At 68.6% G+C, this 54,135-nt stretch carries 42 protein-coding genes; 28 read left to right on the top strand and 14 right to left on the bottom strand.

Features of this window, described 5'->3' with window-relative positions:
• The 3 genes from ACL03I_RS35335 to ACL03I_RS35325 form a co-directional block, all read left to right on the top strand.
• Nucleotides 1–13,251 (top strand): amino acid adenylation domain-containing protein (locus ACL03I_RS35335; RefSeq protein ID WP_412808128.1); only part of this gene is annotated, 13,251 nt, incomplete at its 5' end.
• 238 nt (nt 13,252–13,489) lie between these two features.
• The gene (locus ACL03I_RS35330) at nt 13,490–14,479 is read left to right on the top strand and encodes an alpha/beta hydrolase (protein WP_355076310.1); all 990 of its coding nucleotides are present in this window, start codon (nt 13,490–13,492) and stop codon (nt 14,477–14,479) included.
• A 134-nt stretch (nt 14,480–14,613) separates the two neighbouring features.
• Nucleotides 14,614–15,855, top strand: coding sequence for an Nramp family divalent metal transporter (locus tag ACL03I_RS35325; protein ID WP_355076312.1), 1,242 nt, complete (start codon nt 14,614–14,616; stop codon nt 15,853–15,855).
• A gap of 22 nt (nt 15,856–15,877) precedes the next feature.
• On the opposite strand, the gene ACL03I_RS35320 is transcribed toward ACL03I_RS35325, so the two are convergent.
• Both ACL03I_RS35320 and ACL03I_RS35315 read right to left on the bottom strand, forming a co-directional pair.
• Nucleotides 15,878–16,903 (bottom strand): SDR family oxidoreductase, encoded by a 1,026-nt coding sequence (locus ACL03I_RS35320; protein WP_355076004.1) that lies wholly within the window; start codon nt 16,901–16,903, stop codon nt 15,878–15,880.
• Between the two features lie 48 nt (nt 16,904–16,951).
• Entirely contained in the window at nt 16,952–17,767 is an 816-nt protein-coding gene (locus ACL03I_RS35315) for an enoyl-CoA hydratase-related protein (protein WP_412808127.1), read from the bottom strand.
• Nucleotides 17,768–17,894: 127 nt separating this feature from the next.
• On the opposite strand from ACL03I_RS35315, the gene ACL03I_RS35310 reads away from it, so the two are divergent.
• Complete coding sequence (locus ACL03I_RS35310; protein WP_355076008.1) at nt 17,895–19,163, top strand: TetR/AcrR family transcriptional regulator; 1,269 nt, start codon at nt 17,895–17,897, stop codon at nt 19,161–19,163.
• Between the two features lie 154 nt (nt 19,164–19,317).
• Here the strand turns inward: ACL03I_RS35310 and ACL03I_RS35305 are convergent, their stop codons facing one another.
• The gene (locus ACL03I_RS35305) at nt 19,318–20,844 is read right to left on the bottom strand and encodes an aldehyde dehydrogenase family protein (RefSeq protein ID WP_412808129.1); all 1,527 of its coding nucleotides are present in this window, start codon (nt 20,842–20,844) and stop codon (nt 19,318–19,320) included.
• A 365-nt stretch (nt 20,845–21,209) separates the two neighbouring features.
• Between ACL03I_RS35305 and ACL03I_RS35300 the strand changes: the two genes are divergently transcribed.
• The 3 genes from ACL03I_RS35300 to ACL03I_RS35290 are packed head-to-tail and all read left to right on the top strand — an operon-like array spanning nt 21,210 to nt 23,889.
• Nucleotides 21,210–22,193 carry an ATP-binding cassette domain-containing protein gene (locus ACL03I_RS35300; protein ID WP_355076010.1) on the top strand — a complete coding sequence of 328 codons (984 nt, stop codon included), beginning with the start codon at nt 21,210–21,212 and terminating at the stop codon, nt 22,191–22,193.
• A 35-nt stretch (nt 22,194–22,228) separates the two neighbouring features.
• Entirely contained in the window at nt 22,229–23,014 is a 786-nt protein-coding gene (locus ACL03I_RS35295) for an ABC transporter permease (protein ID WP_355076316.1), read from the top strand.
• Nucleotides 23,011–23,889, top strand: coding sequence for an ABC transporter permease (locus ACL03I_RS35290; RefSeq protein ID WP_356964876.1), 879 nt, complete (start codon nt 23,011–23,013; stop codon nt 23,887–23,889). Before ACL03I_RS35295 ends, ACL03I_RS35290 begins: the two co-directional genes overlap by 4 nt.
• Nucleotides 23,890–23,920: 31 nt before the next feature.
• On the opposite strand, the gene ACL03I_RS35285 is transcribed toward ACL03I_RS35290, so the two are convergent.
• Nucleotides 23,921–25,117 (bottom strand): lycopene cyclase family protein, encoded by a 1,197-nt coding sequence (locus ACL03I_RS35285; RefSeq protein WP_355076014.1) that lies wholly within the window; start codon nt 25,115–25,117, stop codon nt 23,921–23,923.
• A 234-nt stretch (nt 25,118–25,351) separates the two neighbouring features.
• On the opposite strand from ACL03I_RS35285, the gene ACL03I_RS35280 reads away from it, so the two are divergent.
• Genes ACL03I_RS35280 through ACL03I_RS35270 form a run of 3 tightly spaced genes read left to right on the top strand, consistent with a single transcriptional unit; the run spans nt 25,352 to nt 28,091 of the window.
• A complete protein-coding gene (locus ACL03I_RS35280) occupies nt 25,352–26,359 on the top strand; it encodes an alpha/beta hydrolase (protein WP_355076016.1) in 1,008 nt (335 codons plus the stop codon).
• A gap of 16 nt (nt 26,360–26,375) precedes the next feature.
• On the top strand, nt 26,376–27,311 hold the full coding sequence (locus ACL03I_RS35275) for a lipase family alpha/beta hydrolase (protein ID WP_412808126.1): 936 nt from the start codon (nt 26,376–26,378) through the stop codon (nt 27,309–27,311).
• Nucleotides 27,312–27,353: 42 nt separating this feature from the next.
• Nucleotides 27,354–28,091 (top strand): ATP-binding cassette domain-containing protein, encoded by a 738-nt coding sequence (locus ACL03I_RS35270; protein WP_412808125.1) that lies wholly within the window; start codon nt 27,354–27,356, stop codon nt 28,089–28,091.
• Here the strand turns inward: ACL03I_RS35270 and ACL03I_RS35265 are convergent.
• Nucleotides 28,078–28,554 (bottom strand): hotdog fold domain-containing protein, encoded by a 477-nt coding sequence (locus ACL03I_RS35265; RefSeq protein ID WP_356964871.1) that lies wholly within the window; start codon nt 28,552–28,554, stop codon nt 28,078–28,080. The genes ACL03I_RS35270 and ACL03I_RS35265 overlap by 14 nt on opposite strands.
• Before the next feature lie 434 nt (nt 28,555–28,988).
• Here ACL03I_RS35265 and rpsJ point away from each other — a divergent pair, with 434 nt between their 5' ends.
• The 12 genes from rpsJ (at nt 28,989) to ACL03I_RS35205 (ending at nt 35,270) form a co-directional block, all read left to right on the top strand.
• Nucleotides 28,989–29,294, top strand: a complete 306-nt coding sequence (gene rpsJ / locus ACL03I_RS35260) for a 30S ribosomal protein S10 (protein ID WP_003938093.1) — start codon at nt 28,989–28,991, stop codon at nt 29,292–29,294.
• Between the two features lie 14 nt (nt 29,295–29,308).
• A complete protein-coding gene (gene rplC, locus ACL03I_RS35255; RefSeq protein WP_355076024.1) occupies nt 29,309–29,974 on the top strand; it encodes a 50S ribosomal protein L3 in 666 nt (221 codons plus the stop codon).
• Nucleotides 29,971–30,645 carry a 50S ribosomal protein L4 gene (gene rplD, locus ACL03I_RS35250; protein ID WP_039795438.1) on the top strand — a complete coding sequence of 225 codons (675 nt, stop codon included), beginning with the start codon at nt 29,971–29,973 and terminating at the stop codon, nt 30,643–30,645. The genes rplC and rplD overlap by 4 nt, the downstream gene beginning before the upstream one ends.
• Entirely contained in the window at nt 30,642–30,947 is a 306-nt protein-coding gene (rplW, locus tag ACL03I_RS35245) for a 50S ribosomal protein L23 (protein WP_011207266.1), read from the top strand. Before rplD ends, rplW begins: the two co-directional genes overlap by 4 nt.
• A 33-nt stretch (nt 30,948–30,980) precedes the next feature.
• The gene (rplB, locus tag ACL03I_RS35240) at nt 30,981–31,817 is read left to right on the top strand and encodes a 50S ribosomal protein L2 (protein WP_039795441.1); all 837 of its coding nucleotides are present in this window, start codon (nt 30,981–30,983) and stop codon (nt 31,815–31,817) included.
• Nucleotides 31,818–31,832: 15 nt separating this feature from the next.
• Nucleotides 31,833–32,114: a 30S ribosomal protein S19 gene (gene rpsS / locus ACL03I_RS35235; protein ID WP_014981659.1), complete on the top strand. Its 282-nt coding sequence runs from the start codon at nt 31,833–31,835 to the stop codon at nt 32,112–32,114.
• Nucleotides 32,111–32,515, top strand: coding sequence for a 50S ribosomal protein L22 (gene rplV / locus ACL03I_RS35230; protein ID WP_039795443.1), 405 nt, complete (start codon nt 32,111–32,113; stop codon nt 32,513–32,515). Before rpsS ends, rplV begins: the two co-directional genes overlap by 4 nt.
• On the top strand, nt 32,516–33,310 hold the full coding sequence (rpsC, locus tag ACL03I_RS35225) for a 30S ribosomal protein S3 (RefSeq protein WP_039795445.1): 795 nt from the start codon (nt 32,516–32,518) through the stop codon (nt 33,308–33,310).
• Between the two features lie 3 nt (nt 33,311–33,313).
• A complete protein-coding gene (gene rplP, locus ACL03I_RS35220; RefSeq protein WP_039795447.1) occupies nt 33,314–33,730 on the top strand; it encodes a 50S ribosomal protein L16 in 417 nt (138 codons plus the stop codon).
• Complete coding sequence (gene rpmC, locus ACL03I_RS35215; RefSeq protein WP_040864843.1) at nt 33,730–33,969, top strand: 50S ribosomal protein L29; 240 nt, start codon at nt 33,730–33,732, stop codon at nt 33,967–33,969. Before rplP ends, rpmC begins: the two co-directional genes overlap by 1 nt.
• Nucleotides 33,966–34,238, top strand: a complete 273-nt coding sequence (gene rpsQ / locus ACL03I_RS35210; protein ID WP_355076029.1) for a 30S ribosomal protein S17 — start codon at nt 33,966–33,968, stop codon at nt 34,236–34,238. The genes rpmC and rpsQ overlap by 4 nt, the downstream gene beginning before the upstream one ends.
• A gap of 219 nt (nt 34,239–34,457) precedes the next feature.
• Nucleotides 34,458–35,270, top strand: coding sequence for a phosphatase (locus tag ACL03I_RS35205; protein ID WP_412808124.1), 813 nt, complete (start codon nt 34,458–34,460; stop codon nt 35,268–35,270).
• On the opposite strand, the gene ACL03I_RS35200 is transcribed toward ACL03I_RS35205, so the two are convergent.
• On the bottom strand, nt 35,260–36,165 hold the full coding sequence (locus ACL03I_RS35200; RefSeq protein WP_412808123.1) for an NAD-dependent epimerase/dehydratase family protein: 906 nt from the start codon (nt 36,163–36,165) through the stop codon (nt 35,260–35,262). The genes ACL03I_RS35205 and ACL03I_RS35200 overlap by 11 nt on opposite strands.
• 283 nt (nt 36,166–36,448) lie before the next feature.
• On the opposite strand from ACL03I_RS35200, the gene ACL03I_RS35195 reads away from it, so the two are divergent.
• Together ACL03I_RS35195 and ACL03I_RS35190 are read left to right on the top strand one after the other, a co-directional pair.
• Nucleotides 36,449–36,928 (top strand): EXLDI protein, encoded by a 480-nt coding sequence (locus ACL03I_RS35195; RefSeq protein WP_364430669.1) that lies wholly within the window; start codon nt 36,449–36,451, stop codon nt 36,926–36,928.
• A gap of 42 nt (nt 36,929–36,970) precedes the next feature.
• Complete coding sequence (locus ACL03I_RS35190) at nt 36,971–39,121, top strand: MMPL family transporter (protein ID WP_412808122.1); 2,151 nt, start codon at nt 36,971–36,973, stop codon at nt 39,119–39,121.
• A 418-nt stretch (nt 39,122–39,539) separates the two neighbouring features.
• Here ACL03I_RS35190 and ACL03I_RS35185 read toward each other — a convergent pair whose 3' ends face one another.
• On the bottom strand, nt 39,540–40,727 hold the full coding sequence (locus ACL03I_RS35185; protein WP_412808121.1) for a helix-turn-helix domain-containing protein: 1,188 nt from the start codon (nt 40,725–40,727) through the stop codon (nt 39,540–39,542).
• 124 nt (nt 40,728–40,851) lie between these two features.
• On the opposite strand from ACL03I_RS35185, the gene ACL03I_RS35180 reads away from it, so the two are divergent.
• A complete protein-coding gene (locus ACL03I_RS35180; protein ID WP_412808120.1) occupies nt 40,852–41,034 on the top strand; it encodes a hypothetical protein in 183 nt (60 codons plus the stop codon).
• A gap of 207 nt (nt 41,035–41,241) precedes the next feature.
• Here the strand turns inward: ACL03I_RS35180 and ACL03I_RS35175 are convergent, their stop codons facing one another.
• Complete coding sequence (locus ACL03I_RS35175) at nt 41,242–42,351, bottom strand: FAD-dependent oxidoreductase (RefSeq protein WP_412808119.1); 1,110 nt, start codon at nt 42,349–42,351, stop codon at nt 41,242–41,244.
• A 135-nt stretch (nt 42,352–42,486) separates the two neighbouring features.
• Between ACL03I_RS35175 and ACL03I_RS35170 the strand changes: the two genes are divergently transcribed.
• Nucleotides 42,487–43,098 carry a TetR/AcrR family transcriptional regulator gene (locus ACL03I_RS35170; protein ID WP_355076045.1) on the top strand — a complete coding sequence of 204 codons (612 nt, stop codon included), beginning with the start codon at nt 42,487–42,489 and terminating at the stop codon, nt 43,096–43,098.
• A 128-nt stretch (nt 43,099–43,226) separates the two neighbouring features.
• Here the strand turns inward: ACL03I_RS35170 and ACL03I_RS35165 are convergent, their stop codons facing one another.
• The 6 genes from ACL03I_RS35165 to ACL03I_RS35140 all read right to left on the bottom strand — a co-directional run bounded on the left by ACL03I_RS35165 (nt 43,227) and on the right by ACL03I_RS35140 (nt 49,966).
• Nucleotides 43,227–45,935, bottom strand: a complete 2,709-nt coding sequence (locus ACL03I_RS35165; protein WP_412808118.1) for a hypothetical protein — start codon at nt 45,933–45,935, stop codon at nt 43,227–43,229.
• 666 nt (nt 45,936–46,601) lie between these two features.
• Nucleotides 46,602–47,345: a CPBP family intramembrane glutamic endopeptidase gene (locus tag ACL03I_RS35160; RefSeq protein WP_412808117.1), complete on the bottom strand. Its 744-nt coding sequence runs from the start codon at nt 47,343–47,345 to the stop codon at nt 46,602–46,604.
• A 218-nt stretch (nt 47,346–47,563) separates the two neighbouring features.
• Nucleotides 47,564–48,493: an RluA family pseudouridine synthase gene (locus ACL03I_RS35155; RefSeq protein WP_412808116.1), complete on the bottom strand. Its 930-nt coding sequence runs from the start codon at nt 48,491–48,493 to the stop codon at nt 47,564–47,566.
• Between the two features lie 180 nt (nt 48,494–48,673).
• The gene (locus ACL03I_RS35150) at nt 48,674–49,255 is read right to left on the bottom strand and encodes a putative glycolipid-binding domain-containing protein (RefSeq protein WP_355076053.1); all 582 of its coding nucleotides are present in this window, start codon (nt 49,253–49,255) and stop codon (nt 48,674–48,676) included.
• A gap of 5 nt (nt 49,256–49,260) precedes the next feature.
• On the bottom strand, nt 49,261–49,713 hold the full coding sequence (locus ACL03I_RS35145; protein WP_364430699.1) for a TIGR03667 family PPOX class F420-dependent oxidoreductase: 453 nt from the start codon (nt 49,711–49,713) through the stop codon (nt 49,261–49,263).
• A gap of 73 nt (nt 49,714–49,786) precedes the next feature.
• Nucleotides 49,787–49,966 (bottom strand): hypothetical protein, encoded by a 180-nt coding sequence (locus ACL03I_RS35140; protein ID WP_355076057.1) that lies wholly within the window; start codon nt 49,964–49,966, stop codon nt 49,787–49,789.
• 419 nt (nt 49,967–50,385) lie between these two features.
• Here ACL03I_RS35140 and ACL03I_RS35135 point away from each other — a divergent pair, with 419 nt between their 5' ends.
• Together ACL03I_RS35135 and ACL03I_RS35130 are read left to right on the top strand one after the other, a co-directional pair.
• Nucleotides 50,386–52,245 (top strand): ABC transporter ATP-binding protein, encoded by a 1,860-nt coding sequence (locus tag ACL03I_RS35135; protein ID WP_412808115.1) that lies wholly within the window; start codon nt 50,386–50,388, stop codon nt 52,243–52,245.
• The gene (locus ACL03I_RS35130) at nt 52,242–53,978 is read left to right on the top strand and encodes an ABC transporter ATP-binding protein (protein WP_356964841.1); all 1,737 of its coding nucleotides are present in this window, start codon (nt 52,242–52,244) and stop codon (nt 53,976–53,978) included. The genes ACL03I_RS35135 and ACL03I_RS35130 overlap by 4 nt, the downstream gene beginning before the upstream one ends.
• The last annotated feature ends 157 nt before the right edge of the window (nt 53,979–54,135 follow it).

The raw sequence follows: 54,135 nt of genomic DNA, 5'->3' as shown, positions 1-54,135 counted from the left end.
TCGGGTGGGGCGTATGTGCCGTTGGATCCGGATCATCCGGCCGAACGCATCGCGCACATCCTCGACACGGCGCAGCCGGTCTGCGTCCTCACGACCTCCGCCGACGCGGTGGACGTGCCGGAAGGCACCGCGGTCCTGCTGCTGGACGCGCTGGATCCGAACCGATTCGACGACAGCCCGGTTCGCGCGGAAGAACTGGTGCGTCCGGTGTCGCCGCACCATCCGGCGTACGTGATCTTCACTTCTGGGTCGACCGGCAGGCCCAAAGGCGTGGCGATCTCGCACTTCGCGATCCAGAACCAGATCAGCTGGATGCTCGCGGCCTATCCGCTGGACGCCGACGACGTGTACCTGCAGAAGACGGCGACGACCTTCGACGTCTCGCTGTGGGGATACTTCCTGTCGCTGCGCGTGGGCGCGAAGCTGGTCGTCGCCGCCCACGACGGGCACCGCGATCCGGCGTATGTCGCGGAAACCATTGCGGCGCAGGGTGTGACGGTGACGGACTTCGTGCCGTCCATGCTGACGGTCTTCGCCGCGCACACCGCTCCCGGGTCGTGCCCCACTTTGCGCGACATCTTCGTGATCGGCGAAGCGCTGCCGCCGGAGACCGTCGCCGCCGTGCGCACGGTGACCGACGCGGCCGTGCACAATCTCTACGGCCCGACCGAGGCGGCGGTGTCGGTGACCTACTGGCCCGCGACGGCCGCGGACGAGCGCAGCGTGCCGATCGGCGTGCCGCAGTGGAACACCCAGGTGTATGTGTTGGACGCGCATCTGCAACCCGTGCCGGTGGGTGTGCCCGGTGAGCTGTACTTGGCCGGTGATCAGCTGGCCCGCGGTTATGTGCGGCGTCCCGATCTCACGGCAGACCGGTTCGTGGCCAATCCCTTCGGCAACGGTGAGCGGATGTACCGCACCGGTGACCTGGTGGTCTGGCGCGCCCCGACCGAAGCGCTGCCGCATCGGCTGGACTACCTCGGCCGGACCGATTTCCAGGTGAAGTTCCGTGGTCAGCGGATCGAGCTGGGCGAGATCGAGACGGCGCTGCTGGCGCAGCCTTCGGTGAGCCAGGCGGTGGCCTTGGTCGCGCCTTCGTCGCTCGGGGACCAGCTCGTCGCCTACACGGTCCCCATGCCGGGGTACTCGATCGAGCAAGGCGAGCTGCTCGCTGCAATCGGGGAAACGCTGCCCGGCTACATGGTTCCGGCCGCCATCGTCGCACTGGATGCGTTGCCGCTGAATCCCAGCGGCAAGCTCGATCGTAAGGCGCTTCCCGAACCTGCCTTCACCGCGCGTGAGTTCCGTGCGCCCGCGACGGCGGTCGAGGAGATCGTGGCGGGTGTGTTCGGCGAGGTGCTCGGTGTGACCCGGGTCGGCGCGGATGACGACTTCTTCGCGCTCGGCGGTAATTCGCTGGTCGCCACGCAGGCGGCGGCGCGCTTGGGTGCGGCGGTCGATGCTCGCGTGCCGGTGCGGGTGCTGTTCGAGAACTCGACGGTGGCGGGGTTGGCGGCGGCGCTGGAGTCGCACACGCCCGGTGAGCGTGGTGTGGAGCTGGGGAGCATCGCCCGGCCGGAGCGGTTGCCGTTGTCGTTGGCGCAGCGGCGGATGTGGTTCCTCAACCGCTTCGACCACGTGGACGGCGCTGCCGCCACGGCCTACAATCTGCCCTTCGCATTGCGGTTGACCGGCGAACTGGATGTCGCCGCGCTGGGTGCGGCGCTGCACGACGTGGTGGCGCGCCACGAGGTGCTGCGCACGGTGTATCCGGAGACCGCGGATGGTCCGGTGCAGGTGGTGCTGGCCGCCGGGCAGGTGGCGCTGGATGTGGGCGCGCATGCGATCGGTGCGGACGAGGTCGCGAGCGAGGTGTACACGCTCGCGGCGACTCCGTTCGACGTGACCGCCGAAGTGCCCGTGCGGGTGCGGCTGCTGCGGATCGCGGACGCGCCGCATGAACATGTGTTGGCGGTGGTGGTGCATCACATCGCGGCGGATGCGTCGTCGATGGGTCCGTTGGTGCGGGATGTGATGGTGGCGTACGCGGCGCGTACTTCGGGTGAGGCTCCGGGGTGGTCGTCGTTGCGGGTGCAGTATGCGGATTACGCGTTGTGGCAGCGTGCGGTGTTGGGGGAGGAGTCGGATCCGGGTTCGATTGCGGCTCGGCAGATCGGTTTCTGGCGGGAGCAGTTGGCTGGTCTGCCTGATTTGCTGGAGTTGCCGACGGATCGTCCGCGGCCTGCGGTGGCGTCGCTGGCCGGTGCGCGAGTGGATATCGAGATCGATGCGGCGACGCATGCGGGACTTGTGGATTTGGCTCGTGCGCATGGGGCGACGTTGTTCATGGTGGTGCATACGGCGTTCGCGGTGTTGTTGGCTCGGTTGTCGGGTAGTTCGGATATCGCGATCGGTACTCCGGTGGCGGGTCGTGGTGAGCGGGAGTTGGATGATCTGATCGGTATGTTCGTCAATACCGTGGTGTTCCGGACGCGGTTCGAGCCGGGTGAGTCGTTCGCGGGTTTGCTCGGTAGGCAGCGTGAGTCGGATCTGGCTGCGTTCGCGCATGCGGATGTGCCGTTCGAGCGGTTGGTGGAGGTGTTGAATCCGCCGCGGTCGACGGCGCGTCATCCGTTGTTCCAGGTGGGGTTGTCGTTTCAGAACGTCGCGCGGGCGGTGTTGGAGTTGCCGGGTTTGTCGGTGGCTGGTGTGGACGCGGATTTGGATGTGTCGCAGTTCGATCTGCATTTGATCGTGGGTGATGCTTATGCGGAGTCGGGTGCGGCGGCTGGTATCGGTGGGTTCTTGACGTATGCGACTGATCTTTTCGATCGGGCGACGGTCGAAGGGTTCGCTGATCGGCTTTCGCGCATTCTCGCCGCCGTGGTCGCCGATCCCACCGTCCCGGTCGGGGATATCGACCTACTCGCAGGCACCGAGCGCACCGACGTGCTCACCGCGTGGAACGACACCACCCATCCGGTGCAGCCCGCCACCTTGGCATCGCTACTGCGCCGGACCATCGCGGCGGCGCCGGGAGCCGTCGCGCTGGTCGCGGACCTATCCGGCGGCGAACGCGCCGAGCTGAGCTACGCCGAGCTGGCCGCTCGGGTGAACCGCCTCGCCCGTTACCTGATCTCGGTGGGCGTCGGCCCCGAAACCCGGGTCGCGCTCGCGTTCCGCCGATCGGTGGATCTGGTCGTGGCGATGTACGCGGTGGCCGAGGCCGGTGGGGCGTATGTACCGGTCGACCCCGACCAAGCCGCGGACCGGACCGACTACATCCTCTCCGTCTCCGCCCCGGTGTGTGTGCTGAGCAACGCGGAGTCGGACTTCGATACCGATGTCGCGCCGGTGGTGCGGCTCGAAGATCTGGAACTGACCGCGGTCGCGAGCGTGCCGCTCACCGACTCCGAGCGGGTCGTGCCCCTACGGCCGGAGAACACGGCCTACGTCATCTTCACGTCGGGTTCGACCGGACGCCCGAAGGGCGTCGCGGTGCCACACGCGGCGGTCGTGAACCAGTTGCTGTGGAAGACGGCCGAGTTCGAGCTGACGCAGGACGACTCGGTGCTGCTGAAGACGGCGGCCACGTTCGACTTGTCGGTGTGGGAGTTCTGGTCGGCCGCTGTCCGCGGTGGCCGTCTGGTGATCGCCGCGCCGGATGGTCATCGGGACCCCGCGTATCTGCACGACCTGATGGTGCGGGAATCGGTCACCACCCTGCACGTGGTGCCGTCGATGCTGGCGGCGCTGTCGGCACACCGGCCTGCGGCGGACGACTGGTCGCCACGGCGGGTGCTGGCGATCGGTGAGTCCCTACCCGGTTCGGTGGCGCAGCGGTTCCTACGCGGCTGTCCGCGTACGGAATTGTTCAATCTATATGGTCCGACCGAGGCGGCGGTGTCGATCACCAGCCATCGGGTGACGCTCGCTGACGAGATGTCGGTGTCGATCGGCGGGCCGGTGTGGAACAGCCGGGTGTTCGTGCTGGATGGTCGTTTGCGTCCGGTTCCGGTGGGTGTGTCGGGTGAGTTGTATTTGGCTGGTGCGCAGTTGGCGCGTGGCTATTTCGGTCGTGCGGATCTGACGGCGGATCGGTTCGTGGCGAACCCGTTCGAGCCGGGTGCGCGGATGTATCGCACCGGTGATTTGGTTGCGTGGACGAGCACCGGCGAACTGGAATATCGGGGTCGTACGGACTTCCAGGTGAAGATCCGTGGTTTCCGTATCGAGCTCGGTGAGATCGAAGCCGCCCTGCTCGCGCTGCCGCAGATCGCGCAGACGGCGGTGATCGCGAAGTCGGATCCGAAGACCGGTGACCGTTTGGTGGCCTACCTGGTGCCTGCCGAGGCCGGTGTCGATGTGGCGCGGGTGAAGTCTGAACTCACTGCTGGGTTGCCGTCGTACATGGTGCCGTCGGCGTTCGTGGTGTTGGATGCGTTGCCGTTGAACGTCAACGGCAAGCTCGACCGCAAGGCGTTGCCGGAGCCGGAGTTCGAGATTCAAGCCTTCCGTGCGCCGTCGACTCCGATCGAGGAGATCGTGGCGTCGGTGTTCGCCGAGGTGCTCGGGGTGGAGCGTGTCGGCGCGGATGACGACTTCTTCGCGCTCGGTGGTAATTCGCTGTTGGCGACGCAGGTCGCGGCGCGGATCGGCGCGGCGCTGGATGCCCGTGTGCCGGTCCGCGCGATCTTCGAGGCAGCGACCGTCGCCGCACTCTCGATCAAGGTCGAGCGGGGCTCCGGTGAACGCAAACGTATCCCGCTCGTCGCGGGTCCGCGTCCGGACCGCATCCCGCTGTCGTTCGCGCAGCAGCGCATGTGGTTCCTCAACCAGTTCGACACCTCGGCCTCGGTCTACAACATCTCGGCCGCTATCCGCTTGTCCGGCGACCTGGACGTGGCCGCGTTGCGGCTTGCCGTCGCCGACCTCGTCGCCCGTCACGAGATCCTGCGCACGATCTACCCGCAGACGCCGGACGGCCCGGTACAGCGGGTCCTCGCTCCGCACGAGGTTGCGGTGGATCTGGCTCCCGTGCAGATCGGCGACGAGCACGTCGCGGGCGAGATTCAGCGGGTCGTCGCCGCGGGCTTCGACGTGACGGTCGATGCGCCGTTGCGCGCGAAGCTGTTCCAGCTCGCGGGCACCGAATACGTGCTGGTCTTCGTCGCCCACCACATCAGCGCCGACGGCTGGTCGATGCGCCCGCTGACCAGGGACCTGATGCTGGCCTACGTGGCGCGCACCGGCGGCCAGGAGCCGTCCTGGGTCCCGCTGCCCATCCAGTACGCCGACTACGCGCTCTGGCAGCGCGACGCGCTCGGCCCCGACGACGACCCCGAGTCGCCGGCGGGCGAGCAATTGGATTACTGGACCACCGAACTCGCCGACCTGCCCGACGAGCTGAACCTGCCCGCGGACCGGCCGCGCCCGCCCGCCCAGTCCTTCGCGGGCGGCAGAGCCGATTTCGTCATCGAGGCCGACGTGCACGCCGCGCTTGCCGATCTCGCGCGGCGGCACAACGCCACGCTGTTCATGGTGGTACACGCCGCGTTCGCGGTGTTATCGGCTCGTCTGTCCGGCACCGAGGACATCGCCATCGGCACGCCCGTCGCGGGCCGCGGCGAAGCCGAACTGGACGACCTGATCGGCATGTTCGTCAACACGCTGGTGCTGCGCAGCCAGGTCACGCCCGGTCTCGGCTTCACCGAACTGCTGGCTCGCACGCGGGAAACGGACCTGCGCGCCTTCGCCAACGCCGACATCCCGTTCGAGCGGCTGGTCGAAGTGCTCGCCCCCGAACGGTCGGCCGGTCGCCATCCGCTGTTCCAGGTGGCGCTGTCGTTCGAGAACCTGTCCGCGACCGGCTTCGAGCTACCCGGCCTGAGCCTCACCGCGCTCGACCCGGCCGCCGACACCGCCAAGTTCGACCTGCTGCTGACCGTGCGCGAGCAGCGCGCCGAATCCGGTGCGGAAGCCGGCCTGGCCGCCGAATTCACCTACGCTCGTGACCTGTTCGACGAAGCGACCGTGGTCGAGTTCGGCCGCAGGTTCCGTCGCATCCTGTCCGCGGTCGCCCAGCGCCCGGAGACCGCCGTCGGCGATCTGGAGATCTTGGACGACTCCGAGCGCGCGGAGCTGATCGCCCGTACCGGCGCACCCGCCGTGCCGCCGCGCACGCTGCCGGAACTGATGGCCGCGGCCGTCGCCGGGAATCCGGCCGGAATCGCCGTGGTCGCGGACGACCGCACCTTCAGTTACGCAGAACTCGACGCGGCTTCGGCGCAATTGGCGCGGGCGCTGATCGACCGCGGCGCGGGACCGGAAGTGCCGGTCGCCATTGCGATCCGTCGTTCGGTGGAATCCGTGCTGGCACTGTGGGCGGTGACCAAGACCGGGGCGGCGTTCGTTCCGATCGACCCGACCTATCCGGCCGACCGCGTCGCGCGCATGGTCGCGGACTCCGGCGTAGCACTCGGCGTGACGCTCACCGCCGAACTGGACAACCTGCCCCTGCCCGGCGGCTGGCTCGCCTTGGACGATCAGGACTTCACCCTCGACGTCGCAGTGCGCTCGGATGAGCCATTGCGGCCAGACGAGCTGCGCGGACCGCTGCGCGCGAGCAACGCCGCGTATGTGATCTACACATCCGGCTCCACCGGCGTGCCGAAGGGCGTCGTGGTGACCCACGAAGGCCTGGCGAATTTCAGCGCCGAACAGGTGGAGCGCTATCGGCTCGACAGTTCCACCCGTGCCCTGGCGTTCGCGTCGCCTTCGTTCGACGCGTCGGTGCTGGAACTGCTGCTCGCGCTGGGTTCCGCGGGCGTGCTCGTGGTTGCGCCGCCGTCGACCTTCGGTGGCGCGGAACTGGCCGAGCTGATCCGCGCCGAAGGCGTCACGCACGCCTTCCTCACGCCGTCGGTGCTCGCCTCGCTGGATCCGGACGCGTTGCCGGGGGTGCGGGCCGTCGTGGCGGGCGGCGAAGCGGTGCCCGCCGATCTGGCGGCCAAGTGGACGACCATGTCCGAACGCGATTTCCACAATGGTTACGGGCCGACCGAAACCACCATCATGACCAACATCAGCGACCCGCTCCGGCCCGGCGAACCGGTCACGATCGGCGGACCGATCCGCGGGATGCGGTCGTTGGTGCTCGACAGCAGGCTGCGCCCGGTGCCCGAGGGCGTCACGGGCGAGTTGTATCTGGGCGGCATCCAGCTCGCGCGTGGCTATCACGCGCGCTCGGCACTGACCGCCGCTCGCTTCGTGGCGGACCCGTACGGCGTGCCCGGCGAGCGTCTCTACCGCACCGGCGATCTGGTGCGCTGGCGCCGCGGCGGCGGTGCGCCGGTCCTGGAGTACCTGGGCCGCAACGACTTCCAGGTCAAGGTGCGCGGCTTCCGCATCGAGCTCGGCGAGATCGACGCCGCGCTCACAGCCCAGCCCGAAGTCGACTTTGCCGTGACACTCGGTCGCGAAACCGGTTCGGGCGCCACCATGCTGGTCTCGTACGTGCTACCGGCCGAGGGGGCGACGGCCGACCCGTCCGTGCTGACCGAACGGATCGGACGCAGACTGCCGGAGTACATGGTTCCGGCGGCGATCGTCGTGCTCGACGCGATTCCGCTGACCCCGGCGGGCAAACTGGACCGCAAGGCGCTGCCCGCGCCCGAGCCGGCCCTCCGCGCCTACCGCGCGCCGCGAACCCCTGCCGAACTGGTGATCGCCGAGGTGATCGGCGAGGTGCTCGGTCTCGAACGGGTCGGGATCGATGACGACTTCTTCGCCCTCGGCGGCGACAGCATCGTGTCCATCCAAGTGGTCTCCCGTTCGCGCGCACGAGGTGTGACCTTCGCGCCGCGGGACGTCTTCGAATGCCGGACCGTCGCCGCGCTGGCCCGCGCCGCCGCGGTGGAGGGCGGCGACGGCGGTGACGAGGCGGGCGAACTACCGCTGACGCCGGACGCCGCGCGGATGCTGGACGAAGGCATCGAAGTGCGGGCCATCGCGCTCGACATCCCCGAGACCTGCTCCGTGGAGACGGTGCACGGCGCGGTCGCCGCAGTGCTCGAGCAGCATCCGATGTTGTGGGTACAGCTGCGCTACGGCGAGGACGGCACGCCGGTGCTGCGCATTCCCGCCGCCGCCGAACGCACCGGCGAGGCGTTCCGCAGGCTGGACCCGCAGCGCGGCGAGACTTCGCTGCCCATCGATGACGTTGTGCAGGCGGTCGCGGCCGCCCTCGACCCCGAACAGGGCCGCAACATCTACTTCGTGCTCACCGGCGGACCCGAGGCCCGCTCCACGCTGATCGTCGTGGCCAGCAGCCTCGTCATCGACGACGTTTCCTGGCGGGCGGTCGTCGACCAGCTCACCGCCCGGTGGGAGCGGGCGCGCCACGCCGCGCCCGCGAGCGCCGAAGCCGACCTCGGCGTGCTCATCCGCGCCCTCTCGGCCAAGGCGCACGATCCGGTCACCGTCGCCGAAATGGATTGGTGGCGACCAGCGCTCGGCTCCGTCCCGGAGGGCGCGGGAACCGAGGGACGGGATCTGCACGCACGCAGCCGGGTATCGCTCACCATCACCGCGGAGGGTGCGGCGGCCGTCGCCGCGGCCGCCGAGGCCTACCACGCCGGGGTGGAGGACATCCTGCTCACCGCGCTGGCGCTGGCACTGCAGACCTCCGCGGGAGAGACCGTCACACGCGCCATCGGTTCGGTCGTCCGGCTGTCCGCCGACGGTCGCGCGGCCACCGACGCCGATGGGGCGAGCACGGTGGGCGGCTTCGTCACCGAATATCCGCTGCCGTTGCGGTTGAGCCGGATCGACATCGATGATGCCCTGATCGGCGGACCGGCGGCGGGCATCGCGATCGCGCAGATCAAGGAGTTGCGCCGGTCGGTGCCCTCGCGCGGTGTCGGCTACGGCCTGTTGCGCCATCTCAATGCCGAGACCGCCGCCGAGCTGCGTGGCCTCGGGCGTGGCCGGTTCGCGCTGCGCTACCGGGACCTGCGTCCGGCGCGCGTGCACACCGACATCCCGTCGGACGACCTGCTGCTCGTACTGACCGTCGACGCCACCGACGACGGCCTGCTCGCCCGGTTCGACTTCGCCGCCGCCGCGTTCCGCGGTGAGGACGCGAAAACGTTCGCCGAGCACTGGATCCGCGCGCTCGGCGGCCTCGCCGAGCACGGACTGCGCCCGGACGCGGGCGGCTACACCCCCTCCGATTTTCCGCTGGTGCGGCTCAAACAGCCCGACATCGACCGCTTCGCCCGCGCCTACCCCGACCTGTCCGACGCCTGGCCGCTCACCCCGCTGCAATCGGGCATGTTGTTCCACGCCCTGCTCGCGGAGCGCTCGGTGGACGTCTACACCACCCAGTTCGTGCTCGATCTCAGCGGCGCGGTGGACGCCCGCCGGATGCGCGCGGCCGCGCAAGCGGTGCTGGACCGGCACGACAACCTGCGCGTCGCCTTCGCCGACGACAGCGAGGGCAAGCCCGTACAGATCGTGCAGGATTCGCTGGAGGTGCCGTGGCGGCTGATCGATCTGGGTCAGCTGGAACCCGACGCGGCCCGAGCCGAACTGGAGCGGATCAAGGCGGCGGATCTGGCCGACCACTTCGACATGCGGACCGCGCCGCTGTTGCGGTTCGCGCTGATCCGCTCCGCCGCGGCCCGCTACCACCTGCTGGTGACCAGTCACCACATCCTCGTCGACGGCTGGTCCATGCCGCTGTTGATGAAGGATCTGCTCACCCTGTACGCGTTCGGCGGCAAATCCCGGCACCTGCCCTCGGTGCCGTCCTACCGCGACTATCTGGCCTGGCTGGTCGCTCAGGACGCGGAAGCGGCCCGTTCCGCGTGGCGCGCCGCGCTGGCCGGTGTCACCGAGCCGACGCCGCTGGCGCCGGTCGATCCCGGCCGCGAGATCGCCTCGGGCGTGGGCGAAGTCGGGTTCGAGTTGTCCCCCGCCGACACCACCGCGCTGACCCGGCTCGCGTCGGGGCTGGGCGTCACGGTGAACACCGTGGTGCAGGCGGCCTGGGGGCTGTTGATCGGTCGCACCGCCGACCGTGACGACGTTGTCTTCGGCGCCACCGTGTCCGGCAGGCCGCCCCAGCTGGACGGTGTCGAGGCGATGGTCGGCCTGTTCCTCAACGCGATCCCGGTGCGGGTGCGGCTCGACCCGACCGGCACGCTGGGCGGGCTGCTGCGGCAGCTACAGGCCGAGCAGGCCGCCCTGCTGGACTATCACTACCTGGGGCTGAGCGACATTCAGGAAGCCGTCGGCGTGGAGGGGCTGTTCGACTCGCTCGTCGTGTTCGAGTCGTTCCCGGTGGACCGGGAGGGCCTGGACCGGGCCGGCGCCATCGACGGTATGAGCGTCACCGGCGTCGGCGCGGTCAACGGCACCCATTACCCGTTCACGGTCATGGTGGTGCTGGACAACCAATTGCGCGTCTCGGTGAAGTACCTGCGCGACGTCATCGACGAACCGGCGGCGCTCGCGCTCGCACAGCGGCTCTCGGCGCTGATCGGCCGCTTCGTGACCACTCCTCAGGCGCGCGTCGGCGATATCGACGTGCTGCTGGACGCCGAGCGCGCCGAGCTGGCCGCGCACAACGCCACCGACGTGCCGGAACTGCTCGACGGCGCGACGTTGACCTCCCTGTTCGACGCGCAGGTGGCGCGCACGCCGGACGCGCCGGCGGTCCGCTTCGGCGGTACCACGCTCACCTACGCCGAACTCGACTCGCGCGCCCGGTCCTTGGCCGTCGAGCTGATGCGTTGGGGCGTCGGCCCGGAGACGCTGGTCGCCGTGGCCATGCGGCGCGGCATCGACCTGGTCGTCGCGATCTACGCGGTGCTGCGCGCCGGTGGCGGTTACGTCCCGATCGACCCGGACCACCCGGCCGAACGCAGCGAGTACGTCCTCGGCAGCGCCGCCCCGATCTGCGCTCTGACCACCACCGCGGACGCGTTCGACACCGCGACCGGCGTGCCGGTGGTCGCCGTGGACACGCTGTATCTGCCTCCGTACGAAGGTCCTTGGCCGCAGGAGGAGGTGCGTCCGGACACCGTCGCCTACGTCATCTACACCTCCGGCTCCACCGGCCACCCCAAAGGCGTGATGATCACGCACCGGCAGATGGTGAATCAGTTCCGCTGGGCGCAGTCGGCCTACCCGCACGGCGGCGACGACGTGGTGCTGCACAAGACGCCGATCACGTTCGACATCTCCGCCTGGGAGTTGTTCTGGCCGTTGCAGACCGGGGCGTCGATCGTGATCGCCGCGCCCGACGGGCATCGCGACCCGGCCTATCTGGCCCGCGTCATCGTCGACAACGCGGTGACCACGGCGCATTTCGTGCCATCGATGCTGGACGCGTTCTTGGATCCCGTGGCAGGCCCGATCGTGGCGTACCCCTCGCTGCGCCGGGTGTTCGCCGCGGGCGAGGCGTTGTCCGGGGCCATCGCGAAAAAGTTCGCCGCGGCCGTGCCGGGCGCCGAGCTGATCAACTGGTACGGCCCCGCCGAGGCCACCGTGGTCACCGGCCATCCCGTGCGCGACACCGCCGCGGCGGCGGTTCCGATCGGCATCCCGGCGGCCAACACCCGCGTGCACGTGCTCGACCGGCAGTTGCAGCCGGTGCCGCCGGGCGCGGCGGGCGAGTTGTACGTCGCGGGTGCGCAATTGTCGCGCGGCTATCTCGGGGCCCCGGCCCTGACGGCCGAGCGTTTCGTCGCCCATGCGGGCGGCACCCGGCTCTATCGCACCGGGGACATCGTGCGCTGGCACGACGGCGCGCTGGAATACCTGGGCCGCAGCGACTTCCAGGTCAAACTGCGCGGCCAGCGCGTGGAACTCGGTGAGATCGAGGCCGTGCTGACGAGTCATCCGCAGGTGCGGCACGCCGCGGTCTCGGTGGTGCGTGGCGCCACCGGCGATCGGCTGGTCGCGTACGTCGTCGGCGCGCCGGGGACGACCCTCGACGAAGCCGCGTTGGCGGCGCACGCCCGCGCCGCGCTGCCGTCGTACATGGTGCCCTCGGCTGTCGTCGCGCTCGCCGAGCTTCCGCTCAACGCCAGCGGCAAACTCGACCGCAAGGCGCTGCCAGCGCCGCCGTTGGTGGCGCGTCCGTACCGCGCGCCGGGCACGCCGCTGGAGCGGACCGTGCTCGAGGTGTTCGACGAGGTCCTCGAACCCGGCCCGGCGCATCGGGTCGGGATGGACGACGACTTCTTCGGCCTCGGCGGCACCTCACTGGTCGCCACGCGGGCGGTCAGCAGGCTGCGCACGCTCACCGGCGCCGAGGTGCGGGTGCAGTGGTTCTTCACCGACCCGACCCCGGCGGCGCTGGCGGCCCGGATCATGGCCGCGCTGGCCGACGATCACGACTACGACCAGGACTCGAACGCGGCGCTCGGCGTGCTGCTGCCGATCCGCACCATGGTGCCGCACGACGTGGCCGCCGCCGAGCCGCTGTTCTGCCTGCATCCGATGTACGGGTTGTCCTGGTGCTACGCGGGCCTCGCGCGCTACGTGCCCGCAGGCACGCCGATCTTCGGCCTGCAGTCCCCCGCGCTCACCGAAGAGGGCTACCTGCCGGAGTCGCTGTTCGAGATGGCGCACCGCTACGTGGCCGAGATCCGCGCGGTGCAGCCGCACGGGCCCTACCGGCTGCTCGGCTGGTCGCTCGGTGGTGTGCTGGCGCACGCGGTGGCGACCGAACTCCAGGCCGCGGGCGAAGAGATCGGCCTGCTGACCATGCTCGACAGCCACCCCGACATCGACGTCACGGATTTCCGGGCGGCGATCCGCGAGGCGCTGGCCGAACTCGGCATCGGCGCGGACGCCCTGCTGCCCGGCGAGGGCGACGTCCACGATCTGAGCGAGGCCGCGCTGGCCGCGCTGCACGCCACCATCCCGCCGGACATGGCGGTGCTCACCCCGGACCGGGTGCGCCGGATCTACCGCAGTGCGGTGCGCTCGGCCGAGTTGATCGCCGAGCACCGGCCGGACGTCTTCCGGGGCCGATTGGACTACTTCAGCGCGGCCGGTCACGACACCGCGGCGGCCGGCTGGCAACCTTATGTCGACGGCCGGGTGGACGATCATCCCGTCGGTGTCTCGCACGATCAGATGACATCGCCGGAAGCGCTCGCGCAGATAGGTCCCAGATTGTCCGAGTTGCTCGATCCCCCGGGGTGGGAAGCGACACGGAACATGGGGCGGTCATGATCGAGCCGACACCGTTCCGGCATGATAGGGCAACGGTGCGGTAACGAAGTCCACTGTTGTGACGACTACATAGGCCGTATGGTCGGGCGGGATGCCTGGGCATCCACCCCGGCGTGTGGGGCATGCAGAGCGAATCTCGAGACGAAGCGAAGGTGCGAAATTGATACGTCGACAGAGCCGGCGCGGTGGCCTGCGGGCCGCGGCCGCCATCGCGGCAACCGCGGTGCTCGCGGGGATGATGACCGGTCTCGGCGCGTCCAGCGCGACAGCTGATCCGATCATCGATTCCAAGACTCTGTTGGGCAACCCGGTCGCCCCGGACGGTTCGCGTATCACCAAGGCCGAGTACAAGGACGCGCGCAGCATCCGGCTGTACGTGTACTCGGCGGCGATGGACGAGAAGGTCATCATCGACGTCCAGCGCCCGGCCGACGCCTCCGTGCCGCGTCCGACGCTGTACCTGCTCAACGGCGCGGGCGGCGGCGAGGACGAAGCCTCGTGGCAGGCGAAGACCGACGCGCTGCAGTTCCTGTCGGACAAGAACGTCAACGTGATCCAGCCGATCGGCGGCAAGTGGAGCTACTACACCGACTGGATCAAGGACGACCCGGTACTCGGCCGCAACAAGTGGAAGACCTTCTTCACCGAGGAGCTGCCCCCGCTGGTCGACGGCGCGCTGGGCACCAACGGCGTGAACGCCATCGCGGGCCTGTCCACCTCGGGCACCACGGTGCTCGCGCTGCCGATCGCCAAGCCCGGCCTGTACAGGGCGGCCGCGGCCTACAGCGGTTGCGCGCAGACCAGTGACCCGGTCGGCTCCGAGTTCGTCAAGCTGACCGTCGAGACCTGGGGCGGCGGCAACACCGACAACATGTGGGGTCCGGAAGGCTCGCCGGACTGGGTGGCCAACGACCCGTACGTGAACGCCGAGGGACTGCGCGGGCTCGACCTCTACATCTCCACCGGCAACGGCCTGCCCGGCCAGTACGACACGCTCAACGGTCCGTACGCGCTGCCCGGCGCATACGGTCTGGCCAACCAGATCGTCATCGGCGGCGTGATCGAGGCGGGCACCAACTACTGCACGCACAACCTGAAGAACAAGCTGGACCAGCTGGGCATCCCGGCCACCTACAACTTCCGCGACTCGGGCACCCACTCGTGGGGCTACTGGCGCGACGAGTTCCAGCTGTCGTGGCCCGTGCTCGCGAAGGGGCTCGGTATCTGATCCGAATCGAGCCGGGACCGCCCGGCAAGATTCCTCCGACCGCCTGGTCGCCGCTGTCGCGCGACCAGGCGGTCTTCTTTATGGGGTAACCTTCACAAAAAAGTTCGGGAACCCGTAAAATTCAGTTCGTGGGTATTACGTTGGTCGAGTCGACCAAGTCCGTCACCGGGCGCGCGCGTGCCGCGACCGTTCTGCTGGGGCCCGCGTTCGTCGCGGCCATCGCGTACGTCGATCCCGGCAACGTCGCGTCCAACATCAGCGCGGGCGCGCAGTTCGGCTACCTCCTGGTCTGGGTCATCGTGCTGGCCAACGTGATGGCGGGGCTGGTCCAGTTCCTCTCGGCCAAGCTCGGCCTGGTCACCGGGTGGTCGCTGCCGGAGGCGGTGCGCGCGAAGGCGAGCGGTCCGGTCCGGCTGGCCTACTGGGGCCAGGCGGAGACGGTCGCGATCGCCACCGACCTGGCCGAGGTGGTCGGCGGCGCCATCGCGCTCCATCTGCTGTTCGGCCTGCCCCTGCTGGTCGGCGGCGTGATCACCGGCGCGGTGTCGATGGTTCTGCTGCTGGTGCAGGACCGTCGCGGCCAGCAGCCGTTCGAGCGGGTGATCACCGGGATGCTCGCGATCATCGCGATCGGATTCCTGGCGAGCGTGGTCATCGCCCCGCCGTCGGCCGGGGGCACGGTGGGCGGTCTCCTGCCGCGCTTCCAGGGCACCGAGAGCGTGCTGCTCGCCGCCGCCATGATCGGCGCCACGGTCATGCCGCACGCGGTCTACTTGCATTCCGGCCTGGCCCGCGACCGGCACGGGCAACCGGCGCCGGGGCCGCTTCGCGCGAGGCTACTGCGGATCACCAAGGTCGACGTCGGGCTGGCCATGATCTTGGCGGGCACGGTGAACCTGGCCATGCTGCTCATGGCGGCCAACACCCTGCGCGGCCGAAACGTCGAGACCATCGAGGACGCGCACGCGGCCGTCGGCGACGTGCTCGGCCCGGCCGCCGCGCTGCTGCTCGCGATCGGCCTGCTCGCCTCCGGCCTGGCCTCGACGTCGGTCGGCGCCTACGCGGGCGCGATGATCATGCAGGGCCTGTTGCACCGGCGAATCCCACTGATCACACGCAGGCTGATCACGTTGATCCCCGCCATCGCGGTCCTGGCGCTGGGGATCGACCCGACCCGCGCGCTGATCATCTCCCAGGTGGTGCTGTCGTTCGGCATCCCGTTCGCGCTGATTCCCTTGGTGCGCTTCACGAGTGACCCCACGCTGATGGGCGCGGACGTCAACCATCGCGTGACCACCGCGCTGGCCTGGACGGTCGCGGCGATCATCTCCGTGCTCAATGCCGCCCTGATCTACCTCACCGTCACCGGGCGGTAGCCCGCCCGGCGCGGCGCGCCGATCAGACCCAGTTCTCGATCCAGTACTTCCAGATCCGTGGTGCGTAGGCGTCCAACGGCGGAACCCTGATGTCGGTGCCCGCCAGGGCCGCGCTGGTGTGCCTGCAGTCGAACCAGCAGGCGAATTCACTGTGCTCCAGCACGTCCAGCGGCACACCGACCCGGGGCAGCAGCCAGTTCGCGCCGGGGACCCGCAACATCATGTCCAACGTGCGCTTGGGCATCACCTCGACCAGATGTGGCGCGCCCGCCTCGTCGGCGAACAGGTTCAGCGCGTCGACCGCGCTCTGCCTGCGCGGATCCACCAGGTGATAGGTGATCTTGTCCGAGCCGGCGCGATGCGCGATGTGATCGAGGGCGCGAGCCACGAAATCCACCGGGACCATGTTGGTCTCGCCCAGTTTGGGCACCAGGACCGGCAGCAGCCTCGGCAGCTGCGCGCCCATGCGCAGTAGGCGGAAGAAGTAGTACGGGCCGTCGATCCGATCGATCTCGCCGGTCCTGGAATGCCCGATCACGATCGACGGGCGATAGATCCGCCAGCGCAGCGACGATTCCCGGACGATCCGCTCGCCCTCGAAGTTCGCTCGCTGCATCGGGGTGGCCAGCGCCTGCCCGTGATCGAACATGTCCTCGGTGAACAGGCCCTCGGTGGACCCGGCCACCTCCACGGTCGAGACGTGGTGCAGCAAGCCGACGCCCAGCTCCTCGGCGACGTCGACCAGGTGCCTGGTCCCGCCGCCGCGCTCGGTCAGGTCGTAGCCTCCGGCCAGATGGAAGACGTGCTCGATGGCGCCGCGATGCCGGGCCAGCCAGGTCGGATCGATGCCGAGTCCCGGGGCGCCCAGATCGCCGCGCACCGGACGGACGCGGTCGCCGCCCGCCCATTCCTGCGCGCAGCAGGCGAACCGGTCGGCCGAGGCGTCGCCCGGCCGAACCAGCACGTGAATGTCACCCTCGCGTTTCAGGAGCTCAGGGATGAGAAAACGACCGATGAACCCAGTTGCCCCGGTAACCAGGTAAGTCATAGCCGATGAACATAGTCGCCTGTCGGTAGCTACGTTCCGGCGGGCTGATCAGTCGGCGAAGACGGGCTTGCGCTTGCTGAGCATCGCGGTCGCGCCCTCGATGAAATCGGGGGAGCGCAGCAGCTCGGTCTGCCCCGCCTTCTCGGCGGCCAGGGCCGCGTCCAGCGCCGTCAGCGTGGCCTGGTTCAGCGCGTGCTTGGTGAGTTCCAGCGCGCGGCGCGGACCCGTGGCGATCTTCTCGACCCCGGCCTCGACCGCGGCGTCGAGATCGTCGTCGGGCACGACGGCGGTGAACAGACCGGCGGCCGCGGCTTCCCGGGCGGGCAGCCGTTCGCCGAGCAGTGCCATCCGCGCCGCCAGCGGGCGGCCCGCCGCCGCGGCCACCAGCGCGGCCGCCCCGCCGTCGGGCATCAAGCCGATGTTGATGAAGGCCAGCAGCAGGTAGGAGTCCTCGCTCGCGTAGACCAGGTCGGCGGCCAGCGCGATGCCGACGCCGACGCCCGCCGCGGCGCCGCGGATGCGCACGATCACCGGGACCGGCGCGTCGACGATGGCCCGCACCAGCCGGTTCGCCGCGTCCATCACCATGTCCGAGGTGATGCCCCGCCGCGCCTCGTCCGCGCTCGCCGAGAGATCGGCGCCGGTGCAGAAATCGCCGCCCTCGCCGGTCAGTACGATCGCCCGCACCGCGCGGTCGTCCGCCGCCGCGCGGAAGGCGTCCCCGAGCGCGACCATGGTGTCGTAGTCGATGGCGTTCTTCCGCTTCGGGTTGGTGATCGTGATCCGGAGCACCTTGCCGTCCTGGACCGCGGTGAACTTCGCGGCGGAGGGGGCGGCCGGGGCCGCGGAATCGTTGTTGCTCACGTTTGCTCCTAAGCTGCAATTCGCCGGATGCCAGGCCGTGAATAGTGGTTAACTTTGCGAATTGTGGTTAACTTAGGTTCCATTGTCGGGCGCTGTCAACCAGCGCCGCCGGAGAACGGAGAGGTGCATGGTCGCGGATCGCAGCGAGGTCGATCTCGCTCCCGCGCGCCCCGAACCGGGCAGGCGGGCGAGCGCTGAGGGCGCGCCGTCGGTGCGCCGCCGTCCGAAGGACCGCAAGGTACAGATCATCCGGGCGGCCGCCCGCGCGTTCAGCGAACGCGGGTACTACCCGGTCGGCGTGGACGAGATCGCCGCCGAGGTCGGCATCTCCGGTCCCGCCCTCTACCGGCATTTCACGAACAAGTACGCGTTGCTGGTCGCCGCCGCGGAGGAGGGCGCGCAACACCTGCTGAACGTCGCCGAGGGGGCCGACGACACTCGGCTGGACCCGGTGCGGCGCGCCGACGCGCTGATCCGCGCGATCAGCGAGCACACCGTCGACATCCGCCGCGAGGCCGGGCTCTACCGCTGGGAGCGGCGCTATCTCGAGCGGGACGACCGCGTCCGGATCAAGAAGATCTACGACGACCTGAACAACACTCTCGCGGCGCCGATCGCGCTGCTGCGACCCGAGGCGCCGCCCGCGGACGTGGCGATGCTGGCCGCGGGCGTGCTCAGCGCGATCGCCAGCATCGCCGCGCACCGCACCGCACTGTCGAGCGCTCGGCTGCTTCCGCTGTTGCGTCAGATGTCCTGGGCCATCCTGCGCACCGAACTGCCTCCCGCGCCCGCCGAACCGGATCCCGGCCCGCCCGTGCGCGGCATCCCGGTGACCTCCAAGCGCGAACAATTGCTCACCGAAGCCATCCGGATTTTCGGCAGGCAGGGGTATCACGAGGCGAGCATCGAGGAGATCGGCGCCGCCGTCGGCATCAACGCCTCCAGCGTGTACCGGTACTTCGCGAGCAAGGCCGACCTGCTCGCCGCGGCGTTCCACCGCACCGGCGACCGGCTGGCCATCGCGATCACCGAGGCGCTGGCCGAAGCCACGAGCCGGGCGGACGCCGCGCGCAACGTGGCCGACCGCTACGCCAAACTGAGTTTCGCCATGCCCGAGATCATGGCGGTGTACTACGCCGAGTTCGGCAACCTGCCGCAGGCCGAGCAGCACAAGCTGCGCGCCATCCAGCGGCAGAACGTGCTGGAATGGGCCAACCTGCTGGACGGCGACCCGGTGGAAGCGCGTTTCCGGGTGCACGCCGCCATCAGTCAGGTGATCGATGTGGGCAGGCTGATCCGATTCGATTCCCGGCCCGCGCAATTGGCCCGCGTCACCGCGCTGATGGACGCGGTGCTGCTCGCCGATAACGCGCAGCCGGACGATGCCCGCCATTAACCCCGTGCATGGCCGCAAGCAGCGAAGGCGGAGGTAGGCGCAGCGCATGGCCGTAGCGAAGGCGGAGGTACGCAGAGGAGGCGCAGCCGGACAGCGTCCGTCATCAGCCCGCGCATGGCCGTAGCGAAGGCGGAGGTACGCGTGGGCGCGCCGCTCAGGGGCGGCGGCCGTGCCGGATCCGGAAGATCGTTCTGGCCAGGCGGAGATGGCGCGGGTGCCGGTCGAACGTGGACAGATTCACCGGCGCCTGATACCGCTTGCGGGTGATGGCCAGGGTCCGGCTGAACTCTCGTAGTCCCTGGTCGCCGTGGCTGTGGCCCTGGCCGTATTCGCCCACACCGCCGAAAGGCAGCGCGGGAATGCCCGCGTACGCGGTCGAGGAGTTGATGGTCACCACCCCGGCGCGCAGTTGCTCGGCGAACGCCTCGATCTCGTGCACGTCCCTGGTGAACACCGACACCGCGACGTCGGTGCCCACCGCGTTGATCCGCTCGGCGGCCTCGTCCATGCTCGCCACCTTGTTCACGATGAGCACCGGGCCGATGCCCTCGCCGGTGATCGCGGTGCTCTCCTCCGGCACTTCGGCCAGCACGATCGGCTCGATGTAGGGATCGCGGATGGAGTCCAGCCCGCCGACGACCGCGCGGCCGCCGCGGGCCACCGCGTCGCGCACCTGTCTGCGCACCACTTCGATCTGTGACTCCATGATCATCGGGCCGTAGGACGCCTTCCGGTCCGCGCCCGGCCGCAGCTTGCGGGCCTGATCCGCGACCAACTCCAGGAAGCGGTCGTAGACGGATTGGGCGACGTAGGCCCGTTGGATGCCGGTGGCGTTCTGCCCGGCGTTGGCCATCGCGCCGAACACGGCGGCCTCGGCGGCGTCGTCGAGTTTCGCGTCGACGTGCACGACCATGCTGCCCTTGCCGCTGCGCTCCACGATGACCGGCGTCATGGTCTGGGCGCACACCGAGATCACCTCGCGCGCAACGGCTTCGGAGCCGGCGTAGGCGATCTTGTCGACCTTCGCGCGGCACAGCGCGGTGCCGGTGGCCTTGTCACCCGTAACCACTTGCAGCACCGGCTGGTTCGGTGCGAGCCGGGACCAGCTGTCGGCCAGCCACACGCCGACGCCGGTGGTCAGCTCGTGCGGCTTGAACACCACGGCGTTGCCCGCCGCCATCGCGTAGGCGATCGAACCCATCGGGGTGAACACCGGGTTGTTCCACGGGCCGAGCACGCCCACGACGCCCAGCGGCAGATACCCGACGGAGGCCCGCTGATTGCGGGTGAGCCAGTTGGAACCGATGCGCCGCCGGTCCAGTGCGCGGCCCGCGTTGCGCGCGGCCCAGTCGAGGTCCTCCACCGCGAGCATCACCTCGATCGCGGCGTCGGCTACCGGCTTCCCGGTCTCCTCGCACAGCAGGGAGACCAATTCGCCAGAGCGCCGGGCGATCTCGCGTTTCCAGTCCAGCAGCCACCGCTTCCGGCTGCTGAATCCGAGTTCGGCCCACCATTTTTCGGCGGAGCGAGCCGCTCGCACGGCGCGATTCAGTTCGCCCGCGCTCATCACGGCGTAGTTGCCGACGACCTCGCCGGTGCGCGGGTCGTAGGACGTCAGGACGTTCGTTCGGCCCGTTCCTCCCGGACGCGCCGCCAACCGTGACTGCGCGGACTCGGCCATGATCACCTCTCGCAGTGTCGAAACCGGCGTGCGGACCGCTCAGCGGGGCCACATCCGTGGACGAGTGAGTGTTTTCCCCCGCAAAGCAGACTATGGTCTGGCGCAGCGGGCCGACAAGGCTCGGCCGCGGCCTCGGTGTCCGGATCGGATCGCGCTCACCAGCGCCGATTCTCCGCACGGCGAACGGGCAGCGGAAAATGTGAGTAAGGACACAATGGGCGCACGCTGGTGCGGGTACCTCACGCGACGCGGCAGCCCGGGCGATCGGGCCGGTAACATCACGCCGAGCGCGACGGATCACCAATCCGAGCGTGCGCCCGCGCTCGGGCGACCTGGTCGCCGTACCGGCCGATAGTGGAGAGTTGATGCCGAGTTCCAACCAAGCGGATTCGCATGCGAGTGAGCCTGCGGTCCGGGTAACGGACGTTCGCAAGTCGTTCGGCGATGTGCACGCACTGCAGGGCGTCAGCTTCGTCGCCGAACGCGCTTCCGTCCTCGGCATCCTGGGGCCGAACGGCGCGGGCAAGACGACCATGGTGAAGGTCCTCTCCACGCTGCTGCGTGCCGACTCCGGCACCGCCGTCGTGGCCGGGTACGACGTGTCGAAGGACCCGGCGGGCGTGCGCCGCTCGATCATGATGACCGGCCAGTACGCGGCGCTGGACGAGAACCTCTCCGGCCGGGAGAACCTCGAGCTGTTCGGCAGACTGATGGGCCTGGGCAAGTCCACGGCCCGCAAGCGCGCCGACACCTTGCTCGAGGAATTCGATCTGGTGAGCGCGGGCCGCCGAGCCGTGCGCCACTACTCGGGCGGCATGCGCCGCCGCGTGGACATCGCCTGCGGGCTGGTGGTGCGTCCCGAGGTGGTGTTCCTGGACGAGCCGACCACGGGCTTGGACCCGCGCAGCAGGCAGGGCGTCTGGGACCTGGTGACCGCGCTGAAGACGCAGGGCATCACGGTGCTGCTGACCACGCAGTACCTGGAGGAAGCCGACGTGCTCAGCGACAACATCATCGTGATCGACAAGGGCACGGTGATCGCCGAGGGCACCGCCGACGAACTCAAGGAGAAGACCGGCGGCAGCTACTGCGAGGTCGTCCCGCTGGATCAGAAGAAACTGCGCACCGCCGCGTACGCCCTTGGCGACCTGGTGCCGCCCGCGGTGCTGGCCGACATCGACGGCGGCGACCGGCTGTCCATCCCGGCGCCGGAAGGCGCAGCCACGCTGACCGAGGCGCTGCGCAGGCTCGACAGCGCCGGTGTGGAGCTGGCCGACATCGCGCTGCGCCGCCCCTCGCTCGACGACGTGTTCTTGTCCATCACCGGCCACTCGGGCGGGCGAGCGTGACCGCTGCGACCGCCCCGGAGCACACCGAGGCCGAGGTGACGCTGTTCGCCGAGTTGCCCGCGGCGCGGCTGTCGTCGTTCGCGCAGTGGCGCGCGCTGACCGGCCGCATCGTCCGCACCATGGCGACCAAGGGCGAGCTGATCGTCGCCGCGGTCACGCCGCTGATCTTCACCCTCGGTTTCTATCTGCCGTTGCGCTACGTGATGAAGATCCAGGGCGTCGACTACGCCCAGTACGTCATGCCGATCATCGTGTTGCAGACCATGGCCTTCACCATGATGTCGAACGCGCAGCTGGCCGCGTTCGAGGCGATGACCGGCCTGAGTACCCGACTGCAGACCATGCCGATCGGCACGCTGGTGCCGTTCACCTCGCGCATCTGCGCCGGGCTGGTCCGGTCGGTGACCTCGCTCACCGCCGCGGTGCTGTTCGGGTACCTGATCGGTTTCCGCTTCGTCGCAGGCGTCGGGCAGGCCGTGCTGTTCTGCGCGTTCTCTCTCGCGGTCGGCACGGTGCTCGCGGTCGGCGCCGACGGGCTCGGCAGTCTGACCAAGAGCCCGGAGTCGCTGAGTCAGGCGCTGACACTGCCGACGCTGATCTTCGGCATGCTCTCCTGCGGATTCGTGCCGGAACGCAACTTCCCGGAATGGATTCGCCCGTTCGTGCGCAATCAGCCGATCTCCCAGTTCTCCTTCGCGCTGCGCGACATGGCGGCCGACGGCGTGACCTGGCACGTGCTGTGGGTTCCGCTGGTGTGGTTGATCGGGCTGGCGGCGGTGTTCACCCCGTTGGCGATCTGGGCGAGTGTGAGGCGGTCATGAGTTCGGTGGAATCGACCGTGGAGCGCACCGCGCCGCAGACCGAGGTGTTCGAGGGACGCCCGGCCGAACCCCTGCCCGTCGTCCGGACGAGGCCGGAAGGCTCGCTGGTCACCTGGGTGGTGCAGAGCCTGATCCAGTGCAAGCGGCTGCTGCTGGTCTGGGCGCGTGATCCGGCGACGACCATCCAGACGCTGGTGTATCCCGCGCTCACCTTGGTGATGTTCTACATCGTGCTGAACAAGCCCGTCTCCGGGGCCACCGGCATGCCCGCCGTGTACGGCACGGTCCCGTTGTTGACGTTGGTCGCGGCGATGTCCGGGGCGGTGGTCAGCGCCCTCGGCTTCAAGACCGAGAAGATGACCGGGCTGCTCGGCCGGTTCTGGACGATGCCGGTGCACCGTGCGGCCGGATTCACCGGGCGGCTGCTCGCCGAGGCGATCCGTGTCCTGGTGACCACGGTGTTCGTCGTCGCGGTCGGTCTGCTGCTCGGTTTCCGCTTCGATCAGGGACCGGTCGCGGCGCTGGCGTTGATCGGCATCCCGGTGCTGTTCGGGGTGGCGTTCGCCGTCCTGGTCACCGCGCTTGCCACCGTGTCCGAGGGCGTGATGCTGGTGAACATCATCGGCATGATCAGCACCTTGCTGATGTTCTTCAACTCGGGTTTCGTCCCGGTTTTCGCCTACCCGATCTGGTTGCAGGACGTGGTGGCGCATCAGCCGATGAGTTGCGCGATCGATGCGATGCGCGGTTTGTCCTACGGCGGTGCGGTCGCCGACCCGCTGCTCGAGACGCTCGCCTGGACGCTCGGCATGATCGTCGTCTTCGCCTACCCGGCGATCAGGGGATACCGGCGGGCCGCGGAAACGGGGCCGTAGCCACCAGCTGTCACCGTGCGCCGGGTTCCGACTATCGGACCCGGCGTTCGGCGTCTTCACGCGGTTCGGCGAACTCGTAATCCAGCCAGCGGTTCCGATTGGCCCAGCCGACCAGGTCGTAACGCCAGCGGAACGGCCAGGTGTGCGCGACCGTGCCGAACAGCACAGCGCCCAGCGCCGTGTAGTCGTCGTGCGCGGACAGCAGGGCGCGCTGACCACGCGGGGTGGCGCTGAAGAACGCGTCGAACATGGCGATGGACTGCTCGGTGGTGAGTCTGCCGAGGCCGTAGAGGCCGCGCATCCGCATCCAATACACCAGCCGTGCGCGCGGCGGCCACAGCGCGGCGATGGGGTCGCGGCCTTCCAACAGCGCGGTGATCGCGGTGTCGACCAGTGCCAGTGAGTCGGCGACGCTGTACCCGGTGCACGGGTGCATCATGCCGCCGCGCGAGCCGAACGCGATCGCGCGCGCCTTGCCGGTGCGTGGCGGCGGCTGGTCGAGTGGATAGTGCGCCGCCTCGCTCGGTTCGTCGCCGGTGAGCCGGATGCCGTGCGCGGCGAGGCGCGCGAGTGTGCGCTTGCGCAGTTCGTGCTGCGGCATGCCGCCCCGGAGGCCGAGACTGGTCTCCTCGAAGATCACCGTGCCGTCGCCGAGCGGCACCGCGTAGAGGAACGACGGCGGCTCGTCCGGGCCCGCGCCGTTCTCCGGCCGCCAGTCCAGCAGCAGGCCCTCGCCTTCGGCGATCATCGGCGCGGCCGCCTCGGCGTCGACGAAGATGCCGTGCGCGCTCGCCCCGCGGCGGCGTCCCAGCGGGGGCAGCCCACGGGTGTCGAACACCGCCGCCGCCCGGTGCACCGCGCCGTCGGCGAGTTCGACCTCGTGCGCGCCCACCCGCGTGGCGCGGCCCGCGACGACGGTGGCGTCATCGAGCGGTAGCACCGCGCGCAGGCCGGGTTTGGACAGCACGCAGTAGGGACGGTCGATGCGATGCTCGGTCTTCGTCCACACTCTGGGCGCCGGGATGGTCGTCGCGACAGCCGTGGACGGCAGCCATTGCGGCAGCTCGTCCACCCAGCAGGAGAAGGTGGGCGGCCACAGCCGTTCGGGGCGGGGGTCGATCGCGGTTACCGACAGCCCCGCGATCATGGCGCGGTGCGCGAGCGCCCGTCCGGTGGGACCGAGCCCGACCACGCACACATCGACTTCCCGGTCCGCGCTGACACCCATAGGGGCATTCAATCCGGTGGGCCGACGGAAGCGCAACTATTCCACGCCTGCGAGCCCAAGGAATTCGGGTCTCGCTATTTCGGAATCGGATCGGTTCGAAACGGTGCGAATTCCGGTGCACGGGCATGCCCCCAGAATCGGTGGCCCAGCAACTTCAGTCGTGAAACGGCTCGGGACAGGCCATAGCCTGAGCTCGGAACGCGAGGCGTTCCGGGATTCGGGATAAGGGGAGTCATGAGAGGGAGCCACCTCCGCCGGTTGCTGCTGTCGGCGGTCGTCGCCGGCGCTGCGGCCGCATCGGCAATGGTTTCGGTGCAGGCCCAGGCCGCGCCCGCGGAGTCTTCTATTGTTTCCGTGCAGGAGCACAGTGCGCGGAACCTGACATTGACGGTGCATTCCGCTGCCATGGATCTCGATATTCCGGTGGAAGTGCAGCGCGCCGCGGACACCAGCGTTCCCCGGCCGGTGCTGTATCTGCTGCTCGGCGCGGCCGGTGGCATCGACGGCTCGACCTGGGCCACGAAGACCGACGCGATGCAATTCCTCGCGGACAAGAACGTGCACGCGGTCACGCCGATCGGCGGCATGTTCAGCTACTACGCGGACTGGGAGAAGGACGACGCCAGGTTGGGGCGCCAGAAGTGGCGGACCTTCCTGAGCCGCGAACTGCCTCCGCTGATCGACTCGTATCTCGGGACCAGCGGGCGCAATGCCCTCGCGGGGTTCTCGATGTCGGGGACCACGACACTCGCGCTCGCCGCGACCACGGGTGACCTGTACTCCGGCGTCGCCGCCTACAGCGGTTGCGCGCAGACCAGCGATCCGGTCGGCCGTGAGTTCGTCCGGCTGACCGTCGAGGAATGGGGTCTCGCGGAACTGGACAACATGTGGGGGCCCGCGGGCGACCCGCAATGGGTGGCCAATGATCCCTACGTGCAGGCGGAGGGATTGCGTGGAAAATCCATCTACATCGCCAGTGGAAATGGCATGCCCGGCGTCTACGACCGATACGGCGGGAAATATTCGCTGAACGGTCCGTGGGGTTTCGCGAATCAGCTCGTCGTCGGCGGTGTGATCGAAGCGGCCACCAATTACTGCTCGCACAACATGAAAGACCGGCTGGACAGCCTCGGAATCCCCGCGCGATACAACTTCCGCCCGGAAGGCACCCATTCCTGGGGCTATTGGGAGGACGCGCTGAAGGATTCGTGGCCGACGCTGGCCGCTCCATTGGGAATCTGATCCGCGGGAATTCGAAATGACTGTTCGCACTCGGGCCGCGCGCGTCGTCGGCCTCATGATGGCCGCTGCCTGCGTGGCTTTGTCCCACGCGCCGACCGCGGCCGCCGCCCCGGAGACACCGGCGCTGGACGGCGCCAACGACTGGGCCTGCAAGCCGGCACCGGCGCGACCGGAGCCGGTTGTGCTCGTGCACGGCTCGGGCACCGATATCGGCCGCAGCTTCCCCCTGCTCGCGCCGGCCATCCGGGCCGAGGGACATTGCGTGTTCGCCGCGAATCTCGGCGCCGCGCCGGGTGTCGTCGACGCGGTGAGCGGGCAGACCGGCTCCAGCTCCACCGGCGTCGGGCCGATCGGCGCCGCACTGCTGGGACGTGTCGTCTACGGCGTGGCCGACATCGATCGAATGGCGGGCGAGCTCGCCGAAGTCGTGCGGGCGGTGCGGGAGACGACGGGCGCGAGACGGGTGGCGCTGGTCGGACACTCCACCGGCGGCACGGTGATCCGGCAGTATCTGCGCGCCCGCGGCGCGGAGGCGGTGTCCCAAGTGGTGACTCTCGGCACGCCGTATCGCGGCTCGACCTGGGCCGGGTTGCGCGGCAGCTATCCGGACCTGGCCGCGCTCGGCCTGGGCGACGCGCAGATCGCGGCCCAGGTCTTCGGGACTCCGGGCCAGCAGCAGGTGGCCGGGTCACCACTGCTGAACCGGCTGAACACGGGAGGCGAGACCGTGCCCGGTCTCCGGTACACGGCCATCGCCTCCCGCGCCGACCAGGTGATCACGCCGCAGGACACCGCCCTGCTCGCCGCGCCCGGCCCGGCCGACCGCAACGTGTGGCTGCAGGACGGATGTCCTGCCGACGCGGCCGACCACAGCGGCATGCTGGAGGACCCACGCGCCACCGCCGCCGTTCTCTCCGCGCTCGCCGGGGATCGGCGAACGTTGCCCTGCTGAGCGCACCCTGGCCGGACCGGATCACGAAGATGGAGAACCTCGGTGAGTCTCGGCATTACTTGTAGCGGGCTGCGCCGCGAATTCGCCGGAGTCGCGGTGATCGACGACGTGACCTTCCGCGCCCCCGCGGGCCGGGTCACCGCGGTCGTCGGGCCGAACGGCGCGGGCAAGACGACGCTGTTGTCGATGCTCGCCGGTCGGTTGCGGCCACACCGAGGGTGGCTCCGCGTGGAGGACGCGGACCCGAGCGCAGAGCCATGGGTGGTCCGCTCCCGGGTCGGCTGGGTCCCCGACGTGTACGAGAGCGGCGAGACCTGGTCGGTCGCGGAGGTCGTGCGGTTCTCGGCGAAGATCGCGGGTCACAGCGCGGACGTGGCCGATGAACTGGTCGATCGGGCAATGCATCTCGCGCGTTTGGCGGACTCCGCTTCCACGCCCGTTCTCCGTCTGTCCCGGAGTGACAAGAAGTGGCTCGGCCTGGCCAGAGCGCTGGCCGCGGGTACGACGGCACTCGTACTGGACAACCCGATGGCCGACTTGGACCACGACGGGCGTCGCTATCTGGCCGGAATGCTGCGAGCTCTCGCGCGCCAGGACATGACGATCGTCGTTTCTGCTTGTCTCGCCGACGATCTCGCCGGATGCGCGGAGAACATCCTGCACATCGATCAGGGGCGACTCGTCGCGGGCGACGCATCGGTTCCGGCCCCGGTCGAACCACGGACAGCTTTCGCGAGACCGGACGCGCGCGGCTCGCGGAGGCCGGCTACTTCGGTGTGACCCAGGTGGTGATGTCCGCGTGTACCACTTCCACGCCGTGCTTGTCGTAGATCGACACCGGCACCACCAGCTCGCGCCCCTCGGTGATGCTCGCGAAGTCGGGGATCTCGGCCAGTTGCGCGACGGCCCGCAGCCCGGTCTCGGCTTTCGCCAGATATCGCACGTTCATCGCCTTGGGGATCCATCGGTGCGTCGCGGGCACGGTCGCCTCGCTGAGCATGCCCATCGCGACCTCGGCCAGATTGCACGCCGCGATCGCGTGGAAGGTGCCCAGATGGTTGTGGATGCCGAACCACTTCGGCGAGGTGACCTCGCACAACCCCGGTTCGAGCCGGACCACGTTCGGCAACACGGTGCCGAAGTAGGGCACCCGCGCCACCATCCCGAGCGAGAACAGGGCATGCCCCAGCCGGTTGTCCGGCAGCTTCTTCCAGCCGCGATAGGTCACGGTCTCTTTTGCCATGCGGCGTATCTTACTCAAAAGTAAGTTCGTGGCCAGCCCCACCGATTTGAAGTGACTCGCGGGGATCGTGCATACTGTTCGGGTTGCCTTGCACCGGGCCGTGTCTGTTTCCAGGTGAAACAGCTGGTCGGGCGGGGCGAGCAGTACCCCATCGAGTACCTCGCCGGGTTTCTGGCGTGGGTACGTCCGGGACAGTGTTCCAGGCCTGAGATGCATTGCGATCCGAGGCCGAGGAATGAGCGGACGGGCGACACGCCCGACCGCGTGTACCGGAGAACCATGACAGATGAACAGCGGCGAGATCGGGCGTGCCCGGTCAGGGTCTCCACTGAGACGTCTTCGTGTGTTCGGGCTGTGCAAATGAGGGTGGTCCAGAGGACTGGTATAGCCGGGCTTCCGGACCACGAAGGAAAGCGGAGAAAAGGACACTTAGCGTGGCGGGACAAAAGATCCGCATCAGGCTCAAGGCCTATGACCACGAGGCGATCGACGCATCGGCGCGCAAGATCGTGGAGACGGTGACCCGCACCGGGGCACGCGTCGTCGGCCCGGTGCCGTTGCCGACCGAAAAGAACGTGTACTGCGTCATCCGTTCGCCGCACAAGTACAAGGACTCGCGCGAGCACTTCGAGATGCGTACGCACAAGCGGCTTATCGACATCCTCGACCCGACGCCGAAGACGGTGGACGCGCTCATGCGCATCGACCTGCCGGCCAGCGTCGACGTCAACATTCAGTGACGGGGACTCGAGACATGACTGACAACAAGAACAGGCCGGCCGCCGGCATCCTGGGCACCAAGCTCGGCATGACCCAGGTCTTCGACGACAACAACCGCGTCGTTCCCGTGACCGTCATCAAGGCCGGGCCGAACGTCGTCACCCAGATCCGCACCGTGGAGCGCGACGGCTACAGCGCCGTCCAGGTCGCCTTCGGCGCCATCGATCCGCGCAAGGTGACCAAGCCGGTCTCCGGCCAGTTCACCAAGGCCGGTGTCACGCCGCGCCGCCACGTCGCCGAGATCCGCGTCGCGGACGCCTCCACCTTCGAGGTCGGCCAGGAGATCAGCGCCGAGGTGTTCGAAGAGGGCAGCTACGTCGACGTCACCGGCACCAGCAAGGGCAAGGGCTTCGCGGGCACCATGAAGCGCCACGGCTTCCGTGGCCAGGGCGCCTCGCACGGTGCGCAGGCCGTGCACCGCCGTCCGGGCTCGATCGGTGGCTGCGCCACCCCCGGCCGCGTGTTCAAGGGCATGCGCATGTCGGGCCGGATGGGTAACGACCGCGTCACCACGCAGAACCTGTCGGTGCACAAGGTCGACGCCGAGAACGGCCTGCTGCTGATCAAGGGAGCGATCCCGGGTCGCAAGGGCGGCGTCGTGATCGTCAAGAGCGCCGTGAAGGGTGGTGCGCACGCATGACGAGCCTCGAGAAGAAGGCGAACCTGACGCTGCCGGTCAAGGAGATCGGCGGCAAGACCAACGGCACCGTCGACCTCCCCGCGGAGATCTTCGACGTGACCGCCAACATCGCGCTGATGCACCAGGTCGTCGTGGCTCAGCAGGCCGCGGCCCGCCAGGGCACGCACGCGACCAAGACCCGTGGCCAGGTCTCCGGCGGCGGCAAGAAGCCGTACCGGCAGAAGGGCACCGGTCGCGCCCGCCAGGGTTCGACCCGCGCGCCGCAGTTCACCGGCGGTGGCACCGTGCACGGCCCGCAGCCGCGCGACTACACCCAGCGCCTGCCCAAGAAGATGAAGGTCGCCGCCCTGCGTGGCGCCCTGTCCGACCGGGCGCGCAACGAGCGCATCCACGTGATCACCGAACTGGTGGCGGGCCAGACCCCGTCCACCAAGACCGCCAAGAGCTTCCTGGCCGAGCTGTCGGACCGCAAGAAGCTCCTGGTCGTGGTCGGCCGCGAGGACGTCGCCGCGTGGAAGAGCGTGGCGAACCTGCAGAACGTGCACCCGATCGCCCCGGACCAGCTCAACACCTACGACGTGCTCAACAGCGACGACGTGGTGTTCAGCGTCGAGGCGCTCAACGCGTTCGTGCACGGCCCGGCCGAGGCTGCACAGGAGGAGAGCAAGTGACCACCATCGCCGACCCCCGCGACATTCTGCTGGCGCCGGTCATCTCCGAGAAGTCCTACGGACTGATCGAGGAAGGCACCTACACCTTCCTGGTGCACCCGGACTCGAACAAGACGCAGATCAAGATCGCCGTGGAGAAGGTCTTCGGTGTGAAGGTGACCAGCGTCAACACCGCCAACCGTCAGGGCAAGCGCAAGCGGACCCGCTTCGGTTACGGCAAGCGCAAGAACACCAAGCGCGCGCTCGTGACCATCTCGGCCGACAGCAAGCCCATCGAGATCTTCGGAGGCCCGGTCGCGTAAGCGCCCGGGAATCCAGAAAGCAGAGAAGAACTCATGGCAATCCGTAAGTACAAGCCGACTACGCCGGGCCGCCGCGGCTCCAGCGTCTCGGACTTCGCCGAGATCACCCGGTCGACCCCGGAGAAGTCGCTGCTGCGCCCGCTGACCAAGTCCGGCGGCCGCAACGCCCACGGCCGGATCACCACCCGGCACCGCGGTGGCGGGCACAAGCGCGCCTACCGTCTGATCGACTTCCGTCGTCTGGACAAGGACGGGATCCCGGCCAAGGTCGCGCACATCGAGTACGACCCGAACCGCACCGCGAACATCGCGCTGCTGCACTTCGTGGACGGCGAGAAGCGCTACATCATCGCCCCCAAGGGCGTGACGCAGGGCACCCGCATCGAGTCCGGCCCGACGGCCGACATCAAGCCGGGTAACAACCTGCCGCTGCGCAACATCCCGACCGGTACCACGATCCACGCGGTGGAGCTGCGTCCGGGCGGCGGCGCCAAGCTGGCCCGCTCGGCGGGCATGAGCATCCAGCTGCTGGGTAAGGAAGGCCCCTACGCCACGCTGCGTATGCCTTCCGGTGAGATCCGTCGCGTCGACGTGCGCTGCCGCGCCACCGTCGGCGAGGTCGGCAACGCCGAGCAGTCGAACATCAACTGGGGCAAGGCCGGCCGCATGCGCTGGAAGGGCCGCCGCCCCACGGTCCGTGGTGTCGTCATGAACCCGGTCGACCACCCGCATGGTGGTGGTGAGGGCAAGACCTCCGGTGGTCGCCACCCGGTCTCGCCCTGGGGTCAGCCGGAAGGCCGCACCCGCAAGCCCAACCGTCCGAGCGACAAGCTCATCGTCCGCCGCCGCAAGACCGGCAAGAAGCGCTGAAGGAGGAGGTAAGAAATGCCACGCAGCCTCAAGAAAGGCCCGTTCGTCGACGACCACCTCCTCGCGAAGGTGGACGTGCAGAACGAGAAGGGCACCAAGCAGGTCATCAAGACCTGGTCGCGTCGTTCGACCATCATCCCCGATTTCATCGGTCACACGTTCGCGGTGCACGACGGCCGCAAGCACGTGCCGGTGTTCATCTCGGACAACATGGTCGGGCACAAGCTCGGTGAGTTCGCGCCGACCAGGACGTTCAAGAGCCACGTCAAGGAAGACCGGAAGAGCAAGCGGCGATGACGACGACTGAGACTCAGAACCCGACTGCGCGCGCGACCGCCAAGCACGTTCGCGTCACCCCGATGAAGGCACGCCGTGTCGTGGACCTGGTCCGCGGCAAGCGTGTCGAGGACGCCCTCGCCCTGCTGAAGTTCGCGCCTCAGGCCGCGAGCGAGCCGGTCGCCAAGGTCGTCGCGAGCGCCGCGGCCAACGCCGAGAACAACCTCGGCCTGAACCCGGCCACGCTGGTGATCTCGACGGCCTACGTCGACGAGGGTGCCACCCTGAAGCGGTTCCAGCCGCGTGCCCAGGGCCGTGCGTTCCGCATCCGCAAGCGCACCAGCCACATCACCATCGAGGTCGAGAGCATCCCCACCGCCGGTGGAGCCACTCGTAACCGCCGGAAGGGAGGGGCAAAGTAAATGGGACAGAAGATCAACCCCCACGGCTTCCGCCTCGGTATCACCACCGACTGGAAGTCACGTTGGTACGCGGACAAGCAGTACGCGGACTACGTGAAGGAAGACGTCGCGATCCGCAAGCTGCTGGCCACCGGCATGGAGCGGGCGGGCATCTCCAAGGTCGAGATCGAGCGCACCCGTGACCGCGTGCGGGTGGACATCCACACCGCGCGGCCCGGCATCGTGATCGGCCGCCGCGGCGCCGAGGCCGACCGCATCCGCGCCGAGCTGGAGAAGCTGACCGGCAAGCAGGTGCAGCTGAACATCCTCGAGGTCAAGAACCCCGAGTCGGATGCGCAGCTGGTCGCCCAGGCCGTCGCCGAGCAGCTGTCCAACCGTGTGGCGTTCCGTCGCGCGATGCGCAAGGCCATCCAGTCGGCCATGCGTTCGCCGAACGTCAAGGGCATCCGTGTGCAGTGCTCGGGCCGCCTCGGCGGCGCGGAAATGTCGCGCTCGGAGTTCTACCGCGAAGGTCGGGTGCCGCTGCACACGCTGCGCGCCGACGTCGACTACGGCCTCTACGAGGCCAGGACCACCTTCGGTCGCATCGGCGTGAAGGTCTGGATCTACAAGGGCGACATCGTCGGTGGCAAGCGTGAGCTGGCCGCCGCTGCCGCCGCGCCCGAGCGTCCGCGCCGGGAGCGGCCGAGCCGCCCGCGTCGGTCCGGTTCCACCGGCACCACCGCGACCAGCACCGAGGCCGGGCGCGCCGCCACCGCGGTGGCCGACGCCCCGGCAGAGACACAGGAGGGCTGACGCATGCTGATGCCTCGCAAGGTGAAGCACCGCAAGCAGCACCACCCTGGCCGTTCCGGTACGGCCAAGGGCGGCACCTCGGTGGCGTTCGGCGAATTCGGCATCCAGGCGCTGGAGCCGGCCTACGTCACCAACCGGCAGATCGAGTCGGCGCGTATCGCGATGACTCGCCATATCCGCCGTGGCGGCAAGATCTGGATCAACATCTACCCGGATCGCCCGCTGACCAAGAAGCCCGCCGAGACCCGCATGGGTTCCGGTAAGGGTTCGCCGGAGTGGTGGGTCGCGAACGTCAAGCCCGGTCGCGTGATGTTCGAGATGAGCTACCCGAACGAGGAGACCGCTCGTGAGGCCCTGCGCCGCGCGATGCACAAGCTCCCGATGAAGTGCAGGATCGTGACCAGGGAGGAGCAGTTCTGATGGCTACCGGAACACCGGCCGCAGAGCTCCGCGAGCTCACCGAAGAGGAGTTGGTGGCCAAGCTGCGCGACTCCAAGGAAGAGCTGTTCAACCTGCGCTTCCAGATGGCGACGGGTCAGCTGGACAACAACCGTCGTCTGCGCGTCGTCCGTCACGAGATCGCGCGCATCTACACGGTCATGCGTGAGCGCGAGCTCGGTCTGGCCACCGGACCCGCTGGCAAGGGAGATGCCGCATGAGCGACAAAGCAGAAGGGCAGCGCGGTACCCGTAAGGTGCGGGTCGGCTACGTTGTCTCGGACAAGATGAACAAGACGATCGTCGTCGAGCTGGAAGACCGCAACCGGCACCCGCTCTACGGCAAGATCATTCGCACCACCTCGAAGGTGAAGGCGCACGACGAGAACGAGGTCGCGGGCATCGGCGACCGCGTTCAGCTGATGGAGACCCGTCCGCTGTCGGCCACCAAGCGCTGGCGTCTGGTCGAGGTCCTGGAGAAGGCCAAGTAAGCCTCTCCGGCACGGCGTGAAACCCGAAGGCCCGCTTCCCGTTCTCGGAGGCGGGCCTTCGCCGTATCCGGGCGCGTCTGAGGAATTCTCTTGCCGTCCACCCTGCATGGGTACTGTCGTGTTGCGGGTGGCGATCGAGCAAACCGGCGGACTCCTGGCCTGACCGGAACTGCGATAGGTGGCGCCGACGGCCGATGCGGAGGATGAGCGGTGGGGAATGTGAGTCGATCTGAACAGACCTATGATCGAGCGCTGCTGCGGGAACATCTGCTGAAAACGCGGATAGCGGGTGATGTCGCGACGCCTCGGGAGGGGAATCTCGCGAACTATCGCAAGATGGTGGCGAAGGACCCCGGGTATCAGTTCGGGCTGACGCTGAAGGATTGGACCTTCGCCGAGACGCTGGAGATGATGGCGCGTCTGTGCGGGGTCAGCCCCGACCCTCGGCATCTGCGGGGTCCGGACACCATCGACGTCGACCTGACGCTCGACGCGCTCGACGCGATGGGTGCGCGGATCGGGCTCGCCGCTCGTCGTCGGGAGACGGTGATCCTGGCGACCGGGCATCCGGACACACTCATGGGCGTCTATCGCGCTGTCGAGGACGCGTTACGTGCGGCAGGATGCGTGGTGCTCGTGCCGGCTGCCGGGTGGTCCTATCGGGTGACCACGCCATGGGGCCCGCAGCATCGCGAGATCGTCTACACCTCAAAAGTTGCCGCGCTGGGCACCGACGGCACGCTGCGACACACTCATGACCCGCATCCGATGCGGGCGGCCCTGCGGGAGTTGCGCGAGGCCGAAACCGGCCAATGGCCCGACCTGGTCGTCGCCGACCACGGCTGGGCCGGGGCGGCAGGGGAGGCGGGCATCGAGACCGTGGGATTCGCCGACAGCAACGACCCCGCACTGTTCGCCGGGCAAGCGGAGGGGAAGATCGCGGTCACGGTGCCACTCGATGACGGAGTCCATCCCGACTACTACGGTCCGCTGACCGCTTATCTGCTCGGCCAGGCCGGACTCACCGGCTGAGGTCACCCCGGCGCGGTGTGTCGCACACGATGGTGTCCAGATCGGACTGCGCTGGGCGCCAGGGTAATTCGGCCATAGCCTTGGCCGGGTCACTGATCAGGGCGGCCGGTTCGGGCGCCGGTGGCCGATGGATCAGCTGAATTCGACGTCCGGTCCGCCGCTCGACCGCGGCCACGACGTCGAGAATGCTGCTGCCGCGGCCGCTGCCGATGAGAAAGCGCCTGAATTCGCCTTTCGGCGGCATGTTCTCGATACCCGCGACGAAAGCCGCTGCGGCGTCGTCGATATGCAGATAGTCGCGGACAGCGCTGCCGTCGCCGTTGACTTCCAGAGCCGAGCCATTCCTCGCGGCGGCGAATGCTCGGGGAATCAAGCGCGTCGGATCGGGATCCGCGCCGCCGGCCACGTTCATCAAGCGCAGCACGGTAGCGGACAAGCGACCGGTGCCCGCCTGCGCGCCGATCGCCCACTCGGCGGCCAGCTTGCTCGCCGCGTACGGGTGCGGGGGCGCGTCGGGTAGACGCTCTGTCATCGGCTGTCGTTCGGGAGTTCCGTATATCGAGCCGGTCGAAGCGAAGACGAGCCGCGATATTCCGGCGGCGGCCATGGCGTCCAGCAACGCGACGGTCCCGCCGGTATTGACGCGGAAGTACCGCAGCGGATCGGCCGCCGACTCGCGCGCCCGAGTAAGCCCACCGAGATGGCACACCGCCTCCACGCCGTCCACAGCTTTCCGAAGCCCGTCCTCATCCAGCAGGTCGGCGACCCGAGTCGGCGCACGCAGAGGCGAACCGCAGTCGCGAACCATCGCGATCGGCTCGTGTCCGGCTCCAGCCAGCAGTTTTACGACCGCCTGGCCCAGATAGCCGTTCGCTCCGGTGACGAGAACGCGCACACCGTGATGGTATGGCTTGAACCATGCGATCGCCGGAGGACGGAGAGGCGATGCTCGGTGCGCAAGCGGAACAGATCCATTAGCTGAGCGAAGGCTCGCCGCGCCAGGTGGGACCGGCGGTCGCGCGGGGTCTTGCGCTATACGTATACATCTACTTATAGTGAGACGACGGCCCGGACTTTCTGGGAACATCGAATCCGCACCGGTAGAGGCGGATTCGGGGTGGGCCGGTCGACGGTAGACGCATGCCTGCATGCGCACTGATCTATGAAACGGGGAAATCATGACCACTGATCCGAACAACCTGAGCGGCGTGGACACTGTCGAGGAGCAGGCCTGCGGCGTCACCATCGTGAAGGAGTCGGCCGAGCCGGGCGACGTGGACGACCTGCGCCAAATCGTGTTGCGCGTGGGTCCGGGCGGCGGGCGTCAGCAGCGGTTCTTCGGCAGACTGCTCGGCGAATCCCGCGAATACGGCAAGGTCGGGATGAACGTCGTGCGGGTCTACGTGAGCCGGAAAGGCAAATTCGTGGTGCACCGCAGGGAATCGGACTGGCGCGAAATGTCCGTCGCGATCGACTGGACCGAATGGAAGAACTGGCGCGAGCTGCTGCGGCCCGGCAGTGGCGAGCGCGAATGGGGTGACTACACGGTGGAGATCGTGGACTCGCCCGCCGAGTTGCGGGGCCGGATTCCGGAGCACATCTACCGGACTGTCGTCGACGTGGCCGAGCACCCGAACTCGCAGGACCTGCAGATCTGACATACCGCCGCTTTTCCACATCCGGAAAGGATCTATTCGCAGATGTTCGCACGACTGGGGGCCGTGGTCGTCCACAATCCGTGGAAGGTGATCGGCCTGTGGGTGCTGCTCGCCATCGCGGTGGTGGCCGCGGCGCCGGAACTGAAATCCACTACCGACCAATCAGCCTTCCTGCCTTCGCATTACGAGTCGATTCAGGCATTGGAGTTGCAGCAGAGGGCTTTCCCGGACAGCTCCGCTCCCGCGGCGATCATCGTGTTCGCCCGGAAGGACGGCACGCCGTTGACCGGTGCGGACGCCGCTTCGGTCGTCTCGATCGGCAATGAGCTGCGCGACGCGCGGGTCAAGGACGTCATCGGGATGCAACCGACGCCGCCGTCGGAGAACCGCCTGGTCCAGATCATCGCGGTGCAGATGACGAAGGTGACGAATCCGAACGACACCACCCAAGGCGACGCGGTCAAGGCGCTGCGCAAGGAGCTGACCGCGCGCGTCGCGAACACCGAGCTGAAGGCGGGCATCACCGGCCAGGCGGCGCAGGTGCTGGATCAGCGGGAATCGGGCGACAAGGGGCTGGCCATCGTCGGTATCGCCACCGTCGTGCTGATCCTGATGCTGTTGCTGGTCATCTTCCGCAGCCCGGTGATCGCATTGCTGCCGATCGTCGTGATCGGCGCGATCTCCAGCATGGTGAGTGGGTTGATCGCGGTGGTGGCCAAGGCCTTCGACCTGCAGATCGACGCATCGATCAATGCCATTCTGGTGGTGGTGCTGTTCGGTGTCGGCACCGACTACATCCTGTTCCTGATGTTCCGCTACCGCGAGCGGCTGCGCGCGGGCGAGGATTCGAAGACCGCCATGGTCAACGCCGTCACCCGGGTGGGTGAGGCGATCACGTCCGCGGCGGGCGCGGTGATCATCGCGTTCATGGCACTGGTGCTGTCCACGCTCGGCATGTTCCGCGCCATGGGCCCGGCGCTGGCGATCGCGGTGGCGGTCGCGCTGGCGGCGGGGCTGACGCTGGTGCCTGCGGTGGTCTCGCTGCTGGGCACCAAGGTGTTCTGGCCGTCCAAGGCGTGGCGCATCGAACCGAAGGGTGCGCGATTCACCGCGATCGGCAATGCGCTCGGCCGGCGGCCCGCTGTGTTCGCCGCGGTCTCCGGCGGTTTGCTGGTCGTGCTCGGGATCTTCGCCTTGGGTTTCCACCCCACGTTCGACCTCAGCTCGGGGCAAACTTCGGAGGCCTCCGAATCGGTTGTCTACAGCAAGGAATTGGTCAAGGGCCTGCCCGCGGGGACGACCCAGCCTTCGGACGTCCTGTTGCAGTCCGGCGGTGGTGAATTGGCTGTCGATCAACTCGCCGCCTACCGCGCCGCGCTGGCCGCGGTGCCGGGAGTGGGACAGGTGGCGGAGCCGAAGTTGTCCGCGGACAAGTCGATCGCCGACTTCGCGGTGACGCTCTCTGCCGCGCCGGAGTCGGACGCCGCGCTGGACACCGTCAAGGGACCGTTGCGCGATGTCGCGCATTCCGCGGCGCCCGCCGGTGCCACCGCCGCCGTCGGTGGTCTGACCTCGGTCTTCGTCGACTTCCAGGAAGCGATGGCGCGTGACTACGCGATCGTGTTCCCGGTGGCGGCGATCCTGATCATGATCGTGCTGGGGTTGCTGCTGCGTAGCCTGGTCGCGCCGTGGTACCTGCTGGCCTCGGTGTTCCTCGGCTTCGCCGCCACGCTCGGTGCCGCGGTGCTGGTGTTCCAGCACTTCCGGGGCGAGACCGGTCTGATCTTCACGCTGCCGGTGATCATGTACCTGTTCGTGGTCGCGCTGGGGACCGACTACAACATCCTCATGGTCGCCCGGTTGCGGGAAGAAGCGCGCGAGGGCAACGAACCGAAACAGGCCGCGGCGCTGGCCGTGCGGCACACCGGCCCCACCATCGCGGCGGCCGGGGTGATCCTGGCAGGCACCTTCGCATCGATGATGCTGGCGGGCAACAACGTTCTCGCACAGATGGGCTTCGCCATCTCGGTGGGCATCGCGATCGCGGCTTTCGTCATGGCGATGTTCTTCACGCCCGCGCTCACGGCGCTCATCGGGCACAAGGCGTGGTGGCCGGGGCATGGGGACGAGAAGCCCGAGGGCTCTGGACCGGAGTCTCGCGAGGTCGTCGGCACTTCGGTCGGCGAGAGCTGAGCGGGACCGGAACTCGCGGACACCGCGGATGAGTGAACCGGAATAGAGCTGTGCGCCCGATTCATCGGGCGCACAGCCTTTTCCGCACAAAGAACGCACGTCGTGACCGGACGGTCACCGGCGCGGGAAACTCCGTGCGTGCGGTCCAGACCTTGTCCGGTGCCGCCACGCTCGATACTCATGCCAAGGCGGCCGAATAACCGCCGCTCACGGGTGATGCGGCCGCATCAACCGCAGGAGTCTCGCTACCTCCGACGACGCCCCTTCTCGTCCAGCTCTCTGAACGCCGCGCGTCCCGCGGCCGCGTCCAGGGCTCTGAGAGCGCCTCACGTTCCTGCTCGGCCGCCGCCCGCGCCTCGGCCGCTGACCAACCGCACTACGTCGCGTGGTCGGCCGTGGCTATGGTTTCGTACGAGACTCAAATCTTGACGTTGGCCCACTTCGCGAACCGGGCCAGGGAGTCGGTTCCGCGCCGGGCATTGGCGAGTACGCGGACGGTCTCGTGGACCTGGGGGTGGTTGCGTGTCAGCTCCGGTGCGATCCGGCGCGCCTGGTCGAGACTGGCGAGGGCACGCTGCTTGTCGCCGTGGAGTAACCACGCGCGGGATACGTCGATCCAATGATGTCCAGCGCGGGATGGCGTGACCGATGCCGGTAGCCGAATCTGCTCGGCGCGTGCGACGGCGGTTGTGCCATCGCACAACTCGACCGGGACGGCGACGGAGTGAATAGCGACGTTCGGCAGATGGAACCCGGTTCCGTACTCCTGATACCGGTCGGAGTTGTTCGTCTCGCCGATCCGGCGCGCTTCTCGAAGATGCGTGTCGGCGGTGTCGGCGTCGAGCGCACGGGCAGACAGTATCGACGCCCGCAGGTGCAACGCGCCCCGCACCGCGAGGACTTCCGGCGTCGCAGGTAGTTGCTCACTGGCTGCGTGTGCGCGCTCGATGATCCGCAGTCCACCGGCATACGCGCCGGAGTACAGCAGGATCAGCGCGCGATGGTATTCCGCCGCGATCGGCCACACGGGGTCAGCGCTGCGTTCGGCGGCCCACGCGCATCGTTCGGCGGCCAGTCCGGCGAGGTCGAGGTAGCCGTAGCGGTAGGCGATCGATGACGCACTGTTGTATGCGTAGGCGAGCGTCGAATAGATCCTCTCCAAACGGTGCCCGGATGGCTCGTCAGCGGCAAGCGCGTGCAAACCGTGTATTACGTCCGGCAGTTCGGCGGTGTGGTCGCCGTACCGGCCGCGTCGTCTGCTCGCCTGTACCCGATGCAGTGCCGTGGTCAGCTGTTCCAGGGTGGTCGGCGAATTCAGTGGTTCGTCGTTGAACGCCAGAATTTTTCGGCGCAGCTCGCGGATGGTGGCATGCGCTCCGGCATCGTCGCGCGCCGGGATGTAGGGCTGCCCGGTCAGATCCTCGATGTCGACCCTGAGTGCCCCGGCCACGGCCGCGATGAACGCGGGCGAGGCTGGGCGTGCGCCTCGCTCGACCTTGCGCAACAGCGACACCGACACGTTCGCCTTCTGCGCGAGCTGTTGCTGTGTGAGCCGGGTGAGCTTGCGCGCCCTGGCGGTGCGTTCCCCGATCCCGGCATCGTCCATACCTCCACGGTGACACACGATGTGCCGCTTCGCATGAGTTCGTCGAGGACAAAGTATCCGCAGGCCCCGGCGTCGGGTCGAGTCCTGAATCCCCGGCGCCGGGTGCCAACCAACCACCCACGACGTGCCGAAAGGTCACCGAACGACCGCAGAACTCGCAACTGTCCTGATCGTCATAGCCGCTGTCGGCGGATTGCTGATTCTCGTGTTCTGGGTGCTGCCCTGGCTACTCGATCTCGGCGACGAACCGGACGAATCCGTACCGGCACGTGAGATCTTCACGCGGCTGGAGGGCGAGCAGCGATGACGACTCGGGGTTCCTGGGTGCAGGACTACTGTGAGAACGGCAACCTGTCCGCGGACGAGAAACACGCGCGTGGCCTGATGAAGATCCACCAGAACTGTGAACCGCCACGCCCGCGTAGGGTGTCCGCTGAGCGCTACCTAAGCGAGCGCGGCGTGCGCCGCGCGCCGGACGAATGGCGGAAACCATGAGCGCCGTATTCGGATACCTTCAGCCCGGTTGGAAGAATTCGAGCATTCTCCGGCTGGCGTCCGGCGATGTCAGGAGTTCCTGTATCCGTGCGGACATCCTGGCGGCGGTGCTGGTGCGTTCGAACATCTCGCGTTCGTATTCTTCTACGGCGGAGGGAAAGTCGTCCCGGTGCGCGGCCAGTGCGAGGCCGAGCACGGCGCCGTCGAGCAGCGCCATGTTGGCGCCCTCGCCCACCGGCGGCATCAGGTGCGCGGCGTCGCCGAGCAGCGTGACGTCCGGCCTCGACGGCCAGGTCAGGCCGATCGGGAGACTGGTGATCGACCGCGGTACGACGGTGTCGTCGCAGGCCGCGATCAGCGCGGTGAATCGTGCGTCCCAGCCGGGGAGCAGGTCGATCAGCCGCGCCCGGGCGGCGGCCGGGTCGTCGAACGGGATCCCGCTGGTAGTGAACCAGTCCTCGCCGGTGTTGTAGAAGCTGAGGCCGATGCGAACGCGGCCGTCGCCGTTGCGCTGTGCCGCCAGGGATAGTCCGTTGCCGAGCACCCAGTAATTGCCGCGGCCGACCATCGCCGCGAGGTCGGGATGGGTGCGGTCGATGTCGGGAATGCCGAGCTCGACGACGTTCTGGCCGATATGCGCCGGGCGGGCGTCGGTGAGCAGCACGCGGACCCGGGACTGTGCGCCGTCCGCGCCGACCAGCAGGTCATACGTCGCAGTGCTGCCGTCGGCGAAGTGGAGTAGGCCGTTGTCGGCGGATTCGAACGCGTGCCCCCAGCGCACCACGCCTTCGGGAAGGGAATCCAGCAGCAGGTTGCGCAGATCGGCGCGGTCGACCTCGGGTCGATCGAGCGGGGCGTCGTCGGGGGTGTCCTCCTGGAGCAGCAGGGTGCCGTCCGGCTCGAGCAGGCGCATGTCTTGGCCTTCACCGCGGGCGATCGAGTGGAACCGGTCGATCAGTCCGGCCTCGCGCAGCGCCCGCTGGCCGGAGTGGATGTCGAGCATGCCGCCCTGGCCGCGAGCCTCGCGGGAGGCTTCGCGTTCGTACACGACGGCCTCGATGCCGTGCACGTGCAGCACCCGGGCAAGGGCCAGGCCGCCGAGTCCGGCTCCGACGATGGTGATGGTCATGATTGCCTCCGATACACCGTATTTTCCAATACACCGTATTGAACCATGCGATGTAGGGTCAGCGGCATGTTGGTGTGGGAGCGACCGGAGCCACCGAATCGACCGGCGCCGGCCCCGTTGAGCCGGGAGCGGATCGTGCGAGCGGCGATCCGGCTGGCCGACGCGGACGGCTTGGCGGCGGTGTCGCTGCGCAAGGTCGCCGCCGCGCTGGACGTCGGGCCGATGCGGCTGTACGGCTACATCGCCACCAAGGACGAGTTGCTCGACTTGATGGTCGACGCGGTCTACGCCGAGATCCAGCCGGCCGGAGACGGTTGGCGGGAGGTGCTGCGCTCCCTTGCCGCAACCACCCGGCAAGCAGCTCACCAGCACGAATGGTTCGCCGACCTGCTCGGTGGGCGGCCGCAGCTCGGGCCGCACGCGATGGCCAGAGGGGAGGCCGTGCTGGCGGCACTGGGCGGCGTCGACGTGGACATGGCCATGCCGGTGGTCGCCGCGGTCAACGCGTACGTGATCGGCGCGGTGCGCCGGGAGATCGCCGACCGGCGCGCCGAGCGGGCCACCGGGATGGACGAGCACCAGTGGCAGATCGCCTTCGGCCCTTATCTGGAGCGAGCCTTCGCGACCGGCCGATTCCCCGCGCTGGAGACGGTCGTACGCGACGCCGCCCACCTCGACGCCGACCAAACCTTCCGCATGGGCCTCGACTTCCTACTCGACGGCATCGAAGCCCGCATCTCGAGTTGACCGAGGACGCCTGGGCCGATTCCATCGCTGCACCCGTTGGCCGATCACGCCGACCTGTCCGCGCCTCGATGGTGGCGCGCCTGCCTCCCAGCTTTTGCGCCATCGTTAGCCGCTCGGAGCGGCGGTGCTCAGCCGATGGTCGCGTAGGGGCGGTGGACTTTGATGGCGGAGTCCAGGACGCGGGTGACCGCGGAGCGGGGGACGCCGAGTTCGTTCGCGATGGCGGGGGTCGAGCCGCCCTGATCGGCGAGGGTCAGGATCTCTCTGACCTCCTCGATCGGGAGGTCGGACAGGTGGCGGCCGGTGATGGCTCGTGCGATCGCGGAGATTTCGTCGTCGTCGGTGTCGGCTTCCTCCGGCTCGGTGGGGAATTCGTCGTCCTCGTCGTCGTCCTCGAGGATCGGCATCGGTGCGATGGGGAGGGGCGAAAGCTCGGGGGTTTCCTCGAGGGCCAGTTGTTCGCTCTCCGCGTCGGCGGAGTGGTCGTTCTGCTCTGCGGACATCGACTTTCCGCGTTTCGCCGCGCGCGGGGCGGTGGCGTTGGGGTGCACCTGTGCGGCGGTGTCGGCGATTGCGGGGGACTGTGTGTGCATCGGTTCGGTGGAGCCGGGACGCCGGGCGGCGTCGTCTCCTCGATGCACGCGATCGGCCGAGCGTTCGCCTCGACCGGCGGGCGGAAGTGGCGGCGTCGCGCTGTTCGTCTGAGTGGAGGGACGTTCGTCGAACTCGAGTCCGTCCAGCGAAATCTGTTGTGCAGGTTGCGCGGGTTCTGGGCGCGGTTCACCGATATCGGACGCATGCGTTCGCACTCGGCTCGGCGTTCCGTGCTCGAAGTCGGCCGGTGAAGGCTGCGCTGCTTCGGGATCGGCCGACCGGGTCGAACGTCCGTCCGACTGGACTTGCGAGACATGCTGGGCGGCAGATGAATCCGGATGTGTCGGGGAAGTCGTCAACTCGCGGCCGTTGGTGGCAGACGGAACCGGGCTTCCATGGGGAGCGAGGGTGTCCGTGTGGTCTTCAGTGGCGGGGGCGGTGTGCCGGTGGACCGGAAGCGCGTGCGCGTTGATGCCTGTGGGCGTCCCGGCGGCGTGACCATTGACGGTTGTAACAGTGTCGTGCCCGTTGACTCGAGCGTCTCCGGTCGCCGGGAACTCGGTGGTGTCATCGTCGGTGCCAGGGCGGAAGGTCTTTCCATTGATTCGCGGGTGCCGTTCAGTGCCCTCAGCGGGGGTCGGCACCGTGTGACCGTTGGTGGCCGGGCGCAAGGTATGTCCGTTGATGCGCGGGTGCCCGTTCCCGTTGACAGGTGTCCGGCCGGCCTTGCCGTCGATCGGCAGGATGTGGCCGTTCACGGACAAGTCGCCGCGGGTGTGGCCATTGACGGTGGGTTCGACGGAGTGGCCGTTCGTCGTGTGCGGGAGTGCGACACCGTTCATGCCGGTATCGGTCGCGTGGCCGTTGGCCGGGCGCTCGTCGGCGGAACCCGAGGTAGTGAAGTTCTCGCCCACTTCGCTGTGCACAGGATTCGCACCCGCGAGTGGGGCACCGTCGACGGGGTGGCCGTTGATCGGCGTATCGACCGCGTGACCGTTGGCCGTGCGAGTATCGGCGAGGCCCGAAGTGCTGAAGCCCTCGCGCACTTCGCCGTTGCCAGGGGCCGCCGCGGTGGACCCGACGCGGTCGACAGTGATGGGGTGGCCGTTGATCCGCGATCCGACCGCGTGACCATTGGTCGCCGACTTTGCGGGATCGACGCGTGCCGGGACAGGCATGACCGGTGCGGCCGAGCTGAACTCGTCGGGGCGTCCTGCGGGACGAGTGCCCGTCATTTCGGTCGGGACAGCGTGGTGGGTCGAGGCTTCACTCCCGGCGTGATGGAGGTCGGCACCGCCCCGATGATCGGTTTGCGCTCCGTGATTCGCGTCGTGGTGCGCCTCGCGGCCACCGGTCACGCCTGCATAGGTTTCCCAGGGAAATCGGCCGCTGTTCGCCGCTGCGTCGAGCGAGGGGCGACTACTCGCTTCCGCCTGCATGCCCGTGGCGAGTCGCGCATCGAGACGGATCGTTCGCGGGTCGGGATCGATCACCGGCGCGCCGTCGATCAGCACCGCGTACCGCGCGGAAACCCAGGCGTGCAACCAGATCACGACGCCGACCATCACCGGAGCGATCGCGTATTCGGCGGCGCGGCCGAGGTCGCCCGCGGCGAGATGCGGTCCCGTGTTCAGTGCGACGGTCGTGCCGAGCAGCGCCGCCTCGAAGAAGATCACTTTGCCGCGCGCCAGCTCCCGGCCCCATCGCGCCGCGGTCGTCGCCGCCACCATGATGGTGATGATCGGGATCGAGATCATCGCCTCGATGCCGTAGCTCAACCAGTACAGCGGATCGGCCATGTCGCCGCTGGGCACCAGATTGTGCTGCACGTTGACACCGGCCCACACCATGCCGAGCACGACGACGGCGATCAAGGCGCGCGACGACCACTCCGCCCGCCGGTAGAGCTGCGCCAGGCGCGCGTCCTGGCTCGACGCCCGACGCCGCGCCGCCAGTGCGCGCCGATGCCAGCGGGCGTCGGCCTCCTCCGAGCGGCGCAACGCCGCGGACGACTTCCGGTCGCGCCGTTCGGTGGCCAGTTCCGCCTCGATGGCCCGTCGCCGCTGCTCGCGCCGGCGCGCGCGAATCCATTCCGCCAGCTCGCGCTCCGCGGCGATCTCGCGTTCGGACAGCACCTCCAGCAGCGCCGGATCGAGCTGCAGGGGCAGTTTGCCGCGCGCGGTCTCGACTTGCTGTGCCAGCGCGGCAATCTCGGAACTATCGTTCGAGGATTCGTCGGGCATCGCGAGCCTTCCCAAGAGCAGGTCTCATGTCGAGTGGTGGAGACATGATCGCTCGAACATATGTGTGATCGGAGTGAGATTAAACCGACCTCCGCCCGTGGTCAATGCGATGCGCGCCCGCCTGAGGGCGACACGCCGAGCTGCCGAAATTCGCGGTCTGGCCCGAATATCCGGATGAGCGGCACTTTTATCGGCGCCTTCCGCGTGTCGAAACTCAGTTCGAATGTGCGCATGGCTATCGCGCGAATTCCGCCGTTTCAGGCTGCCGCCCATACCTCGGTCGAACCCAGCGCCGGTCTCGACTGTCGAGCGACGAGAGAGGGGGTATGCGCCATGTCGGCCCGCGTTCGCACGGTCGCCGCATGCGTGACGAAGAAAGCGACAGTGTCGAGTCCGGTCGGATGCTGACCCATCTGCTGCGGTCTCGGTCACGGAGCGAGTTGGCGGCCAGCCACAAACCGCGCGCATCGGGTAGCGAGGTTCGACACCGACGCGCCCAGCGCACCCCGACCACGTCTTTCGAGCGAAGCGAGACCGAGCCTGTTCCGTTCGCGGCCCGGCTCGCGTTTGCGCGGCCGCCGCGTACGCGACGAAGGAGCAAGCGGCGGTCGCGCACACGCCAGCCACAAAGGGGCCGCGAACACGCCGCGCGAAGGCGCGGCCAAATTAACTGAGCGTGGTGTGCCAGACGATGGCGGCGGCCAGGGCTCCCGCGCCGTTGACCGACCAGTGCAGGGCTATCGGGGCGAGCAGGCTGCCGCTGCGGTGGCGCAGCCAGGTGAACACCACGCCCGCCGCGGCCGTCGCGAGAACGGCGAGCAGGATGCCGACGATCTGGCCGGTCACGCCGCCGCCGACGAATGCGCTCAAGCCGCGATTGCCGGAGGTGAGACCGAGGGACGACGCGATGTGCCAGAGGCCGAACAGCAGGGAGCCCGCCGCGAAGACGCCGCGCGCACCGTACGCGCGGTCGAGTGTGCCGTGCAGCACGCCACGGAAGGCCAGTTCCTCGGGGATCACGGTCTGCAACGGGATGACGATCATGGAGGCGATCAACGCGCCGGAGATGGTCGCATAGCGATCGGCCAGGAAGAACGGCCGCGTGAGCGGTAGTGCCGCCCCGATCCCGACGACCGCGAGGACCAACGCCACCGCGCCGAGCGCGTAGAGCGAACCGCGCCGCCAGTGCCGGGGCGAAAGGCCCAGTTCCGACCAGCCGAGACCACGCCTGCGGACCAGTGCGAGCAGCGCGATCGCCGAGACCGGCACCGTCACGATGCTCGCCCACGCGGTGGTGAAATGTGCGATGAGATTGGTGCCCGCCAGGACGATCACCACCACGGCGACGTCGACGTAGGCGTGCACTTTGTGGCGTGGGCGGGTCGGTGCTGCTAGGTCCGGCTCAGACATCTCGACCGAGTCTACGGAACGAGAACACGTTCACCACGGATGCGGGCTTTATTGCCGGATCGATCACTTTTCGCCGCCGTCGGGGTCGAACGGGGCCCCCGCCGTGTGTACGGAAGGCGAGGCGGGTGTCGCGGAACCGTGTGCGAAGGCATGGCGCGGCGCTCGGCCGGGTGATCGTGTCGTGGCGACGCTGCTCGATGCGGGCGCTGACCGCAGTGTCAGCCGGCCCACCCGTGCGGGTCGGTCCAGACCTGCAGCGTGCGGCTGGTCTCGAAACGGCGCGGCTCGTGGGTGACCGGATCGGTGAACTCGAGTGCGGCGGCCAGCAGTTGCAGCGGCCTGGTGAAGTCGTCGACCGGCTTGTCGGTGAGCACCGGGTAGAAGTCGTCGCCGAGGATGGGGACGCCGAGGTTGTTCATATGCAGGCGCAACTGGTGGGTCCGGCCGGTGTGCGGGCGCAGCCGGTAGCGGCCGAGGCCCTCGCGGTGCTCGAGCAGTTCGATCTCGGTTTCCGCGTTGGGTTCGCCCGGGACCTCCTGGGCCGCGAGCACCTGCTTCTCCTTGACGATCCGGCTGCGCACCACGCGGGGCAGCGTGAGGCTTGGATCGAACGGGGCGATCGCCTCGTACTCTTTGCGCACGGTGCGCTTGTGGAACATGGTCTGGTACGCGCCGCGGCGAGCCGGGTTGATCACGAAAAGCACCAGGCCGGCCGTGACGCGGTCGAGCCGATGCGCCGGGACCAGATCGGGGAGGTCCAGCTCTCGGCGCAGCCGCACCAGCGCGGTCTGCAGGATGTGCTGACCGCGCGGGATCGTGGCCAGGAAGTGCGGTTTGTCCACCACCAGCAGGTCGTCGTCGCGATGCACGACGGGGATGTCGAACGGCACCACCGTCTCCTCGGGCAGATCGCGATGGAACCAGACCGCGCCGCCGGGCACGAACGGTGCGTCCGGAGCGATCGGCCCGTCCAGGTCGACGATGCCGCCCGCGTGCAGCAGTTCATCGATGCGCGCCGGGGAGACCCGGGGCAGGCGCTCCACCAGATGGTCCCGGATGGTCGCCCAATGCCCCTGCTCCGGTAGTCGCAACCGGGCCGGGTCCAAGCCGTGCCGTTTCGGCAACGGCGGTTGTTGCCGCCTTCTCATCGATACCGACCCTAATAGGTGCAGCCGGACGTAGTCCGTCCTCAGCCCGCGCATGGCCGGAGCGAAGGCGGAGGTACGCCTAATAGGTGCAGTCGGACGTAGTCCGTCCTCAGTCCGCGCATGGCCGGAGCGAAGGCGGAGGTACGCCCGACCGCAGGCCCGACGTCCGAGGTCGCGGGTTCAGTGGGCGCGGATCGCGATGCCCGGGTAATCGAGCACCAAGCCCGACTTGTCGTAGTCCAGCGTGCAGGCGAAGTCGAACTCCGGGGCGGAGTACTGGAACCGCGGTCCGTGCGAGCCGTCGGCGACGCGGACGTAGCGCTGCTCCAACCGGGCCACCGCGGCGCCGGAGGCGTAAACGTAGGCCGCGGGCGCGTCCGCGCCGTCGCCGATCTCTTGCGCGGACCGGTGCACGGGGAGCGCGTTGGTCAGCGCGGAGGACTCCAGGTCCACGTCCAGACAGCCGTCGAGCAGGGGCGCGGGCATGCCGTCCAGCAGCCAGGACCCCGCGCCGTCGGACTCCAGCACCAGCGTGTTCCAGCCGCCTGGCTTGCGCACGGCCACCTGGGCCCGGCGCGTGTGCCATTCGGTGTCCAGCGCGATCCGGTAGTCCACCACCCAGGCCGCGCCGTCCTCGACCGCTGTCGTGCAGCCGTCGATCAGCACGCCCTGCTCGGTGACCCGGAAATACGCCACCTCGAACCCCTCGCGGGCGGTGCGATGACGCCAAGCGGCGGTGGGCGGCGGCGGCGCGAACTGCATCGGGTTCAGAATCCGCGCAGCCGGTCGGGCGTGATGCGCAGCACGACGGAGTACTCGGCGTAGAACTGCTCGTCGGTCAGGCCGATCGAGCGAAGGCCGTCGGCGTACTTCGTGGTGAAGGCGTCGATCTCCGTCGAACCGGGCCGTTGCTCGACCACCCGCGCCGTGCCGGTGAGTACCACCACGTCGCCGCCGGACGCGGTGCTGTTGAGGTTCAGCGCGACCCGGGGATTGCGCTGGATGTTGCGCACCTTCGGTTGGCCGGGCTTGCTGAAGATCAGGAACTCGCCGTCGCGCCACTGGAACCAGACGGGGTTGGGCTGCGGTGTTCCGGTGGGGCCGACGGTGGTCAGCCAGAGGATGGACTCGCGGTTCAGGCGTTCGGCGACTTTGGCGCCGAATTCGGTTTCGGTGTCGACGACAGGGGTGGCGGAACGATCGGATGCCGTTGCGGTCATGGCAAGGACAACACCCCGGCCGCCGTGACGATTCCGCGTCGTCGCGGGGGGAGCCACGAGCACGGTGCTCCTGTCACGGCGTGGCCCGTTCGTCCAGCACCATCAGCCGGGCTTCGACCAATGTCCTGCGGGCGCGCCGCCGGACCCGGCATATTTCGACGCTGCAATCCAGGTGCACTTGCATGGCGTGGTGCGCTTGGCCCGCGGTGAGTTCGCCGGGATCCCTGGCGCAATTCGACAGAACCGAAAACATCTCCGTGCCATACATATTCGATCCTCCTGCGGGTGCGGCGGTTTCGCTCGCATTCGAAGTTAGCGATGCACGCGGGCTATCGGACCGGGATGCGGGTTCGTTCACGGAGGCTTCCCGGGCGCGTCGACAGTTCGAAAACAGCGAGTTCGCAGCAGTTTTCGCACATTGACGAAATAAGTCACGAAAGACAACGGCCGGTAGGCGGGGGCCGCCCAGGACGCGTGGTCTCGGCGGCGAAGCGGGCGACCCGTGCCGTGCCGGACGACCGCCTCCGTACTCGCGGGTCGATGGACCGCTCGCGAAGCTCCCACGGCGCCGAGAGGGCAAAGATAACTTAGGCTAACCTTTCTTGCTGGGCGCTTCTGTGTGAGGATGAGGCGATTCCGGTGATGGATGGATGCCGCGAGAGACGAGGTCAGATGACGGTAGAGGTCGCGCCGCTGCCTGCGGCGCAGACGGGGAACCGGCCGCCGAGGGCGGTGCTGAAAGAACGCAAGCAGCAGGAGGCCCAGGCGCGCAAGGAGATCCTCGCGCCCGTGCGTGGCCCGTTGACCGTCGCGAGCATCGTCATGGCCGTCGCGTCGGCGTGCGCGGTCGTGCCCTTCGTGCTGATCGTGGCGGCCTGCCGCGAACTGCTCCAGGATCAGGTGGACACCGACCGGGTGTGGCGTCAGCTGACGATCGCGATGCTGGTCCTGGTGGTCCGCGCGCTGCTCCAGGCCGCGGCGTTGACCTGGACGCACCTGGTCGACGCCGGATATCAGCTCGCCGTGCGCCGGGCGCTGGCGGCCAAGCTGACCCGGGTGCCGCTGGGCTGGTTCGGCGAGCGGACCTCCGGCGAGGTGAAGAAGTATCTCCAGGACGATGTGGAGGCATTGCACTACCTGGTGGCGCACGCCCGCCTGGAGTTCGTCGGCGCCGTCACCGTTCCGCTGATCACGTTCGGCTATCTGCTCACCGTCGAATGGCGGCTGGCCTTGGTGCTGCTGGTGCCGGTCCTGGCGTACGCCGTGCTCTACAGCCGGATGATGGACCGGGACGGACGGGACCGCTTCGTGGTCTACACCCGCTCCGAGCAGGCCACCAAGCAAGCCGCCATCGAGTTCGTCGACGGCATTCAGGTGGTCCGCGCGTTCGGTCAGGCGGGCAAGGCGCACAGCGTCTTCCAGGACGCCGTCGAACACCAAGCCCGCAGCGTGGACCGGCTGAAGACGCCGATCATCAAGGTGCAGGCGGCCTCCGACATCGTCGTCACCCCGGTGTTCGTGATGCTGGTGGTGGTCCTCGCGGGACTGGCCGCGGTGGGCCTGGACTGGGTGGAGCCGCTGGACGTGCTGCCGTTCCTGCTGGTCGGCCTCGGCCTGGGCAGTTCATTGCTGAGTCTCGGCTATGGCGCGCAGGCACTGCGGGCCGCCGCGGTGGCGGCGCAACGCCTGCACGACCTGCAACGGACTCCCGAATTGAGTGGCGGTGCGCCGACCTCCGCCGTGGCGGAAGCCGAATCCGCGCCCGCCGGTCTGGTCCGATTCGAAGGTGTCGACTTCGGCTATCGTTCCGGCCACGACGTGCTGCGAGGTATCGATCTCGAGCTCGCCCCCGGCACGATCACGGCCCTGGTGGGCCCGAGCGGATCGGGCAAATCGACACTGGCCAAATTGCTGCCGCGGTTCTACGACGTGGGTTCGGGCCGGATCACCATCGGCGACCGCGACATCCGTGACTTTCCGAGCGACGAGCTCTACCGCACCGTCGGGTTCGTCTTCCAGGATGTGCGGCTGATCCGCGGCAGTATCAGGGAGAACCTGCGCCTGGCCCGGCCCGACGCCGACGACGCCGCGGTGGAGCGGGCCGCCCGCGCCGCGCAGATCCACGATCGCATCATGGCGCTGCCGCGTGGTTACGACTCGGAACTCGGCATCGACGCGACGCTCTCCGGCGGCGAGGCGCAACGGCTCTCGATAGCGCGCGCCCTGCTCGCGGACACCCCGGTCCTCGTGCTCGACGAAGCGACCGCCTTCGCGGACCCGGAATCCGAAGCGGCCGTGCAGGACGCGCTGGCCGTACTGGTCGCGGGGCGCACGGTCCTGGTCATCGCGCACCGGTTGCACACCATCACCTCGGTGGATCGAATCCTGGTGCTCGAGCGGGGACGACTGGTCGAGCAGGGTGATCACGCGAGTCTCGTCACCGCGGGCGGCGCCTACCAGCGGCTATGGGAGATCAGGGAGGCGGCGCTCGGCGATCTGGCGCTCGTCGACAGTGTGGAGGGTGTCCGATGATTCGCAAGGTGCTGGAGCTGGTTCCGGGCGAATTCGCCCATCTGACACCGAAACTGTTCGCCGCCATAGTCGCGCAGGCCCTCAGCCAGGCCGTGGCGTACCTGCTGCTGGTGCCGGTGCTTACGGCGCTTTTCGACGACGACCTCGGCCGCGCGTGGCTCTGGGCGCTCGGCATGTTCGCCGCCGTCGCGGGCGTGGTGGTTTTCGGCTACCTGCAGGCGGCGATCGGCCTGCGCGTCGGCATCGGCATGCAGCGCGGATTGCAGACCCGGCTCGGCGACCACCTGAACGCACTGCCGCTCGGCTGGTTCGAGACCCATGACGCCGGGCCGCTCGGGCGGGTCATGGTCGACAACGTGCGGGAGCTGCAAGGCTTGGTCGCCTATCTGCTGGCCAGGATCTTCAGCGGCGTCATCGTGCCGCTCGCGGTCGCGGTCGGCATGCTGGCGGTCGACTGGCGTATCGCGCTGGCGATGCTGCTCGCCGCGCCAGTGCTCTACCTGGTGAACCGGCTGGCCGATCGCGCGTACACCAGCGCGGACCAGCGGATGCACGCGGCGGCGGCCGAAGCCGATTCGCGCGTCATCGAATTCGCCCAGGCGCAGCCGGTGCTGCGGGCGTTCGGCGCGGTGGGATCGGGCAACCGCGCGCTCGACGCGGCGTTGGCCGGGCAGCGCTCGGCTGGATCGCGCATGGTGTTCGCCAGCGTGCCGGGCCTGATCCTGTTCGCGCTGTTCGTGCAGGCCGTGTTCCTGGTTCTGGTGTACGTCGCGGTGGCGCGGGTGACCGACGGCGCCATCTCGGCCGCCGCCGCGATCGCGCTGATCGCGGTGAGCTCGCGATTCATCGAACCGCTCAACCAAGCCGCGCAACTGGGCACCGCGCTGCGTTCGGCGGGTGCGGCCGCGGACCGGATCAGCGAGTTGCTCGACGAACCGGTGCTCCCTGAGGCGGAAACGGCCGTCACCCCGCAAGCGCCGTCGGTGGTCTTCGACGACGTGAGTTTCGGATACCGTCCCGGTGAGCCGGTGCTGTCGGGCGTGACGTTCAGCGTGCCCGCGGGCACCACGACGGCCATCGTGGGGCCGAGCGGTGCGGGTAAGACGACATTGCTGCGGCTGGCCGCGCGGTTCTACGACGCGGATTCGGGCCGGGTCGTGGTGGGCGGGCACGACGTGCGCGATCAGCCGTCGGCGACGCTGCTGAGTCAGTTGTCGCTGGTCTTCCAGAACGTCTACCTGTTCGACCAGTCGGTCGCGGACAACATCCGGATCGGCAGGCCGGATGCCGGTGACGACGAGGTGCGTCGCGCGGCGGCCGCGGCGCGCGTCGACGAGATCGTCGACCGGCTCCCGGACGGTTTCGACACTCGGGTCGGTGAGGGCGGCGCGGCGCTGTCCGGCGGTGAGCGGCAGCGGGTCTCGATCGCCAGGGCATTGCTGAAGGACGCGCCGATCGTGCTGCTCGACGAGGTGACCAGCGCGCTCGATCCGCACAGTGAAGCGGTCGTGGTGCGCGGGATGCACGAGATCACCAAGGACAAGACGGTGATCGTGGTCGCGCACCGGCTGGCCACCATCGCCCACGCCGATCAGATCCTGTTCGTGGACGGCGGGCGGATCGTGGAGCGCGGCACGCACGCCGAACTGCTCGCGCTGAACGGCCGATACGCCGCGTTCTGGAACGAGCGATCTCGCGCGTCGGGCTGGCATCTGGAGCCGGTCGCCACCTAGCGGCTAGCACGTCGAGCCGGTCACCGTGGACGCCGAGAACAACCGGCGCCCACGGTGATCCGTTCGTGCGAGTGGTTCGGCCAGGCGCGGGCGATGACCTCGGTCCCGCCGAAAGCGGGAGCCGACGAATCGGCTGTGGTCGCCGTTTTCGATCGGG

This window comes from Nocardia sichangensis (assembly GCF_047200615.1).
Classification (GTDB): domain Bacteria; phylum Actinomycetota; class Actinomycetes; order Mycobacteriales; family Mycobacteriaceae; genus Nocardia; species Nocardia sichangensis.
This window is presented reverse-complemented; position numbering and strand designations above follow the sequence as displayed.

Bases quoted from the DNA above. Each gene is read 5' to 3' on its own strand.
- ACL03I_RS35160 (WP_412808117.1), bottom strand. From the start codon at position 47,345: ATGTCTGAGCCGGACCTAGCAGCACCGACCCGCCCACGCCACAAAGTG.
- ACL03I_RS35290 (WP_356964876.1), top strand. From the start codon at position 23,011: ATGAGTTCGGTGGAATCGACCGTGGAGCGCACCGCGCCGCAGACCGAG.
- rpmC (WP_040864843.1), top strand. From the start codon at position 33,730: ATGGCTACCGGAACACCGGCCGCAGAGCTCCGCGAGCTCACCGAAGAG.
- rpsQ (WP_355076029.1), top strand. From the start codon at position 33,966: ATGAGCGACAAAGCAGAAGGGCAGCGCGGTACCCGTAAGGTGCGGGTC.
- ACL03I_RS35280 (WP_355076016.1), top strand. From the start codon at position 25,352: ATGAGAGGGAGCCACCTCCGCCGGTTGCTGCTGTCGGCGGTCGTCGCC.
- ACL03I_RS35300 (WP_355076010.1), top strand. From the start codon at position 21,210: ATGCCGAGTTCCAACCAAGCGGATTCGCATGCGAGTGAGCCTGCGGTC.
- rplP (WP_039795447.1), top strand. From the start codon at position 33,314: ATGCTGATGCCTCGCAAGGTGAAGCACCGCAAGCAGCACCACCCTGGC.
- ACL03I_RS35305 (WP_412808129.1), bottom strand. From the start codon at position 20,844: ATGGCCGAGTCCGCGCAGTCACGGTTGGCGGCGCGTCCGGGAGGAACG.
- ACL03I_RS35175 (WP_412808119.1), bottom strand. From the start codon at position 42,351: ATGACCATCACCATCGTCGGAGCCGGACTCGGCGGCCTGGCCCTTGCC.
- ACL03I_RS35155 (WP_412808116.1), bottom strand. From the start codon at position 48,493: ATGAGAAGGCGGCAACAACCGCCGTTGCCGAAACGGCACGGCTTGGAC.
- ACL03I_RS35135 (WP_412808115.1), top strand. From the start codon at position 50,386: ATGACGGTAGAGGTCGCGCCGCTGCCTGCGGCGCAGACGGGGAACCGG.
- ACL03I_RS35130 (WP_356964841.1), top strand. From the start codon at position 52,242: ATGATTCGCAAGGTGCTGGAGCTGGTTCCGGGCGAATTCGCCCATCTG.
- rplV (WP_039795443.1), top strand. From the start codon at position 32,111: ATGACGACGACTGAGACTCAGAACCCGACTGCGCGCGCGACCGCCAAG.
- ACL03I_RS35330 (WP_355076310.1), top strand. From the start codon at position 13,490: ATGACCGGTCTCGGCGCGTCCAGCGCGACAGCTGATCCGATCATCGAT.
- rpsC (WP_039795445.1), top strand. From the start codon at position 32,516: ATGGGACAGAAGATCAACCCCCACGGCTTCCGCCTCGGTATCACCACC.
- rplC (WP_355076024.1), top strand. From the start codon at position 29,309: ATGACTGACAACAAGAACAGGCCGGCCGCCGGCATCCTGGGCACCAAG.
- ACL03I_RS35320 (WP_355076004.1), bottom strand. From the start codon at position 16,903: ATGACTTACCTGGTTACCGGGGCAACTGGGTTCATCGGTCGTTTTCTC.
- ACL03I_RS35265 (WP_356964871.1), bottom strand. From the start codon at position 28,554: ATGGCAAAAGAGACCGTGACCTATCGCGGCTGGAAGAAGCTGCCGGAC.
- ACL03I_RS35275 (WP_412808126.1), top strand. From the start codon at position 26,376: ATGACTGTTCGCACTCGGGCCGCGCGCGTCGTCGGCCTCATGATGGCC.
- ACL03I_RS35195 (WP_364430669.1), top strand. From the start codon at position 36,449: ATGACCACTGATCCGAACAACCTGAGCGGCGTGGACACTGTCGAGGAG.
- ACL03I_RS35150 (WP_355076053.1), bottom strand. From the start codon at position 49,255: ATGCAGTTCGCGCCGCCGCCGCCCACCGCCGCTTGGCGTCATCGCACC.
- ACL03I_RS35145 (WP_364430699.1), bottom strand. From the start codon at position 49,713: ATGACCGCAACGGCATCCGATCGTTCCGCCACCCCTGTCGTCGACACC.
- ACL03I_RS35140 (WP_355076057.1), bottom strand. From the start codon at position 49,966: ATGTTTTCGGTTCTGTCGAATTGCGCCAGGGATCCCGGCGAACTCACC.
- rpsS (WP_014981659.1), top strand. From the start codon at position 31,833: ATGCCACGCAGCCTCAAGAAAGGCCCGTTCGTCGACGACCACCTCCTC.
- ACL03I_RS35165 (WP_412808118.1), bottom strand. From the start codon at position 45,935: ATGCCCGACGAATCCTCGAACGATAGTTCCGAGATTGCCGCGCTGGCA.
- rplB (WP_039795441.1), top strand. From the start codon at position 30,981: ATGGCAATCCGTAAGTACAAGCCGACTACGCCGGGCCGCCGCGGCTCC.
- ACL03I_RS35185 (WP_412808121.1), bottom strand. From the start codon at position 40,727: ATGGACGATGCCGGGATCGGGGAACGCACCGCCAGGGCGCGCAAGCTC.
- ACL03I_RS35310 (WP_355076008.1), top strand. From the start codon at position 17,895: ATGGTCGCGGATCGCAGCGAGGTCGATCTCGCTCCCGCGCGCCCCGAA.
- ACL03I_RS35190 (WP_412808122.1), top strand. From the start codon at position 36,971: ATGTTCGCACGACTGGGGGCCGTGGTCGTCCACAATCCGTGGAAGGTG.
- rplD (WP_039795438.1), top strand. From the start codon at position 29,971: ATGACGAGCCTCGAGAAGAAGGCGAACCTGACGCTGCCGGTCAAGGAG.
- ACL03I_RS35285 (WP_355076014.1), bottom strand. From the start codon at position 25,117: ATGGGTGTCAGCGCGGACCGGGAAGTCGATGTGTGCGTGGTCGGGCTC.